The organism is Pseudomonas sp. Z003-0.4C(8344-21), assembly GCF_900104975.1.
In the GTDB taxonomy this organism is placed as follows: Bacteria; Pseudomonadota; Gammaproteobacteria; order Pseudomonadales; family Pseudomonadaceae; genus Aquipseudomonas; species Aquipseudomonas granadensis.
In genome coordinates this window covers 3,245,143-3,302,813 of record NZ_LT629756.1, presented here as the reverse complement: position 1 = coordinate 3,302,813, position 57,671 = coordinate 3,245,143, and the positions used below count along the sequence as shown (strand labels likewise).

Below are 57,671 nucleotides of genomic sequence, written 5' to 3'. Positions count from 1 at the left end.
GGGTGACCAGGGTGACGACTTTGTTGCTGCCGGAGAACTCCGGGTGCGCGGCGTACACCGGCTGGTCGAAGATCCCCAGTTTCACGCCTTTACCGGTGTAACCGGCGGCGTAGGCGTAGTCGGCACCGATCGCGCCCAGGCCCCAGTCGGCCTGGAATTCGCTACTGCGCCAGCTCGACGGATCGCCCGTGCGGCCGTTCTCCACGTAAGGCGCAGCGTGGGCGGTGCCGAGGGCGCAGAGCACCGCGAGCGTCAGGGTTTTCAGGGCAAAGCGGCCACCCGTTTGCGCGGGGGTATTGTTGTTGTTCATCCAGCGACCTTCCTTAGTGTTGTTGCGAAAAATCCGTTACGAATGGATCGTTCCCACGCTCCGCGTGGGAACGATCAACGCCTGTGGCGAGGCGTAGCGATTAGAACTGCCAGTTCAGGCTCAGGCCGACGCCGTGCAGTTTTTCGCGACTGGCCAGTTGTCCGTGGTAATCGAGGTTGACCCGCACGTCCTTGCTCAACGCCAGGCTGGCCTGCACGCCGACCAGCGCGGCGTCGCGTACCAGCGCTGAGCTTTCCACCGCGTACGGCGTGCTGCCGCTGGCAAAGCGCAGGTGTTGCTCGGAATCGATGTCGCTGAGGCTGTGCTGCCAGCCGAGGCTGCCGCTGACGTCCAGCGCTTGCCTGCTCGAGATATCGAAGGTCTTGCGCGCCCGCACACCGAGGGTGCTGAGCACTGCATCGCGCTGATCGCCGGAGCTTTTCAACGCTGCCGCATCGCCCTTCTCGGTGAAGCCGTCAGTGTCCAGATGCACGTACGTCAGATTGGCGAAAGGCTCCAGCGCCAGTGGTTGCAGGTCGACTCGATAAGCCGCCTCGCCGAATATTTGTGTGGTCGCCGCGTCGACCTTGGCTTTCTGCTTACCGCTGACTTCGCCGTAGTGCAGATCACGCTGCACATCGGCGCGATGCCAGCTGTAGGCCGCGCCACTGCTCAAGCGCCAGGCGCCGATTTCGTGCCCGGCGTAGGCACCGAGGTGATAGCTGTCGACCTTGGCCGACGAGTGCGTGCCCGACCCCATGCTCAGCGAACTGTCGCTGTAACCGGTGACCAGACCGATGCGAGTCTGCTCGTCCAGTGCGCCGTCGACACCGGCCAACAGTCCACCAATCGAGGTGTTGTAGCCGGCCGTGTCGTGGCTCGAATCGGTCGAGCCCCACGCGCCGAGGGCTTTGATCCAGCCGTTGCTTTGCCCGGCGCTGCTGTCGCGCAGGCGCTCGCCCACCGTGTCGCGAATCTGGCGGCTGTCATTGATCAGCATCGTGCCGAGCGCCGGGTAGATTTCGCCGCTCAACTGCTGGAACGCTTGTTGCGCAGTTGGCGCGTCTGGCGCACGCAGCAGGCTTTCAAACACCGCGTTGCCGGCACCCAGCCCTTCGACAGCCGCGGCCACCGAGCGTTGGTTCGGGGTCTGGCCGACGCTGGCAAACGCCGTCGCGTTGCGCTCGATGTTCAGTTGAATGCCATTGGCCGCGTAATCGAGGCTGCCGCCGATGAACAGGTAATTGGGCAGTACTGCGCCGAACTGGCCCTGAATGCCGCCGGCTGCTTGCAGAATATTGTACTGGCGGCCGAGCAGGCTTTGCGCTTGGGCAGTGCTGAGCAGCGTCGGGCTGTTTTCCAGTGAAAGGCTGACGGTGGCGCCACTGACAGTCGCGGTGCCGCCGGCGACGATGCGATCACTGCGGGTCGGCGACAGCTCCACGGCATAAGTCGAGCCTGCGCCCAGCGTCACATCACCGGCGACGTTCAAGGTGCCGATGGAGTTGCCCGGAGCGACTCGCCCGCCGTTCTTCACCGACAGCGCAGCGATGCGTCCGGAGCCGCCGAGGGTGCCGCTGTCGTTGACCGTGACCGCTGAAGTCAGCGAGCCATTGACCGTCAGCAGTCCGCCGTTGACCGTGGTCGCGCCGCGATAGGTGTTGTCGCCACTCAGGACCAAATGCCCGGCGCCGGATTTGCTCAGGCTGCCCTCGAATACGCGCCCCGCTGCTGCCGCATCGCGCGCCGTGCCGACCGCGTAATCGGTTTGATCCTGCTGACTGGCACCGACTGGAACGCCGTTCTGCCAGCCCTTGTCTTGCAGGGTCTGCTGCCAGGTGCTGTGTTCGGCGAGGTCTTCGCGCTGGCGCTGGAGCAGCGCCTTGTCGGAGATGTCATTGCTCCAGACATCGCGCTGCCCCGCGCCGAGGTTGGCGTCAAACGCGCCGAGCAACTGCCCCGGCCCGCGCATCGCCCGGTTCAGATTGGCCACCCCCCAACCGACCCGTCCGCTTGGCGCATCGGTGACCGAACCATCCAGTTGCGTCGCGGTGGTCAACAGCACTTGCAGCGCCTGCTGATTGTTCATGTACGGATAGCGTTCCATCACCAGCGCCAGCGCGGCAGTGGCGTGCGGCGCAGCCATCGAGGTGCCGGACTTGATTGCATAACCACCGCCAGAAATGGTGCTGTCGATCTTCGCGCCGGGGGTGGTGATGCACCAGTATTTGGCGATGCCGCACTGGTTGTACTTTTGCTGATTGCCTTGATCCAGCCCCGACACCGCCAGCCAGTGGCCTTCCAGATCCGGCTGAAAGTACGGCAACGCAGAGCGCACGCTGGCGTTCGGGTAGCCGCTGTTGCCGGCGCTGAACACGTTGATCACACCCCGGCGAGACACGTCCGCCGCCGCATCGAGCCAAGTGCCTTTGTTCCAGTGCTGGGCATAAGCGGCGTGCAGGTCCGCCAGCGTGCGATAGCTGACATCCGGCGGCTGGCTGCCCCAACTGTTGTTGATCGCGCGCACGCCGGCATCGGCCAACGCGTCATATACCGCTTTGAAATAGCGTGGGTCGGGGCTCGGGCCGAACAGGAAACTGTCGTTCTTGTTGGTGTTGCCGACGTAGATCTGCGCGTTGAACGCCACGCCGTGCATGCCGCTGCCATCACGCGCGGCGCCCATGGTGCCGATCACGTGGGTGCCGTGGGAATCGTTGTTGGGGTTGAGCGTGCCGTCGACGTTGAACGCTGAGCCGTCGAGGTAAGTGCCGCTGGCCAGCACCGGGTGGTAGCGGTCGCGGGTGAACTCGGGGTGGGCGGCATCGAAACCGGAATCGAGGGCGCCGATTTTCACGCCTTGACCGGTGATGCCCGCCGCGTAGGCGTACTCGGCTTGCAGGCGACTCAGGCCCCAATCGCGGACGAATTCGGCGCTGCGCCAACTGGCTGGATCGCCGGGCTTGCCGGCTTCAAGGTAGGCGGCGTGGGCCGCTGTTGTCGAGATTGCAAACAGCAGGGAGCCGACCGAAACCGGCTTGGTGCGTACGTCCATGTTCTGTTCTCGCTTTTATTGTTTTTGTGGCAGGCTTTTCTGCGGTGTTGCCTGCTTCCCCTCACCCCAGCCCTCTCCCCCAGGAGAGGGAGCCGATCTTCGTTGAGTTTCGAACCGAGTCCAACTCAGCTTCTTTAGTGAATTCACTATCGAACCGTCAGGTCGGCGGATTTCTCCAGCATCCCCCGATCAGTCCCCTCTCCCTCTGGGAGAGGGTTAGGGTGAGGGCTGCCCAGCGACCACAAAGGCCTCGTCCACCCGCGCCAGATCCTGCTCGTTCAAGGTCCCGGCGTAAAAATGCAATTTGGTCCAGGCCATCAAGTAGTCATAGCGCGCCTGCGCCAGATCGCGGCGAGTGGTGAACAGTTGTTGCTCGGCGTTCAATGCGTCGAGGTTGGTTCGTTCACCGCCGAGGATGCTTTGCTTGGTCGACACCACCAGTGCTTCGGCCGAACTCAGGGCTTTCTGATAGGCGCGCAATTTGCTCACCCCGGAAAGGCAAGCGCTGAACTGGCGGCGCAGTTCGATCAGCGTCTCGCGGGTCTTGCCGTCGAGTTCGTATTCGGCCTGCTCCATCGTGCGGCTGGCCTGGCGGGTCGAGGCGGATACGCCGCCGCCGGCATACAGCGGCACGCTGACTTCAAAACCAATGGTGTTGGTTTCGTAACGCTGGTTATAGGTGTTGCCGCTTTCCGATTCGTTCTGGCGCATCGAGGCGTAGGCGCTGACTTTCGGCAGGTGCCCGGCGCGGTTGCGCTCCACTTCGTAACGCGCGACTTCCACGGCCTGGCGTTGCGACGCGAGGTTGGGGTTGTTGCTCACCGCCAGTTCGTGCCAAGTGTCGTAGTTGGCAGGTTGTAGAGCGAAGGTCTGGAAGTTCTGGTTGAGCGGCGCCAGATCACCGATGTCCACCGCTGGCGTGCCGACCAGTGCGCCCAGCTCACGCAGCGCGGCGTCCTGCTCGTTGCGCGCCTCGATTTCCTCGGCCGTCGCCAATTCGTAGCGCGACTCGGCTTCGAGGATGTCGGTGCGAGTGCCCTCGCCCTGCTTGAACATGTGTTCGTTCTGCTGGAACTGCTGCTCGTAGGCCTTCTTCTTCGCCAGCGCGATGTCGATCTGGTCCTGGGCAAACAGCGCCTTGGTGTAGTTGTCGAGCACACGCACCAGCAATTCCTGGCTCTTGCCACGGAAGGCTTCGTCGGCAAACAACGACTGCGCTACGCCTTTGCGATAGGCCGCGTACGCCTCGTAGTCGAGCAGCGGTTGTTGCAGGGTCAATGCCGAGCCGTAACTGCTGTAGTTGCGCTCGTCGGTGTTATTGCGCGCGCGCTCATCCAGAGACGTGGCTTTCGAGGAGTTACGGCCCTTGTTGTAGGTGTAACCGATGCGCGGCAACAGTCCCGCGCGGCCGATGGCGCGGTTTTCCAGGCCGGCATCGCGTTCCTTGATCGCGCCGAGGAACACCGGGTCATTGCGCAACGCCTGTTCGTAGATCTCGAACGGCCCCATGGCCGCTACTGCCGATTGGCTCGCGAGCAATGTCAGCGCCGCCAGCATGGAAAACTTGGTCATACAGCCGAACATCCTTATTCCTCGGTCAACGCGGAACCGGCCCGATCGAGCAGCGGTTTGAACAGGTAATTGAGGAGTGAACGTTCACCGGTGCGCACGAACATTTCCGCCGGCATGCCGGGTTTGATCACCAGACCGTTGAGTTTTTCCATGGCCTGATCGCTGACGCTGCTGCGCAGCACGTAGTACGGCACGCCGGTTTTTTCGTCGACCATCTGGTCGGCGGAAATCAGGCTGACTTCGCCCGGTACGCGCGGGGTTTTGCTCTGATTGAACGCGGTAAACAGAATGTCCACCGGCAAATGCGTGCCGACCTTGTCGATCAGGCTGATCGGCAAGTGGCCTTCGACTTCCAGCGAGGTGCCCTGCGGCACGATCTCGAGCAAGGTTTCGCCCTGGCGCACCACTGCGCCTTCGGTGTGCACGCCGAGATTGACTGCGACGCCGTCGGCAGTGGCGACAATCTCGCTGTGTTGCAGGTCGAAACCAGCCGAGGTCAGTTGCTCCGACAGGGTCACGCTTTTCAGTTGCGCGTCGGCCAGTTGCGTGCGCACTTCCTTCTGATATTCCTCGCTGTGCTGTTGCAGCTTCAGGCGCGTTTCGAGGATGCCCTGCTCGACCCGGCCGCTCTCGCCAGTGTTCTCGGCCAGTTGCTGCTGCACTTGCGACAGTTGCCGCTGATATTCCATCAAGCGGTTGCGCGGGATGTAACCGTTGTCAGCCAGTGGCTGCAAGTTGCTCAATTGCTGTTGCAGCGAATCGGCCTGGGCGTTCAGGTCGGTGCGGGCGCGACGCATGCCAGCCAGCTGAGCGGTGGCGCCTTCGATGCTCGCACGCAGCCCGGCCTGCTCGCGGTAGAACGCCTCGCGGCGGCTGCTGAACAGTTGCCGCTGGCCTTCCAGCACCAGCGCCAGGCGCGGGTCCGGGTCGCTGCTCAGTTCTGCCGGAAAAGTCACTTGCTTGAGGTTGTCACGTTCGGCCTGCCAGCGTGCGAGGCTGGCCCAGGCCATGCGGTATTGCGCTTGCAGCGACTGCACGTCGGCGGCGACCTGGGTCTGGTCGAGACGGAACAGCGGCTGGCCTTGTTTCACGATTTCGCCTTCGCGCACCAGAATCCGGCTGACCACGCCGCTGCTCATCGACTGCACGGCTTTGCGTTTGCCCGAGACCACAACGGTGCCCTGCACCGGAATGCCTTGATCGAGCGGCGCCAGTGCGGCCCAGGTAAAGAAACTGCCGGCGCCGACAATCGCCAGAATCCAGCCCATGCGCGCGAAAAATTTCGCGTCACGCTCCGGGCGTTCGCTCAGGTAGGCATGTTCCATGTTCGCTTCGTTTTCAGTGTTCATGCTTGCGCTGCTCATACACCCGAATTCCTCGTCGAGGGCTGATACTGTCGGCTCATGCTGAGCCCGCCCGGTGCCTGCGCGGCTTTTTCGCGTTGTTGTTCAGGGTTGCCGGAGAGTGCCTTGAGCACCTCCTGGCTCGGGCCGAAGGCTTGCAGACGACCCTCGTTGAGCACCAGCAGTTTGTCGGCTTGCGCCAGCACCGACGAACGATGCGTCACCAGCACCACCGTGGTGCCCTGCGCCTTGAGCGCGGCAATCGCGCTGGCCAGCGCCGCTTCGCCGACGGTGTCGAGGTTGGAATTGGGTTCATCGAGCACCACCAGGGTCGGCGTGCCGTACATTGCACGGGCCAGGGCAACGCGCTGTTTCTGGCCGCCGGACAAGCCACTGCCGTCCTCGCCCAGTTGCGTGTCGTAGCCTTGCGGCAACCGCAGGATCATCTCGTGGACGCCGGCCTGCTGTGCGGCCGCCACCACTTGCTGCGGGTCGGCTTGGCTGAAACGCGCAATGTTCTCGGCGATGCTGCCGCTGAACAGTTCGATGTCCTGCGGCAGATAACCGATGTACGGGCCGAGTTGGTCGCGATTCCAGCGATGAATATCCGCGCCGTCCAGGCGCACGGTGCCGCCCAGCGTCGGCCAGACGCCGACCAGTACCCGCGCCAGGGTCGATTTACCCGAGCCGGAAGCGCCGAGCACACCGAGCACTTCGCCCGCGGCGAGATTGAAATTGACCATATGCAAGGTCGCGGCACGCTGCCCCGGCGGGCCGGCGCTGACCTGTTCGAAGGTGATCTGGCCTTTCGGCGCCGGCAATGCCATGGCGTCGTCACTGGGCGGGAACGCTTGCAGCAGCGCGTCGAGACGGCGGTACGCCAGCTTCGCCCCGCTCCACTGTTTCCACACCGCGATCAACTGGTCGATCGGGCTGAGCACGCGGCCCATCAGAATGGAACCTGCGATCATCATGCCGGCGGTCATGTCGCCCTTGATCACCAGCAATGCGCCGAGGCCCAGCACCAGTGATTGCAGGCACAGGCGCAAGGTTTTGCTCAGCGAACTGATCACCGCGCCGGTGTCACTGGCCTGATTCTGCAAACCGAGGAAGCGCGAGTGCACCTGGAACCAGCGCTTGCGCAGCGAACCGAGCATGCCCATCGCCTGAATGGTTTCGGCGTTATGCAAATGGCTGGTGGCCAACTGGCTGGACTTCTGCGAAAAACCAGCGGCTTCGCCCAGCGGCTTTTTGGTCATGTACTCGTTCAGGCATGCCAGCGCGATGAGCAACAGCGCGCCGGCCGTGGCGAGCACGCCGAGCCAGACGTTGAACAGGTAAATCACGAACAGATAGACCGGGAACCACGGCGCATCGAAAAACGCGAACAGCGCCGGGCCGGTGACGAATTGGCGAATATGGGTCAAGTCGCCCAGCGATTGCCCGGCATTGCCCTCGCCCTTGAACAGGTTGCGTTCGAACGCCGCTTGATACACCCGCAGGTTGAAACGGCGTTCCAGCTGACTGCCGATACGGATGACGATAAAGCTGCGCACCACTTCCAGCAGGCCGATAAAGGCAAAGAAACCCACCACCATCAGCGTCAGCATCGCCAGGGTCGTTTCGTTCTGCGACGACAGCACGCGGTCATAGACCTGCAGCATGTAGATGGAGGGCACCAGCATCAGCACATTAATCAGCGCCGTAAAGCAACCGACACTGATCAGAATGCTTTTATAGTCAGCCAAAGCCTTGAACAAGGGAGCGGTGGCTGGGGCCTTCGCCATCTTCATTGATTATTCCTGAAAACTATCTCTCGCCATTCATTGGCGAAATTCGAGTTGATAATCCGCCCACGGCGGAACTTGCCTTTTGCCTGACGCTTACACTTTCATAACAACTAGCGCCTTGAACTACGGTGCAGTTGCCAGTTGAAGGTGACTTATAACGCCGATGCAGCACTTTATATTCAAACTTCGTCTCAGACTTGATCGTTGCCGGTCAACGCGCTGTGCGCTCAAGGGTAATGATCAGGCCCGACTTCAAAGTACTCAGATAAAGCCCATCACGTTGTCGGCTGAAAAACTGGATTCTTGAGCCTTCGTTGCCCGTGATCGACAGGCCGTCAGGGTCGGCAAACCAGCCGATTGGCAGTTGTTCCAACCACGCGCCGAGACAGTCGGCGCCTTCACCCAACGTCTGATTCGCGCGCAATTCGACACCACAGGTGTTCGAAGGCTTGTCCTGTTGCTTTTGCGCCTGGCGATCATCGCTTGCCGCGGACAATGTCGCTTGCCAGTGCCCGGCAAATACCGCCGGATCTTCCAGTCTGAGGCTGCTTGCCATGCTCGTTTCTCCTGAAACCATGATGAACGCCGCCGTTAGCCACGCCCCTGCCTTGTAGGTAAAAGCTTTACCGATCATGGGAATAATCGCTCCGGGGTGTAGCCTTGCTTACCGTCCAGCACGATGCAAGCGGAGAAAGCGACGCATGACGCGCCGCTTTGTCCTTTTACATCACGCCACGATGTCGCTGGTGGCTGCCTGGCCAACGGTGCTGACGATGAAATCAGCCACGCCGTGCCCGGAGAAGTCCACCGACAACAGGCTGTTGCCACCCGACGAGGTCAGTACCGCATCGCCGGCCGCACCCGTGAAGGTGTTGACGAAGTGCAGGCCTGCGCCATTGGTGATGCCGGTCAGGTCGATCTTGTCCAGACCGCTGACGAAATCGAGGATCTGATCGATCGCCCCCGGCTTGGAATCGGAGCTGGCCGCAAACACAAACGTGTCCGAACCTGAACCGCCCCACAGCTTGTCCGCACCGCCCGCGCCGAAGAGGATGTCGTTACCGGCACCGCCCTTCAGCTCGTTGGCCACGCTGTTGCCGATCAACAGATCACTGCCGGCACCGCCAATGGCGTTTTCGATAATCGCACCTTTGGCAATCGACACGTTGCCGACCATGCCACCGACGTCGGAGAACGAGGCGTCATTGAGGTTGATTTTCTGGTTCTGGGTGAAACCGGAGAAATCCAGGGTGTCCCTGCCGCCCGCGTCCCAGACCGAGAACACCACTTTGTCGCTGGACGACGAAGCACTGAGGAAATCCCGCCCGGTGTTGGAGTTGAAACCGTAAGTGCTGTCACCGGTACGGGTGTTCATGTTGGCGCCGTAGAGCTTCTGGATGGCAGCGATATCGTCCATCAGCGGCCCGGAGGCATACGCTTCCACCCCGCCCTTGCTGAAGTTCTGGTTGGTGTTGCTTTCACTCCAGTAGCTCATGATGCTGTAACCGCGGGTGTCTTGCCCGTAGGTCGCATCGTTGTAGGTCGGGTTGCCATTGCCGGCATTGTAGTCACCGGGGTGTGCAAGACCGAGGGTATGACCGATCTCGTGGGTCAGGGTCTGACGGCCATAGTTGTTCAGGTCCGGGTTCTTGTTTTGCGTGTAACCGCTGTTGATCAAGTACCACGAAGTGCCGTCATAACCGGCACCGGTCCCCGGCAAATAGGCGAACGCCGCAGCGCCATCCTGACCACCGCTGTAATTGCCAAACGTCATGTGCCCGTCCCCGCCCGAGGCTTTCTCGGTGAAGGTAACGTTGGCGACATCGGCCCAGGACTGCATGGCCAGTTTGGCCTGAGCCTGCTGTTGCGCACTGAACTGGCTGAACCCGCTGATCCCGTGCTTGTTCATCGTGCTGAACGACGCCGAGGTCAGGAACGTATAGGTCAGCTCGATCTTGCCGCTCCCGTCCTTGTCCTGATAGGCAGCGCCATCGCGCAGCAACTGGGTCGCCGCCTGATCGACGGTGTACGAGGGTTTGCCATTGACCGTGAGATTACCGCCACGGTCATATTGATGGCTGAAGCTATTGATCTGGTTATAGGCCGAACTGGCAGCGGCCAGCGACTGCGGCGCCGCAGACAGCAACAAAGCCTGCTCGGCGGAATCAATAGCATTGGTTTTGACTTTCGACATAAACACACTTCCTTGTTAAGCAATGGAACAGTTTTTGTCCGATAGCGACGATCCCGGCGAGATCGTCCTATCACTCGCCCAATGAAGGCGTAAGAAACCTGACACAATTCGAAATGTTGCGTAAAGGATTTTTTTAGTTCGAAAAAGAGTGTTCCGGGTAAATGGCCGAAAACATGGCACAAGACGGTTGAAGATTGCTTGAAGTTGCGCAGGGAATGGGAAATTGTCTGACGATTTTCTATTTAAATATTAAATATCGGTAAGTTGTATTTTGTTAGGTGCGTCGCACTTTACTGGTGCGGCGATATTGGATTGATATCAGATGCTATATGGAGTGCATACTCTTCAAAGCGGCGTCACCCGCAAAAGCCCCTCACCCTAGCCCTCTCCCGGAGGGAGAGGGAACTGACCGGGGTGAATGTGAGATCTACGCCGACCTGGAATACCGAGTCGTACGCGATTTTCAAAGCCAAAGCAGATCGGCTCCCTCTCCAGGGGGAGAGGGCTGGGGTGAGGGGCAGCCACACCACAAATCCAAAGCCAAACGCCCCGCTTCTAACCACTCCTTACAATGAGCGCCAGCTCGAGTGCCCTTGATCTTGCCTAACCGGCCCCATCGGCAGGCTGAGTGGAGGGATCGATCAGGGCGTGGGAGCGCAGCGACCGTCTGGCGCAGCCAGACACAGCGGAAGGAGGTGCAGCGAAGCAAACCGTAGCCGCTGCGCCCGGATCGGTCCCGGAGCGAAGGGACCCGAGCCTGCGAGGGCCGAACGCAGGGGCCCAGCGTTTTGGTTACTTTTGGGCGTCTGCAAAAGTGACCCGCTGTAAGAGCGGAACCGCCAGCCGCAACACTCAAAGAAACGGATATACACCCAAAACCCCAGAAACCTGGTCGGCCCAGAGGCCGCCAAGTCCAAAGCCCCAAAAAAAGCTCAACTCCCCGTACGGATCTTGTTCCAAACCCGCGTCCGGATCCGATCGATATTCAACGGCATCGCCTCCAGCGCAAACAGCTTGCCCATCATCTCCGGACTCGGATAAACCTTCGTATCGTTCCTGATCGCCGGATCAATCAACCCATCCGCCTGCTCATTGCCATTGGCGTAATGCACATAATTACTGATCCCGGCCATCACCTCAGGCCGCAACAGATAGTTCATGAACGCATACCCGGCCTTTTCATCCGGCGCATCAGCCGGCATGGCCACCATGTCGAACCAGATCGCCGCGCCCTCCTTGGGAATCGCATAACCAATCTCGACGCCGTTCTTCGCCTCTTTCGCCCGGTTCTCCGCCTGCAAAATGTCCCCGGAAAACCCCACCGCCACGCAAATATCGCCATTGGCCAGATCACTGGTGTATTTCGACGAATGGAAATAGCTCACATACGGCCGCACTTTCATCAGCAGCGCTTCGGCTTTTTTATAGTCCTCGGGATTTTTGCTGTGGTGCGGCAGGCCCAGATAATTGAGCGCCGCCGGCAGCAATTCCGGACCGTTGTCGAGAATCGCCACCCCACACTTCTGCAGTTTCTCCATGTTCTCGGGCTTGAAAATCAGGTCCCAGGAATCCACCGGCGCGTTGTCGCCCAATACCGCTTTGACCTTGGCGATGTTGTAGCCAATACCCGTGCTGCCCCACAGATACGGAAAACCGTGCTCGTTGCCCGGGTCATTGGTCTGCAACGCCTTGAGCAGCACCGGATTGAGATTCTTCCAGTTCGGCAACTGGCTCTTGTCGAGTTTCTTCAGCGCCCCGCCCTGAATCTGGCGTGCCATGAAATGGTTGGACGGAAACACCACGTCGTAACCGGATTTACCGGTCATCAACTTGCCGTCGAGGGTTTCGTTGCTGTCGTAGACGTCGTACGTCACGCCGATGCCCGTGGCTTTTTCGAAATTTTTGGTGGTGTCCGGCGCGATGTAGTCGGACCAGTTGTAAACCTTGACCGTTTCCGCGGCCTGAGCAAGGGAAACGGCGAGCATCAGCGGTGCCAGAGCGAGGGTCTTGCGGATCATGGATCGATTCCTGTGTGGGTTGTCTTTCTTGTTGGCAGGCAATCAAAGGATCAAATAATCAGAAAATCAGCACGTAGCTCTTGCGCACGGTTTCCTGGATGTCCCAGATACCGAGCGTGTTGGCTGGCAACATCAGTGCGTCGCCACCTTGTATGTGCAGGGTTTCGCCACCGTCATCGGGGGTGAAGGTGCAACGTCCGGAAATGAAATGGCAGAACTCCTGCGCGGTGATCTGCCGGCGCCAGCGCCCGGGCGTGCATTCCCAGACCCCGGTTTCGACGCCATCGTCGCGCTCAACGCTGGTGGTCGAGGCGATCGCGACCGACTCGCCGATGGGCACGGCCACCGGGCTGGATTCGTCGAGTTGTAACGTGGCGGTATTCTTGAACTGGGTGATGCTCATGGGCTTACCTGTTTTTGGAAATGAACGACGCTTAATGCATGAAACCTTCCATGAAACCGGCGACCCGGCTGGCGAGTTTGCGTCGCCACGGTGCGGTCGCCGGATTCGCCAGGGTCTGGTCCTCGTGGACGAAGCTTTTGATGATCGCGTTGTAACCGAGCCAGCGGCACGGCTCCGGCTCCCACGCGCGCAAGGCGTGAATGCCGCCGTCCGCCAGCACCCAAGGCTGATGGACCAGCTCGCTGTCGCGTTCAAGAATCAGATCGGCCAGGGTGCGGCCGCCGAGGTTGCTGGCACCGACACCCTCCCCGCCATAACCGCCGGACAGCGCAATACCGTTGGCGCGGTCACAGAGCATGTGCGGCTTGAAATGTCGCGACATACCGAGATTGCCGCCCCAGGCGTGGGTGATCTGCACGTTTTTCAGCTGCGGGAACAACTCGCCGAACAGATAACGCCGCAGCTCGACTTCGTCACGGCTCAGATCAAAGTTGTGTCGCAGCTTGCCGGCGAACTGGTAGCCGCCGCGTGCGCCGAAGATCAAACGATTGTCGGCGCTGCGCTGGCCGTAAGTGACCTGGCGGCTGAATTCACTGAAGGCCTGCCCGCGATTGAGGCCGATTTCGTCCCAGGTTGCCTGCGACAGCGGCTCGGTGGCGACGATCAGGCTTTGCACCGGCAACTGATAGCGGCCCAGCGGTGGCAACGTTACCGAATAGCCCTCGACTGCCGGCACGATCCAGCGGCTGCGTACATTGGCCCTGGCCGTGCGCAAACGGCCGGACTGCCATTGCGTGACCGGGCTGTTTTCGTAGATCTTCACCCCCATATTCTGCACGGTACGCGCCAGCCCCCGCACCAGTTTCGCCGGGTGAATGGTCGCTACATGAGGCGCGTAAATGCCGCCGTATGGCTTGGCGATGCGGATCTGTTGCGCCAGTTGTTCCGGGCTGAGCCAGCGGTAATCGTCGTCGGTCAGGCCTTGGGCATGCAGTTTCGCCAGATAGTCGCACAGGTTCGCTTCCTGCTCCGGATAACGCGCCGCGCAGTAAAGCACCCCGCCCTTGCGATAATCACAGTCGATACTTTCCTGTTCGAGGACGACCTCTACCTCATCGGGAATGCTGTGCAGCAGATCGAATGACGCCCGGCGCTGCTGCGGCGACAATCCGGCGAGCAAGCGATCCTCGCCGAGCAAATTACCCATCAACCAGCCGCCATTGCGCCCGGACGCGCCGAAACCGGCGGTTTGCGCTTCGACAATCGCAATGTCGAGGCCCGGCGCGTGTTTTTTCAGGTAATAGGCCGTCCACAGCCCGGTGTAGCCGGCGCCGATAATCGCCACATCGACGTCCAGGTCCCGCTCAAGCTCAGGTCGCGCGGTCAGCGACTCGTCGAGCTGGTCCATCCACAAACTGATCGTGCGCCACGCCGGCATGCCAGACTCCGCCACTTGAAACCTTCGATGGCGTCGATCCTAGTGGCAGTCCTTAGCCAGTGTCTTGCGCGCGTGCCCGCAAAGAAATTTGTTTGACGTAGGCTTTGGGCGACTGGCCGGTGTGCTGGCGGAAACAGCTGTAAAACGCCGACAACGAATTGAAACCGGCGGCAAACGCCAGCTCATCGATGCGCAGCGGCGGCACCGCGCTGTCGAGCGAACGCAGCAAATGCTGCAGGCGCGCCTGATTGACATAGCGGTAGAAGCTTTGCCCGAGCACTTGATTCAGCAGGTAGGAAATCTGGTTGCGACTGTAGCCACACTCCTTCGCCACCCGCTGCAAATCGAGTTCAGGGTCGAGGTACGGCTGCTGCTTTTCGAAATACTGCTGCAGGTCTTCGGCCATAAAACTCAGCTGGCGCGGCGACAGTCCCAGGCGACTCTCTGCCGGGCGCTGGCTTGACGAGGCAGTGCCATCTGCTTGCGTACGCACCAGCGAGGCATATTCATTGACCCGCCAGATCAGCCCGTCCTTGACGGTGATCGCCTCGCTCGAGCGAAACGACACCAAGCCGTCGCCGCCGCGCAACGTCACTTCGTATTGGATGAACGCGGTGTTGCCATCGACGCGAATGCGGTCGCAATGCTCAAGCAGTTCGTCGGATTCTCGCGGCATGCTGACGCGCACGTATTCACGCAGCTCATCAAGGCCCAGCACGCGATTCTGAAAAAAATCGTTGTACTGGATGTCCGGGTGATACAGCGCCATGACGCTGTCCAGATCGCGATGTTTCCAGCTCAGGTGATAGCGCATGACCGTGCCAGCCGTGGCTTGGGTCTGTTCGGGGCCGTCATCATCGTCGTGCATGGAAGGCTCGAAAAAAAGAACCGAGCTTGCCCAACATTGGCATTGGCGGCAACGAAAAATCAGTGATGGCCATTTGGCAAGCTCTCGCCTCGACGTGATCCACATCAAAAAAATCGCTGCAATCGCCAAATGGACTGAAAATTCTCACGAGAATTTCACAACTGGATGCTACTTTTAATAACTGTCACCGGTTGAGCCAATGAAGGCTCTTCCCACCTAACATGAGCAAACGGAAGCGCTCGATGAAGAAGGCGGGCAACACATGAATAAAGGGTTTAGCAAAGTCACGTTCCCCAATGCATGCCAGCTGATGCGCTGGCATTTTCATCCCATGGGTTTCGAAGCAACGATGGACGCGCCAGGCAGCATGGTCGCCCGTCTGTTCGATCGCGCCAGTGGGGAAACCATGATTGCCATCGCCGGTATTCCCTGCGCGACGGTCATGAATGCGGCAGACGTGGAACGAATCATCGAGGCTGTGGAGGATGAGCTGGAAGCTTTCATTCCTCCAGAGTCTTTCAGGAGTTACGCCTAGCCTGTTGATCTACAAAGAAAAAAGCCCGCAGTGTGCGGGCTTTTTTGTGCTCAGGTGGTTTGTCTGACCTTGCGCTGATCAGCAAAGAACGGCTTGTTGCTGGCGACCCGATCGGACGCCCGTGGCATGTTCACCGCTTGCGCATCCTGCGGTTCAACGTACCAGTAGCAATGGCTGACCGCACGGGTGATGCCGACATAGGCCAGGCGCAGGATTTCGTCTTTCTGCGCATTGTCATATGGCTCGCTGTCGCCCGCTTTACCCAACCCGGCCATGCGGTAAACCTGATTCTTGTACGGCGAACTGGTCAGGTGCTGACAATCGCCGAGCAGGAACACCGCATCGGCTTGCAGGCCTTTGGCACTGTGATAGGTCAGCTGCTTCAGACGCCGAGCTTCGTACGGCAAGCTCGAATCTACATTAAGTACCGGTTGAATATGCTCAGCTATCAATGACTTATCGCTGCCTTTTCGATAAAGCATCAAGATTGAATGGCCCTGGCGATAGTGCTCGGACAGGCGCTCGGCCAGTGCCTGATCGTCGCGGTCGAGAACGTTGACCGCGTGCAACGGCTTGGGCGCACCGCTGGCCTTGGCCTTTTTGCCCGGGATGGCCGGCGCCGCGCGGACGATATGTTCGGCGGCGTCGATGATGTGCTGGTGGCTGCGGTAATTGTCGCTAAGCATCACACGCGTGGTGCTCGGCGACGGGAATTCCTTGTCGAACGCCATGAAGTAACTTGGCGAACTGCCGCGCCAGCCATAGATCGACTGCCAGTCATCGCCAACGCACAGCAATGACGAACGCTGCGCCCCGCGCCCGACGTGCATGGCCGGACCTCGGCTGCGGATTTCAGCGAGGCTTGCGCGGATCCAGGAAACGATCTGCGGCGAAACGTCCTGAAATTCGTCAATCATCAGGTGCGACAGCGGCCGGAGCAGCTCATCGCTTAGCAGCTTGAGGTTTTCCGGCGAATGCTCGCTGAACAAGGCGAACATCCGGTTATAGGTCATGACCGGTGGTTTCTGATCGAGCAGATGATCTTCGAAGGCGCGCCAGAACAGGCTCAGCGCCTCGAAGAAAAACCGGTCCGAATCGTCTTTGGCGAAACTCATGCGACCGACTGCGTCAGGCACATCCAGCCCCAGGTTCTCGATAAACCCAGCCGCGGCGACAAAACAATCGAGCAGCGGCGCCGAAGCCAGCTCGCCCTTGACCTTGTATTCGAAGCCCGGCCCGGCGCTGGCATCCCCGGCCAAGGTTGCCAGGATGCGCTTCGACGACTCGTAACTATCCAGCCAGATCAACGGCTTACGACAGAAAGCTTGAAAAAGGGTGCGTTTGACTGCCCATTCGGCACGCACGCTGAGCTTGGCGTTGGGCCGGGAAAGCTGAGGGTTTTCGCGATGATCGAAACCCAGCACTACCCAAGCATCCAGACTCGGGATGTAGCCATGACTATGGAATTTCGCACCATTGATCTCAAACGTCTGCCGATTCGGTTCGATGCCCTTGATCGGCCACGCACCGGCGCGAAACCACAGGTCCTCGATCACATCGCAGAGCTCTTCATCACGTCGGGCGGCCAGCTCCGTTACCGCTACACGCTTTTGTACGTCCGGGTGATCGCGCTCCAGCTCCTTCAACTGCAAACCGGCGCGGGACAACGGCTGAATCAACTGACGGAAACGCTCATCCTGGTTAAACAAGCGGTGATAGCAGGCGTTGAGCTGCTGGCGCTGCGCATCATTGATGCGCAGGTCAAACGGGTTGCTGTCGACCTCTTCGGCAGCGCCCTGCGCTCTGTCACTGAGGTTCTCGAAAGCCTGCAAACGCTCGAAACCGGGCAAGCTGCGCACCATCGGCAGAATGCGCGAATGAAAGGTGCGCACCAGTTCGCGAGCCTGGCGCAGGTTCACTGCCAAATCCCAGAGTGCGAACACTTCGATCAGTTTGTTGATGAAATCCTTGCGTGACTCGCGAGTGAAGGTCACCACAGTCATTGAATCCAGCTCGAAACCCAGATAGTGCTTGAGCAGCAGGATACGCAGCACCAGCGTGGTCGACTTACCCGCGCCGGCTCCGGCGACCACCGAGGTCGACGCCGTTTCGCTGAAGATCATCTTCCATTGCGCGGCGCTTGGCTGCGCGTGGGCAGGCAACAGGCGCGCGACATCGGCTTTCATGCGTTTTTTAAGTTCGGCGGTCAGCGGCAGTCGCCAATCGTCGAACAAATGATTGTCGACGCTGGGCGGGCGGTACTCGGTGTTGCGGCTGTCGCGTATCAGCAGCACCTGGCGGCCTTCCTCCAGCCCTTCGAGCTTGCCTTGTTTGAAGCCGTAATCGACACCAGCGGTGTGCCCGCTGCGAAAGCCATCCGCCTGCCCGTGCAACCAGGACGCACGGTGCTGCGCGCGCAAACGGGTCAGACCATGGCCGAAGAAACGTGCCGCCAGGCGTTTGAACCAGGGCATCTCGGCCAAAGGACGAAGTTCGGGAGGGAGATCGGGGGTGTGTTGCGCCACGAAGACGGCTCCAGTGTGAGGCTGAGGCGGCTATGGTGTCTGGATTCGCCGCGCGTTTCTAGCGAAATGCTTATGGGTCATCGGTTTAGGCGATGAAATGAAAGTCGGGTGAGATGCTTTCTTTTCCCCTTTCATCAACCTATTCGATAGTAATGCCGCATTTTTTACGCTTTTTATCGATAGTTAAGGGGTAGATGATCGCCGTCATAAACCACCGGTTTCGCCCTGTGACGAACCTTTTGCGGAGACGATCATGCTTGAACTCAGACCTTTCAATTCGCTGGGCGCAGCCAATCATGGCTGGCTCGACGCCCACCACCATTTCTCCTTTGCCGAGTATTACGACCCGCAACGCATGAGCTGGGGCAATCTGCGCGTCTGGAATGACGACGTGATCGCCGCCGGCAGCGGTTTTCCGCAGCATCCGCACCGCGACATGGAAATCATCACCTATGTACGTGAAGGTGCGATCACCCACCAGGACAACCTTGGCAACAAGGGCCGCACCGAGGCAGGTGACGTGCAAGTGATGAGCGCTGGCACTGGCATTGCGCACAGCGAATACAACCTGGAAGCTCAGGACACGCGGATTTTCCAGATCTGGATTCTGCCGACTGAAACCGGCGCGCCGCCGTCCTGGGGTGCCAAACCGTTTCCCAAAGGCCAGCGTGAAGGTTTTGTAACCTTGGCCAGCGGCAAGGACGGTGACGACCAGAGCCTGCGAATCCGCGCCGATGCGCGTTTGGTGGCGGCCAATCTCAAGGCTGGGGAAACTGCGGAATACCGTCTGGATGAAGGCCGCCGTGCGTATCTCGTTCCGGCCACTGGCGTGATTGAAGTCAATGGCTTGCGTGCACAAGCTCGAGACGGCGTTGCGGTGGCGCAGGAGCAAGTGCTGACCGTCACGGCGGTTGAAGACAGTGAAATTGTTCTGGTGGATCTGGCTTAAAGTTCTCGATCATCCAACGCCGCATTACCAGGTCGACAAATGCCTCAAGCCGCCCACATTCAGTCCCCTCTCCCTTTGGGAGAGGGTTAGGGTGAGGGAAAAAAGGGGCAACCATCACGGCTGCCCCTTTTTTTACACCTTGGTGAACATCAACGGCTGGAAATCGCCCCATCCACCAATGCCTGCGCTTCAACCACCAGTTGCTTGAGGTGGTCATCACCGATAAAGCTCTCGGCGTAAATCTTGTAGATGTCTTCAGTGCCCGACGGCCGCGCAGCGAACCAGCCGTTCTCGGTCATCACCTTCAGACCGCCGATCGCCTGATCGTTGCCCGGTGCATGGCTGAGAATGCTCTGGATTTTCTCGCCAGCCAGTTCGGTCGAGGTGACCTGCGCCGGCGACAGCTTGCTCAGCAGCGCTTTCTGCTCTGGATTGGCCTTGGCATCGACACGCACCGAGAACGGTTCACCCAGTTCATCGGTCAGCGCCTTGTACGCCTGGCTCGGATCGCGCCCGGTGCGTGCGGTCATTTCCGCAGCGAGCAATGCCGGAATCAGACCATCCTTGTCGGTACTCCAGACGCCACCGTCCTTGCGCAGGAACGACGCACCGGCACTTTCTTCGCCGCCGAAACCCAGCGAACCATCGAACAGGCCCTCCGCGAACCATTTGAAACCGACCGGCACTTCGTACAGCCGGCGGCCCAGACGCTTGGCGACACGGTCGATCAAGCCGCTGCTGACCACGGTTTTACCTACGGCAGCATCGGCGCGCCATTGCGGCCGGTTCTGGAACAGGTAATCGATGGAAACCGCCAGATAGTTGTTCGGCGCCAGCAGACCACCGGACGGCGTGACGATACCGTGGCGATCATGATCCGGGTCGCAGGCAAATGCCACGTCGAAACGTTCTTTCAGGCCAATCAGGCCTTGCATCGCGTGGCTTGACGACGGGTCCATGCGAATCTGGCCATCCCAGTCAACGGTCATAAAGCGGAACGTCGCATCGACTTCTTTATTGACCACTTGCAGATCCAGACGGTAATGCTCGGCGATCGCCGACCAGTAGCGCACCCCGGCTCCGCCCAGCGGATCAACGCCCAGACGCAGCTTGGCGTCACGAATGGCATCGAAGTCGATCACATTGATCAGGTCGGCAACGTAGGTATTGACGTAGTCATGGCGATGGGTGGTGCTGGCCTTGAGCGCCTGCTCGTAGCTGATGCGTTTCACGCCGGCGAGCTTGTTGGCCAACAGTTCATTGGCCTTGGCTTCGATCCACTTGGTGATATGGGTGTCGGCTGGTCCGCCATTGGTGGGGTTGTATTTGTAACCACCGCTTTGTGGCGGATTATGCGACGGCGTGATGACAATGCCGTCCGCCAGACCCGAGGTGCGGCCACGGTTGTAGCAAAGAATGGCGTGGGAAATGGCCGGTGTCGGGGTGTATTCGTCACCTTCGGCGATCATCAGCGTGACACCGTTGGCAGCCAGAACTTCCAGCGCGCTGGCCCCGGCCGGGGTCGACAGCGCATGTGTGTCGATGCCGACGAACAATGGCCCGGTAATGCCTTGCGCTTCGCGGTACAGGCAAATCGCCTGGCTGATTGCCAGAACGTGCCACTCGTTGAAACTCAAGTCGAACGAGCTGCCCCGGTGTCCGGAAGTACCGAACGCCACACGCTGAGTGGAAATCGACGCGTCGGGCTGTCCGGTGTAGTAAGCCGTTACCAGTCGCGGGATGTCGACCAACAGTTCTGCCGGTGCCGGTTTGCCCGCAAAAGGACTGAGTGTCATGCAAAACCTCTGAAATGGAGTGATTCAGGAATAGAGCGCAGTTTACTGGCAGTTTGACCGTAGTGCGACGGGATCTATCCGGGACTCTTCCGATGTTTTTTAACGTCAGTCAACGGGGGCCAGACGCAAGGCGTCACCGAGCAACCCGACCACACTGGCCAGATCACGCTCACCATGACCCAACGCGCTCAGACGCAGATTCTGCCCGTGCAGCCCCTGCAAGCTGAACAACTCGCCCGGCGCCACCACGATCTGCTGTCTGAGCAGGCGCTGGAAAACCTGAACCATATTGACCGGCCGCAACGACCGCACCCATACGGTTGCGCCGCCCTCGGGCTCGACGACATCCAGCGCGTCGCCCAGGCGATCGCGCAACAGCGCGATCAGCGGCGCGCGACGCTCCTTGAGCATTCTTCGCAAGACCGCCAGATGCTGGTCCAGTCGCCCGCCACCCAGCAGTCTGGCAATGGCTTTCTGGCGAATCGGTGACAAGCGGAACGCGCGCAACAAAAAGTGCCGCTGCAGCTCATGACGCCAATGTCGCGACAACAGAAAACCGAACGGTGCCTCGGCGCCGATGAATTTCTCGAATGTTGAAAACACCAGCAACCGTTCAGGATCCAGCCAGTCACGCAAGGGCTGTGGGCCCTCGCCGTCATGCAGTTCGCTGTAGCAGTCGTTTTCCAGCACCCAGGTGCCGTGCAATGCCAGTAAATGCGCAATCGCCTGCTGGTTACTCAACGGGCGCAGACTGCCGCGCGGCATGTTCAATGCAGACGACACCAGCATCAAGCGCACCGGTTCGTGCGTTAACAGCGACTCGAGCTGTTGCGGGTCCACCTGCCCTCCGCCCAGCAGCGGCAACTCGATGACGTGCACCTGGGCCGCCTGCAACAGACGCAGGATCACCCAGTCGCATGGAGACTCGACGACGACGGTGGCGCCGCGCAATTGCAGCACCGAAATCAGTATTTCCAGTACCCCACGCAAATCTGCACCGATATAGACGTCGTCCGCGCGCCAGTAATTGGCGGTCGAGGTGGTGTAGCGCGCGGCCAATACCGTACGCAGCTCCCGCTCGCCGCACGGTTGGATCAGCGAAGACGGCTGGCGTGGATACTGGCGCAACAATTCGCGCTCGAGCATCAACAACGGACTGTCCAGTGGCTGCAGTGAAGCCGGGTCGTCAGCGCTCAGCACGCACATGCCCGGACGTCTGGCGTTGACGTACACCGTTTCCAGCAAATCATGGCAGCTATCCGGCGAATCCATGTCGTGTAGCGCCTGGGCGTAATACCCGGACTTGGCGATCGAGTAGACCCGCCCTTCCTTTTCCAGCAGCGAATAGGCGTACTGCACCGTCGAGATCGATACGCTGAGCCGGTCTGCCAGTTGTCGCAGCGAGGGCAGACGCACTGCTGCGCCCTTCCCGGCTTCGTCTATCAACGATGTCAGATATCGATAAACCGCCTGATAAACGAAGTCATTATCCCTCGACGCTTTCACAATCCCGTATCCGTGGGCATCCATTCATCTCCTGGCAAACTGCTCATGGTCAGCCTTTTGCCGAGCGGTCTGCTGGTGGCTGTGCAGTGGCGCCATGGTCGTCCAGGCTCGGCGAGGCGGCCTGGTCTGGAGCGGATAGACGAAACGGCCCCATCGCATAGAGACGCACGATCAACCGCAGCGGCAGCCCGCTGACATCAGTCATCCACTTCACGACCTGTTCCGGGGCATGCAGCCCTTGCATTGCCCGGTGCAGATCCGGGATCGCCACCAGCATGCCGGGGTGACAATGGCGCAGGAACCGCTCAAGACCCGCGCCGCCATCGATGAACGGGGCAAACAGCAGGCATGTCAACTGGATCTGGTTCAAGTCGAAACTGGCCAGCAACGCACCTTCCGCCTGTACGCTCAGTTGATCGAGCTCCCGCAAATGGCCGAAACTGGCCAGCAGTTGCTCGCAAACCGATTCGGGTACCTGTTTCTGCCGCATCGTCAGCAAGCTGCTCGCCAGATAATCACTGACACCCTCGTCGTAGGTCCGACCTTCGATGAATTGCGCCTGCAAACCGCGCAGATGCGCAGCCACCACAGGCTCTACGTGTTCATCGTCGGGCTGATAGAGCGTCATGTCGTCCGCCTGGAAACCGAGGAAATCACTGAGCAATGGCCAGCGCTCCTCAAGCTTGCCGACAATCATGTCGTTGATATGAATGAAACTGGTGCGCCGACAGGCTTCAAACTCACCTTGCGGACGCCAGACCACCCGCTCCTCCTCTGGATAAAACTCACGGTAATAATCGCCACCCAGCGCATCGAGCAAAGGAAACAGTCTGTCGAAACCGACATTGCTCACCTGAGGCCCGGCGATGCCGGCCTTTTGCACCGCCCGGTCCAGCCCGTCCAGAAAATGCTGCTGACGGCGCGTTGATTCGCTGCCGACCATGGCATCAACGCCATGATTCCAGCGCGCGATCTGGCCGTAGAATTCGGCGCTGGCAAGATAGGCGTCGTCCCACAAATGCAGCGGTTCGTCCCAGTTACGGCGGTGCCCGAGCAACAGCAGATTAAGGCGATTGCCCTCGCGACCTGCATCGCTGATCGGCGTCTGATGATCAAATGGCACGACTTGCCGATGGTCCACCATCACCAGTTCGACCCGTGGATCGTCATACAGAAACAAGGCACTGTAGCTGCGATGCATGTTCTGGAGCGACGTCTGGCTGCTGCCGTTCCAGCGCAGATTGGCCACTCGCAGTTGAAACGTCGCCGGCGCACGACTCGCAATGCTCAACTGTGCAGCGCGCAGCAAGGCCAGGGTGTAACAGCTGTCGCGCGACCCGGACTGGTTCACCAGCACCCTGAATTGACCGATGTGCTCCATGCCGCCCGCGGCCACCGCCAGCCGTTGAATCAACAACTGCAGGGCCGTGCGTTCAGCACGGGAGAAAAAACTCAGCAAGCGTTGCAATACTTGCTGGTAGACATAGTTCATTGCTTGATCATGGATCGTGCTCATCGGTATTTACCCGGAATCGAAAGTTTCATGCCGCACTCACGGAGACACCCGTAGCGGACAATTCATCAATAAGTAATAGACGCTCAAATGCTAACACTTACAACTTTGAAGTTATTTGAAACACTTGAGCTGGCGAAACCCCCAAGGATTGCCTTTTTTGGTCTCAAAGCCCTGTATTTAAGGGGTTATCCTCGTTCACCGTTCGTCCTAGGAAATTTCCCACGGGGTCCGAAGGCAAGTGAGTACAAGAAAAAGAGAAGCGGTTTCCGAATCGTCTTACAGCATTTAAACAGAAGTTGCCGTTATCAACAGATTCAACAGTTAGATGTCGCGCAGGACAAATAGAATGCACAGCCATGGCTCATTCCTTGAGATGAAAGTAATCATTCAATTATCAGGGCTTATATGGCGATTAGAAGATACAGATCGAGAGCAAAAACCAGCTCAGTTGTTCAACAGGCACGCGGATGGCGCCTCAACAAGCGTGGGTTGTCGCAAAGGGAGAGTAAACGCAGAGGAGTCCGTGGGACCACGGACTCCGAAGGCAGGGCTTACGCCGGTTCGACTTGCAGGGCGACCCGTTCGCGGCACGGGCATTCGTCCATGTAGCGATGTGCTTCGACGAACTCGTTGAACGCGAATACACGGGTTTTCAGTGGCAGCAGTACGCGGTCAGCGGTCAACTGATTGATGTCACGCAACGCGCGTTGCAGGGCGACGCTATCCTGCGCGATACCCAGCTCGGGCTTGCCGGTGAAATTGCCGATGCAATGCACAAAGAACTGGATGTTCTTCTGAAACGCTGCGCAGGCCGGAAACGGCGTTTGATTGCCGCCCTGCAAGCCGTACAACACCAGACTGCCGCGCGGTGCCAGCACATCGCCGAGCAATGACATCTGCGGACCACCGAGGCCATCGAACACAACGTCGACACCGCGGTTGTCGGTGATCTTGTTGATTCGCATCAACAGATCTTCCTCTTCGGTCACGATCACCTTTTCTGCGCCCAGAGACAGCAGATACTCGCGCTCCTCGGCTTCCTTGGTCGCGGCAATCACCCGCACACCCAGCGCCTTGCCCAACTGGACAAACGACGGGCCGGCGCAATGGCTGGCGTCCGTGACCAGAGCGAACTGCCCCGGTTTGACCCGCGCCAGATCGGCGTAGGCAAAGTAGGCGATCAGCAGCGGCGTGTAATGAACGCTGGCTTCGATCGGGCTGAGGACATCCGGATAACGCGTCAGCGCGGTCCGCGGCAGCACGATCGACTCGCCGTAAACCGGATAGTCGTTGGGGCTTTCAGCAGGGAAACTGGCGACCTTGTCGCCCACGGACAGGTCCTCGACGTCGGCACCGACTGCGGTGACCACACCGGCCATTTCATGGCCAAGGCCCGAGGGCAGACGCGCCTGGGACGAAGCCAGGTTCTGACGCCAGAGGGTGTCATACCAGCTGATGCCGATGGCTTCGACACGCACCTGCACTTCGCCAGGACCTGGCTGAGCGGCCGCATGCTCTTCGCATTTGAGCACCTCGGCCGGACCAAACTTGTGAAAACGGATCGTGCGGGACATCGCAAACCTCGTCAAAGTAACCTCTAATGCCATGAACTCTATCTGGGCTTTCGACCCAAGACCATCAGTGGCTATTAATAGTCGACATGCCTGTCATTGATTCCGCAACAGGGGCGGCATTGGCATAAACCTGCAAAAAAGCGCTGCCGCCGTCTCGTAAAAGCTGAATTTCCGGTGCAGAGTACCAGCCTTTCCCCGTAAGATTCATGCCGGCCATTGTTCTCATATGGCCGCTCTCGTCAAGCTTGATGACTCTGCCAGGACTCCAGATGAATCGTAATGACCTGCGTCGTGTCGACCTGAACCTGTTGATCGTATTCGAAACATTGATGCACGAACGCAGTGTGACCCGGGCGGCAGAAAAGCTCTTTCTCGGACAACCGGCGATCAGTGCGGCGCTGTCGCGCCTGCGCAGCCTGTTCGACGACCCGCTGTTCGTACGCACCGGGCGCAGCATGGAACCCTCTGCCCGCGCGGTGGAAATCTTCGCCCTGCTCTCGCCGGCCCTCGATTCGATTTCGACCGCCGTCAGCCGCGCAGCCGATTTCGACCCCGCGACCAGCACGTCGGTATTTCGGATCGGTTTGTCCGACGACGTCGAATTCGCCCTGCTGCCGATGCTGCTCAAGCGTTTGCGCGCAGAAGCACCGGGCATCGTGCTAGTGGTGCGCCGGGTCAACTACATCCTGATGCCAGGCCTGCTCGCCTCTGGCGAAATCTCGATCGGCGTCAGCTACACCACCGACCTGCCCGCCAATGCCAAGCGCAAAGTCCTGCGCCGCAGCGCCCCCAAACTGCTGCGCGCCGACACCGTACCCGGCCCGCTGAGCCTCGACGATTACTGCGCCCGCCCGCATGCACTGGTGTCATTTGCCGGCGACCTCAGCGGCTTTGTCGACGAAGAACTGGGAACACTCGGGCGCAAGCGCCATGTGGTGCTCGCCGTGCCGCAATTCAATGGATTGGGAACGCTGCTGGCGGGCACGGACATCGTTGCGACCGTGCCGGATTACACCGCTGATGCGTTGACGGCCGCAGGCGGACTGCGCGCCGAAGACCCGCCGCTGCCGACGCGTACGTTTGAACTGCACATGGCCTGGCGCGGGTCGCAGGATAATGATCCGGGAGAGCGCTGGTTGAGGTCGCGGATTCAGATGTTTTTTGGGGATCCAGATAGCCTGTAGTTCCAGGTTTCACTTGGAGGCGAGGGCTTCTGACAAGCTAGCCCCCCTCCAAGTCCTGATGCTCAAAGCCCTGCTGATCCAGGCAGCTCCAGCCCAATGCCGTCCCCCCAAGCGTTGCCCATCAAAGCCTCACTCACCCTGCCCCACTTGCCAACCGTCCGGCACCACAGCAATCACGTCAATTTCCATCAGCCATTGCGGCTGCCCCAGCCCGGAAATCACCAGCCCGGTGGAAATCGGGAACACACCCTTGAGCCACTTGCCGACCTCCTGATAGACCGGCTCGCGATAGCGCGGGTCGATGATGTAGGTGGTGGTCTTGACGATGTGCGACAGCTCCGAGCCCGCCTCTTCCAGCAACTGTTTGACGTTTTTCATCGCCTGCTCGGCCTGGGCGCGTGGGTCTCCAAGGCCTACAAGATTGCCTTCGAAATCGGTGCCGATCTGGCCGCGTACGTAGATCGTGTTACCCGCCCGAACGGCCTGACACAGATCGTTATCCAGCGACTGGTTCGGGTAGGTTTCCTTGGTGTTGAACATGCGAATGCGGGTATGCGTAGGTTGTGCCATGTGGGGCTCCCTGGAAGCAGAAAGTTGCCCGCGCCGCCCGTCCGGGTTCGGCGCGGAACGCGGATTCAGGCCGTCACGACTGATGCCGGCGCCGTTGAAGCAGCGTGCTCGGCCTGACGCTCGGTGGCGTCCCGGTATTCAAGGTATTTGCGCTGGGTGGCAATGTGATCGGCGACGTATTTGGCGTCGTGCCATACCCCCCAGATGAACGACGAGCCGCGGCGCGACTGCCACGGCAGACCGAGGAAATAGATGCCGGACTCGGTCGACACGCCACGCTGATGCCGGGGTTTGCCTTTTTCATCGAAGGCATCAACGTTCATCCAGCTGTAGTCGGTGGCGAAACCGGTGGCCCAGATGATGGTGGTGATGCCAGCCTCGGCCAGGTCCAGTTCGAGAATCGGTTGGCTCACGCATTCCGGGTCGGGGAACACGCGACGGGCTTCAGGCTCCAGCGGCAGGTTCAGCCCGTTGCGTTCGATGTAGGCATCGGCGGCATCGAGCACGGCCAGATAGTTCTCGTCACCACGCGCCAGGTTTGCCGCCAGGTCCGGCTGGAAAGTCGCCACGCCGTCGCTGAAAGACCGGGTCACGCCGACCAGTGTCATGCCGCGCTGCGCCAGTTCGCGGAAGTCCACCGTGCGCCCGCCATGGGCGCCACTGACCGCGATGGTCACGTGCTCACGGCCAGGTTTCATCGCCGCCTGATCCCACTCGCCGAGCACGCCCAGCCACCAGCAGAAATCGCGATTGCGATACGCGCGCGGCGGCCGGTCATGCTGGCCGACCGACAAGTAAACCTGCTTGCCGGCGCGCAGCAGTTCATCGGCGATTTGTGTGCCGGACGATCCGGCGCCCACCACCAGCACCGCGCCTGCGGCCAGTTGCTGCGGGTTGCGGTACTGTGCGGAATGGATCTGCGTCAGCCGCTCATCTTGCGGTGCGATGGCTGGAATCACCGGTTTCTGAAAAGGACCGGTTGCCACCACCACGCGATTGGCCTGGATGACGCCTTGAGAGGTTTCAACGGTGAAACCGGGACGCCCGACGTTGCGCTCAACCTTGCGCACTTCAACGCCCGTGCGAATCGGCGCTTTGAATTTGCGGGCGTAGGCTTCGAAGTAATCGGCCACCTGCTCTTTGTGAGCAAAGCCGTCGGGGCTCAAACCGGCAAACTCAAGGCCCGGAAAACGGTCGTGCCAGGCCGGTCCGTTGGCGACCAGCGAATCCCAGCGTCCGCTGCGCCAGGCCTCAGCGATCCGGCTGCGCTCCAGGACCAGGTGAGGGATAACCAAATGGCTCAGGTGTTCGCTCATGGCCACGCCTGCCTGACCGGCACCGACCACGAGCGTATCGATTTCAATGTTTCCAGCTGTCATACCTGTGTCCTTCACGAAGGCGGGTGTGGACGCATTCTGTGCAGGATCAGGGGATAGCGAAATTATGATTTTTGTCGTCGCAGAGCAGGAAAAACCTAGGGCTATGCTTCGCCCGGGTCGCTCAACATCCCGTGGCACATCAACCCCAGCACGCTGCGCATATGCGCCGCATGAGCCTCGCGATCCGGCACGGCTTCAGTGGCCAGGCGGATGAACGCCAGGTTCGCGTACTGGTTGAACAAGGTCGCGGCGACCTCGATATCGACTGATGGGCGAACCTTGCCCCGGTCTTGAAAATGCTTGAGCAGAGCCTTGGCTTCCTCGACCACCGCCGCGTTCCACGGCTGAAAGGCGTGGGACAGGTCTCCCGTGAACAGGAATGGCGCCAGTTCGCGCCACAGCGACGCAGGCATCGCGCGCAGTTGATATCGGGTCATCAAGCCTTCGAGTTCGCACAGCGCGTCGAGCGGGTCCGAATTGTCGTCCAGATTCGCCCTCGCCTCGCGCATCGCCAGTTCGTCGGGGGCCTTGAGCAATGCGAGGAGAATGTCCTGCTTGCCCCCGAAATAATTCACCACGGTGGGCGCTGAAACGCCCGCCTCGTTGGCAATCTGTTCCAGCGTGGTCGCGCTGAATCCATTGGCTTTGAACAACCTCAGCGCCGCCTCGGCGATCACCTGTCGGCGCTGTTCTTTTTGCCGTTCTCTTAATCCGCTCATGGCGCCCTTGCACTCGCTTTGCGATGCCGCTCAGGGTACGGACTTGCGTTTTTCCCCACAAATATTTTCTTTACAAAAATATTTTCAAGTGCCAAAACTTATACCGCCACAAGCCCTCGGCAACCGCTTGCCCCTCGCCCTCACCCGCATCGGGCGCCCTCACCCGGAGACACGCAATGTCCAACGAACTCGATCCAACCCGCACCACACGTGACTATCAGGCGTCCGATGCCGCCCACCACATCCACGCGTTTGTCGATCAGAAAGCCCTCAACGAGGAAGGCCCGCGAGTGATGGTCAGGGGCGATCGGCTGACCTTGTGGGACAACGACGGCCAACGTTATCTGGACGGCATGTCAGGGCTGTGGTGCACCAACCTCGGCTACGGGCGCAAGGATCTTGCCGCTGCCGCCAGCGCTCAGCTGGAGCAGTTGCCCTACTACAACATGTTCTTTCATACGACCCATCCGGCGGTGATCGAGTTGTCGGAACTGCTGTTCAGCTTGCTGCCGGCGCACTACAGCCACGCGATCTACACCAACTCCGGTTCCGAGGCCAACGAGGTACTGATTCGCACGGTGCGCAAGTTCTGGCAGGTAATGGGCAAGCCCGAAAAAAAGGTCCTGATCGGCCGCTGGAACGGTTACCACGGCTCGACACTGGCGGCGACGGCGCTGGGTGGGATGAAATTCATGCACGAAATGGGCGGCACGATTCCGGATGTCGCGCACATCGACGAGCCCTACTGGTTCGCCCATGAAGGTGATTTGACCCCTGAAGAGTTCGGCCTGCGCGCAGCGCGTCAGCTGGAAGACAAGATCCTCGAACTGGGCGCCGACAAGGTGGCGGCGTTCGTTGCCGAGCCGTTCCAGGGGGCTGGCGGGATGATCATTCCACCGCAGACCTACTGGCCGGAAATCCAGCGCATCTGCCGTCAATACGACGTACTGCTGTGCGCCGATGAAGTGATCGGTGGCTTTGGTCGCACCGGCGAATGGTTTGCCCACGAGGCCTTGGGCTTCGAGCCCGACACGCTGTCCATCGCCAAGGGCCTGACCTCGGGTTATATCCCCATGGGCGGGCTGATTCTGTCGCGACGTATGGCCGAAGCGCTGGTGGAAAAAGGCGGCGTCTTTGCTCATGGCCTGACCTACTCGGGCCACCCTGTGGCGGCGGCGGTGGCGATTGCCAACCTCAAGGCGCTGCGCGATGAGGGCGTGGTCACTCAGGTGAAAAACGACACCGGGCCGTACCTGCAGAGCTGCCTGCGCGAGGTGTTCGGCAATCACCCCTTGGTGGGCGAAGTGCAAGGCATCGGACTGGTGGCGGCGTTGCAGTTCGCTGAAGACAAGGCCACGCGCAAACGCTTCGTCAACGAAAACGACATCGCCTGGCGCTGCCGCACCATCGGCTTCGAAGAAGGCATCATCATTCGCTCCACCCTGGGGCGCATGATCATGGCCCCGGCGTTGGTCGCCACCCGCGCGGAGCTGGACGAACTGGTGGACAAGACGCGCATCGCCGTGGACCGCACCGCCCGCGAGTACGGGCGCCTGTAACCGGGCACGTCGGACTGAGAAGTTTTTCCGTAACCCGGCTCCACAAAAAACCTCGTTTCGCCAATGCCTGCGCATCGACAGAATGCACTCATGTCCCATCCCCGACCGGGCCGCGTATCCCGCGCCCGGCCGGCGGATGGCAGGTCAGGACGGAACAGGACAAACACTTAATGACGTTTTCAATCGTCGGCCGTTGCGCCGAAACAGGACAACTGGGCATCGCCATCAGCTCTTCCAGCATCGCCGTGGGTGCACGCTGCCCGTGGCTGCGTCCGGGCGTTGGCGCGGTGGCCACGCAGAACATCACCCTCCCCGCCCTCGGCCCACACGTGCTCGACCAGATGGAAAACGGCCGCTCACCCGCCGAGGCGCTGGACAAAGCGCTGACGAGCAACGGCTACAGCCAGTTTCGCCAGCTGACCGCCATCGATCACTTGGGTCAGACCGCGCATTTCAGCGGCAGTGAAACCCTCGGTACGCACAACGCGCTGGCTGGCGAGCAGTGCGTCGGCGCGGGCAACATGCTCGCTGATCGCGCGGTTATCGAAGTGCTGGTGCAGACCTTTGAGAGCAGTGGCGGGCAACTGGCTGACCGTTTGATCGCCGCCATGCAGGCAGCCGTCGCGGCCGGCGGCGAAGCCGGCCCGGTGCACTCCGCGGCGCTGGTGGTGGTCGGCGAACTGACCTGGCCCATCGTCGACCTGCGCGTTGACTGGGCCGACCACGACCCTATCGGCAAACTCGCGCAACTGTGGAATGACTACCGCCCGCAGATGCAGGACTACATCACCCGCGCCCTCGATCCGACCAAGGCCCCGAGCTATGGCGTGCCCGGTGACGAATAAGACGCCCGTGAGCCAGGCAAGGATCGACACATGAGCAAAAGCCGGGAATTGTTGGCGGCATTGGTGGCCTTCGACACCACCAGTCGCGAGTCGAATCTGCAACTGATCGAATTCGTGCGCGACTATCTCGCGCAATTCGACGTGCCCTGCGAGCTGATCTTCAACGAGCAGCGCACCAAGGCGAACCTCTTTGCAACCCTCGGCCCGGCGGATCGTCCGGGCATCGTACTGTCCGGGCATACCGATGTGGTGCCGGTGGACGGACAACCGTGGACGGTCGCGCCGTTTTCACTCAGTGAACACAACGGCAAGTTGTTCGGGCGCGGTACCGCCGACATGAAAGGCTATATCGCTTGCGTGTTGGCAGCGGTCCCCGATCTGCTCGCGGCGCCCTTGAACATGCCAGTGCACATCGGGCTGTCCTATGATGAAGAAGTCGGTTGCCTGGGTGTGCGCGCATTGCTTGCCGAACTTGAGAAACGGCCGGTCAAGCCGCTGCTGTGCATCATCGGTGAACCCACCGAACTCAAGCCGGTGCTCGGGCACAAGGGCAAACTGGCGATGCGTTGCGAAGTGCATGGCGCGGCCTGCCATTCGGCCTATGCGCCTGAGGGCGTGAACGCCATCGAGTACGCGGCTGAACTGATCGGTGAACTGGGGCGCATCGGCACGGCACTGCGCGCGATGGATCTGCACGATCCGCGCTTTGATCCGCCGTTTACCACGGTGCAGACCGGGGTGATCAGCGGTGGCAAGGCGTTGAATATCGTCCCAGCTGACTGCTGCTTCGATTTCGAAGTCCGCGCGCTGCCTGCGCAGGATCCGCGCGCGGTAGCAGCGCAGCTTCAGCATTATGCCGAGGCCCATGTGCTGCCGAAAATGCGCACCGTCAATGCGGGTAGCGACGTGCGTTTCTCCGAGTTGTCCGCGTACCCCGGCCTGGTCACCGACGCGAAAAGCCAGGCGGCGCGGTTGATTGCACATTTCTGTGGTTCGGATGAGTTCACGACCGTGGCGTTCGGCACCGAAGGCGGATTGTTCGATGCTATCGGCATTCCCACCGTAGTGTGTGGGCCAGGGAGCATGGATCAGGGGCACAAGCCGGATGAGTTTGTCAGCGTTGCGCAACTGGATGGTTGTGATGCGATGTTGCGGCGGATAATCGACAAGCTCCAGTCAACACAAGCTCTGTAGCAGCCCGGCGTGCCGCTACAGAGGTGAAATGGATTTTTCCAAAAGCTACTTCGGCGCCAACTCTTGCCGACAATGATCCACGAACAACTGCGCCGGTTTGGTCAATTGCGAACGGCGCAGCCAGGCGGCTGACAATCCAGAACCGGTGACCTCTTCGGCCAGCGGCACGCACACCAGTTTCTGTCCGTCGTAAGTGAGGTTGGACTGCGGGCGGGTCACCAGAATCGAGAAACCGAACCCGCGCCCGACCATGCCCCGCACCATTTCTATCGACGGCGAGCTGAACTGGATGTGCGGCGTCAGCCCGCGTTCTTCGAAGATGCTCACGAAATAGGTGCGGCTCGGCTGTACGTCGAGCAACACCATCGGCTCCAGCACCAGATCGTTGAGCGAAACCTTGGCCTGATGGGCGAAGCGATGCCCCTCTGGCAATAACGCGTAGGGTTGCTGCGGGGCCATCAACGGCGCGGTGTCGATGGTGCTGTCCAGATCGTGTTCGTAGAGGATTGCAAGATCGATGCTACCGGAGGTGAGCGCCTGCACCAGCTCCTGTTGCTCACCATCGCGGATGCGGATTTCCACACCCGGCCAGCGATCACGGAACCCGGCAATCAAGCGTGGCAGGTACAGCGGCGCGACGGTTTCGAAGCAGCCGATATCGATCTGCCCAGCGACCACATCGTTGTCCGCCAAGGCGTTCTGCTCGAACTCGTGGGCCACCCGCAACAGCTCCTGAGCCTTGCGATAGAAGCGTGCGCCACTGGGCGTCAGCGACACGCCCTGAGCGTGGTGCCGAATGAACAGCTGCACGGCAAAGCTTTCTTCCAGGTGCTTGATCGCGGTGGAGACCGAAGGCTGCGCGATGTACAGCTTGCGCGACGCCTCGGCAACGCTGCCGCACTCCACCGTGGTGACGAAATACTTCAGTTGTCGCAGGTTGTAGGCTGCCATTGCTACCTCGAATTCGCTGAACCGTGACCGCAGATCTTGCGCGCTATTGTGCGACGTGCAAAGCCTTTGAGAAACAAGCAAATACCTGCCCATTGAAGCTAAAAAAACTGACCCCGAAACGGTGCGTAAACGCACCGCCAAGGTGCGTTATTGGCGAGTTTTTTTATCGACAGCGAACACATTTTTAATCATTTCCTGACCCCGTCACATCGCCCACTATCGGCACCACTGATCGCAAACATGGCCCGCCGAGGCCATTGAAGGAGTGTGTGCAGTGACGGATTTCAAAAGCTGGCAACGCCTTGCCGAACAGCAGCGTTTCATCGACGCCGCGTTGATCGCAGGGCACATGCATCAAGCGCAGAGCGGTGAAACGTTCGCCGTGATCAACCCCGCCACCAACGCCTTGCTGGCAAACGTCGCGGCTTGTTCGGATGCGGATGTCGACCTCGCCGTTCGCGTCGCGCGCAAAAGCTTCGAAAGCGGCCCATGGGCGCGCATGCAGCCCAGAGAGCGCAAGGCTATCCTGCTGCGCTTGTCTGAACTGATTCTGGCCAATCGCGAAGAACTGGCATTGCTGGACTCCCTCAGCATGGGCAAGCCGGTGATGGACGCCTACAGCATCGACGTGCCCGGCGCCGCGCATGTTTTCGCCTGGTACGCCGAAAGTCTCGACAAGCTTTACGATCAGGTCGCGCCCACTGGCCCCGGCTCACTGGCGACCATTACCCGCGTGCCGCTGGGCGTGATCGCTGCGGTGGTGCCGTGGAACTTCCCGCTGGACATGGCCGCCTGGAAGCTCGCTCCCGCACTGGCGGCGGGTAACAGCGTGATTCTCAAACCCGCCGAGCAATCGCCGTTTTCGGCACTGCGTCTGGCACAACTGGCACTCGAAGCCGGCGTGCCGGAAGGAGTGTTCAACGTGGTCACCGGGTTGGGCGAACACGCCGGACGCGCGCTGGGATTGCACCCGGACGTCGACGCGCTGGCGTTCACGGGCTCGACGCAGGTCGGCAAATACTTCATGCAATACGCCGCGCAATCAAACCTCAAGCAGGTCTGGCTGGAGTGCGGTGGCAAGAGCCCGAACCTGGTGTTTGCCGACTGTCAGGACCTGGATCTGGCCGCCGAAAAATCCGCTTTCGGGATTTTCTTCAATCAGGGCGAAGTGTGCTCGGCCAACTCGCGACTGTTGGTGCAACGTTCGATTCATGACGAGTTCGTCGAGCGCATGATTGAAAAGGCGCAGCACTGGCAGCCAGGCGACCCGCTGAATCCGGCGAGCAAAATGGGCGCCATCGTCGACGCCAGGCAAGCGTCACGGGTCATGGATTACATCGCCGGCGCCAGTGCCGGCGGCGCGCACCTGGTGGCGGGCGGCGACCGGGTGATGATCAACGGCTCGAACAATTTCATTCAGCCGACGCTCTTCACAGACGTCACGCCCAACATGCGTCTGTCCCGCGAAGAGGTGTTCGGCCCGGTGCTTGCAATCACTGCGTTCGATGACGAAGACCAGGCCGTGGCGATGGCCAACGATCACATTTACGGCCTCGCCGCATCGGTCTGGAGCGATGACCTCAACCGCGCTCATCGCGTGGCGGGACGATTGAATGCCGGAACCGTGTCGGTCAACACCGTGGATGCACTGGACGTGACCGTGCCCTTTGGGGGCGGCAAGCAATCTGGCTTCGGCCGCGACCTGTCGCTGCACTCCTTTGACAAATACACCCAACTGAAAACCACCTGGTTTCAGCTGCGCTGATTCGTCGCCCGGGAACAATTTGAGTGAATCCGTATGAAAACCGATTACGACTACATCATCGTCGGCGCCGGTTCGTCCGGTTGCGTACTGGCGAACCGTCTGAGCGCGGACCCTGCTGTCAGCGTCTGCCTGATCGAAGCGGGCAGCCACGACAACAACCTGCGCATCCAGACGCCCGCTGGAACCATCACCCTGTACAAGAGCAAAAAGTACAGCTGGAACTTCTTTTCCGCACCGCAGCAGCACCTCAACGGCCGCAGCCTGCACACCCCACGGGGCAAGGCGTTGGGCGGTTCGAGCTCGATGAACAGCATGATCTACATCCGCGGTCACGCCAGCGATTACGATCGCTGGGCCGAGGCTGGCTGCGCAGGTTGGGACTGGAACAGCGTGCTGCCGTTTTTCAAGAAATCCGAAAACAACCGCCTCGGTCAGGACACGCGTCTGCATGGCACTTCAGGCGAGCTGAACGTTGAAGCCGCACGCGACCCGAACCCGGTGTCGCAGCTGTTCGTCAACGCCGCACAAAAGATCGGCATCCGCCGCAACGACGATTTCAATGGCGAGCAGCTTGAGGGGTGTGGGATCTACAACCTGACCCAGAAAGACGCCAGGCGCCTGTCGAGCTATCGCGCCTTTGTGGCGCCGGTGCTCGAGCGGTCCAACCTCACGGTCATCACCGACTGCGCGATGCAATCGCTGATCCTCGAACAGCGCGTGGCCAAGGGCGTGCGCGTGGTTTCAGAGGGGCAGCAAACCCGACTGACTGCACGTCGCGAGGTGATTTTGTCGGCGGGTTCCCTGGCCAGCCCGAGCTTGCTGTTGGCCTCGGGAATCGGCCCGGCCAGCGAACTGAAAGACGCCGGGATCAAGGTCGAACATGACCTGCCGGGCGTTGGCAAGAACTTGCAGGATCATCTCGACGGCTTGATCACCGTGCGCTCGAAAAGTCCGCTGACGCTGGGGTTCTCCCTGGGTTCGCTGCCGAGCATTCTGCTGTCGCCGCTGCGCTATGTGCTCGGCAAGAAAGGCTGGCTGACCACCAACTACGTCGAGGCCGGTGGCTTCGCTCGCACGCCGCTGGCAGAAGCGCTGCCGGATGTGCAGTTTCACTTCGTGCCCGGTTATCGCAGCCATCGCGGGCGCCTGTTCGAATGGGGCCACGGGTACGCGGTACACACCTGCGTGCTGCGGCCGAAAAGCATTGGCCAGTTGCGCCTCGATCGAAACGGCAAAGCGGTCATTGACTTCAATTTTCTCTCCGACCCTGAAGACGCAAAGGTGCTGATCGAGGGGCTGAAGCTGGCGCGCAGAATTCTCGCCGATCAGCAGTTCGATGCCATTCGCGGCACAGAGATGCTCCCCGGCAAACACGTGCAGACCGACGAGCAATTGATGGCCTACGTGCGTGAGTACGCCGCGACGGTGTTCCATCCGGTGGGTACCTGCAAGATGGGGGTCGATCCGATGAGCGTGGTCGGGCCGGATCTGAAGGTGCACGGTATCGAAGGGCTGCGCGTGGTCGACGCCTCGATCATGCCGAGCCTGATCAGCGGCAACACCAATGCGCCGTGCATCATGATCGGGGAGAAAGCGGCGGACATGATTCTGCGGGGCGATCAATCCACCGTCGAAAGGCATGTCCGGGACCATGCCACAGCCGGTTGAAGCAGTTCGATCCGCTGGGTCTGGAGGGCGATAAAACCTCACGAAAACGCCGCGTCCGTGCACCGCGAAGCGGCGTTTTCATTCGCCCTGCCCCAGCATCGAACAGGTTTTTTTCACCCCAGTTTTTTCCTCATCAGGGACCACATATTTACTAATTTTCCTATCCCTCGACATCCGCCAACATCAACCCTGCCCCACAGCGGCAAAAGGTCCGTCAGAGGCCACAAGCGTTTCAAGTTTTTGGCGTCTAGCCCCACTGCCCCGAGACCTATTCAAACCAAAAAAACATCCGGGAGTGTTCAATGATCAAGTCTTTCGTATCGCGCTGCGTGCGTCCGCTGGCCCTGACTGCAATGGCTGCCGGCATCGCCAGCGGCGCCCAGGCCGGCACCCTGTCCATCGGACACACCACCTGGGTGGGTTACGGCACCCTGTACCTGGCCAGGGATCTGGGCTACTTCAAGGAAGGCGGCCTGACCGTCGAGCTGCCGACCATCGAAGAAGCCTCGATGTACATGGCGGCGCAGGCCTCGGGCAAGTTGTCCGGCTCGGCGTCTACCCTCGATGAAATCCTCAAGTACCGTCCGCAGTTCTGCTTCAAGGCCGTGGCCGCGCTGGACGACAGCCATGGCGGCGACGGCGTGCTGGTGGGCAAGGATGTCAACAGCCTGCAGGACCTCAAAGGCAAGGCCGTTGCCGTCAACGAAGGTTCGGTCTCGCAGTTCTGGCTTAACTACCTGCTGAAAAACGCCGGCATGAAGATGAGCGACCTGACCATCCAGAACATGACCGCCGACGACGCCGCCACCGCCTTCATCGCCGGCCGTGTACCGGCCGCCGTGACCTGGGAGCCGCACCTGAGCACCGTCCGCAGCAAACAGCAAGGCAAGGTTCTGGTGGACAGCAGCACTACGCCGGGGGTGATCGTCGATGTCGTCGCCCTGAGCTGCGATGTGATCGACAAGCAACAGGCGGACGTCAAGGCGCTGGTCGCAGGCCTGTACAAAGCCGTGCAGTACACCAAGGACCACCCGAAAGAGGCTTACGCAATCATGGCCAAGGGCGTGGGGGGCTACCTCGCCGACCCGGCTGAACTGGAAGCGGCGGCCAAGGGCGTGCGTTTCTACGATCAGGCCATGAGCGAAAAACTGCTGGGCAGCAACGGCAGCACCGGCGAGGCCGCCACGGTGATCAAACTGGCCAACGAAACCGCCAGCGAGCTGCAGGGCAAGCCGTACAACGTGAGCTACAGCGACCTGATCGACAACCGTTTCGTCAGCCCGAAATAACCGAGGAGCACCTCATGTCCAAGCGCAATTCGTGGCTGAACCGTTGCCTGACGCCCAAGACCAGCCTGCCGGTGCAGGTGATCTGGAGCGCCAGCGGTCTGGCCTGGGCTCTGCTGATCGGCCTCTGGGCCTGTCTTTCCTATGGCGGCGTGGTGCCGGCCATGTTCCTGCCGACACCGGGCGCGGTGTTCGATGCCGCGATGCGCCTGGCCCGTGATGGCACCCTCGGCCCGCACGTGTGGGCCAGTGTGGAAGTGGTGATGGTCGGCTTCATTATTTCTTCAGTAGTGGCTGTGCCCATCGGCCTGATGATGGGTAGCTTCCGGGTCGTGCAAGCGTTCCTCGAGCCGCTGGTCAACTTCATCCGCTACCTGCCGGTGACCTCGTTCGTGCCGCTGTTCATCCTCTGGATCGGCATCGGTCTGGAGCAACGCGTGTCGATCATCATCTTCGGCGTGTTTTTCCAGCAAGTGGTGATGATCGCTGACGTCTCCAAGGGGATTTCCAAGGACCTGATCAACGCGTCGTACACCCTGGGCTCGAGCCGCGCGGACGCGGTGCTGCACGTCATCGCCCCGGCCTCACTGCCCGGCGTGCTGGATACCCTGCGCGTGACGATGGGCTGGGCCTGGACGTATCTGGTGGTCGCCGAACTGGTCGCCGCCTCCAGCGGCCTGGGTTACCTGAGCCTCAAGGCCATGCGCGGGTTTCAGGTCGACGTGATTTTCCTGGCAATCGCGGTCATCGGCCTGTTGGGCCTGATCACCGATCAACTTTTCAGACTTCTTCGCTTGAAGGTGGCCGCATGGGCTCAGTAACTGCAACTTCGCCGATCCAGCTTCGCCCGACTCCCGTGGCAGCTTCGGCCACTCCACGCTTGCGGGTCGATAACGTCACCCTGCAATACCGGACGCCGTCAGGCAGCACCTTCACGGCGCTCGACTGCGTCTCGTTCGAGGTCCCCGATCAGCAGTTCGCCGTGTTGGTCGGCCCGTCCGGTTGCGGCAAGTCCAGCCTGCTGTATCTGACCGCCGGCCTGGCGGAACCGACCTCGGGCGATATCTACGTCGGTGGTCAGCAAGTCGACGGCCCCGGCGCCGATCGCGGCATGGTGTTCCAGGGCTACACGCTGTTTCCGTGGCTGACCGTGCGCAAAAACATCGAGTTCGGCCTCAAGCGCCGTGGAATGCCCGCCGCCGAGCGCAAGGAAATCGTTGAGTTCTACCTCAACGAAGTGGGCCTGCTGCGCTTCGCCGACAACTACTCCAAGCAGTTGTCCGGCGGGATGATGCAACGTGTGGCCATTGCCCGAGCGTTGGCGAACGACCCGCAAATCCTGCTGATGGACGAACCGTTCGGCGCGCTCGACAGCCAGACTCGCCTGCAGATGCAGCAACTGTTGCTCAAGGTCTGGGAAAACAGCAAGAAAACCGTGCTGTTCGTCACCCACGATATCGATGAGGCGATCCTGCTCGGCGATCGTATTTTCGTCATGGGCGCCCGTCCCGGGCGAATCAAGGAAGTGCTCGACGTGCCGATCGGCCGCCCGCGTAACCTGGACATGGTGATGGACCCGCAATTCATCCGCATGAAGCGCAACATCTTCCACCTGCTGCATGACGGCCCTGAAGACCACGACCACTGAACTCGCTTGAATCGCTAAAACCTTCGTACTACCGCCATGGATCGGCGGGTGGTGCGCTCAGGCGATCCGGCACTCGGCTTGGTATCTCCACGCCACGGACGGTCGAGTTGGTTTGAAAAGCCGGATCAAAGGTGCAACGCCGGTTTGGGCTGGTGAACGCCATGGGCAGAAGGGACGCGGACGCGCAGGGCAATCAGCAACGCGGCCAGCAGCATCAGCACGCCTGCCGCTACGAATACGCCTGCGCTGCCACCGAGGCTGAACATCGCCCCACCCGCGGCGGCGCCCGTGGCGATGGCTGACTGTACAGAGGCCACGACCATGCCTCCGGCGCTTTCCGCCTGATCCGGAACCGCGCTGGCGACCCAGTTCGACCACGCCACCGGCACACCACCAAACGCCATGCCCCAGACCGCCAGCAACACCGCCTGCCCCGGCACCGAAGCCGGCAACAGCACCAACGCCAGTGCTGCAACGCCGACCAGCGCGGGCATCAGCACCAGAGTGGCCAACGGGTAGCGCTCCAGCAGTCTGCCGGCCAACAACGTGCCGACGAAGTTCGCCACACCGAACCCCAGCAGCATCAGCGACAGCCCTTGCGCACCGATGCCGGTCGTCCCTTCAAGGAATGGCCGAACATAGGTAAACATCGCGAAGTGCCCGCTGTGCACCAGCACACAACCGAACATCCCCATGGCGATGCCGGGGCGCAGCAACACCTCGAAAACGGTGCGAAGCCTTGCTGGCCGCCGCGGCGCGAGTTTCGGCAGCGTGAACGACTGGAAAGCCAGGGTCACCATGCCTACCGCCGCCGCTGCAAAGAACGCGCTGCGCCAGCCATACAACCCGCCCAGATAGCTGCCCAGCGGCACTGCCACTACGGTGCCGATGGCGATGCCGCTGAAAATGATCGACAGCGCCCGTGGCAACAAGGCACTCGGCACCAAGCGCATCGCTACCGCCGCCGCCATGCTCCAGAACCCGCCAAGCGCAATGCCCAGCAAGATGCGCATCACTAACAGCACCGCGAAACTGGAGGAAACCGCGACCAATAGATTGGACGCGACCATCAGCACGGAAAAACCCAACAACACCCAACGTCGGTCGATGCCGCGGGTCAGTCCTGGTACCAACAAGCCAGCGAACAGCGCCACCACGGCTGTCACCGTTACTGCCTGCCCAGCCAGCGCTTCCGATACTCCCAACTCGGTAGCCATCAGCGTCAACAAGCTGGCCGGAAGGTACTCAGCGGTCAGTAAGCCGAACACTCCCATTGCCAGCGAGAAGACGGCCATCCACGCAGGTGCCGCAGGCTCTATGTCGGCGCTGACGCCGCAGTGGCGGTCGGACACGGTGTTACCTACACAGTCAGTCATTGCACGGATCTCCCGATTTTCATTTCGAGCCGCAGTCTAGGCGCCGAAAACCGGATGATCTATGATCCAAAGCCTCGACTTTTTGACTAAAACACCTGAACGATGCCTGCAGATCAGTTTGCCCTTTCCTCTGACCTCATCAACGAACTGTTGCGCGGCATGCGCCTGCGTGGCGTTGACTATCGGCGTATCCAGGCGGGCTCGACCTTCGGTTTGGGCTTTGCAGAAAAAACCGGGCACGCCTGGTTCCACTTCATGGCCGTCGGCAATGCGGTACTGCGAATGGACGACGGCAGCACCTATGCGCTGTCTGCCGGCAACGCGGTGTTCATCTCCCATGGCGTAGCCCATCAACTGTTTTCCCATCCGGATGCGCCTGTCCAGGACATCGATCGTCTGGACGGTGCGCCCTTGGGTGACGCCGTCAGCGCGGTGGATACCGGAACCGATGCCAGCCCTGCCCCGAGCACTATTTTGTTCAGTGCTTGTATGGAGTTTGAACTGGGCAGTATCCATGGGCTTGGCAGGCTGATGCCGGGTTTGATGCTGATTGACGCCGGCGGCCAGCGCTACCCCGGGCTGGTGCCGATCCTGACTACCATGGAACGCGAGGTCAGCGCCGCACGCGTTGGCTACGCCGGTATCCTCGCGCGCTTGGCCGACGTGGTAGCCGCCATGGTCGTGCGCGGCTGGGTGGAGTGCGCCTGCGGGAATGCTTCTGGCCTGGTCGCCGCCTTGCGCGACCCCCGCTTGGCCGGTGCACTGCTTGCGCTCCATCAACAACCGGGCCGGGACTGGACTGTTGCGCAGCTGGCAGAGCACTGCAATACCTCACGCTCGGTCTTCGCGGACCGCTTCCAGACGACCATTGGCATGGCCCCGCTGCGCTATGTCACCGAACTGCGAATGCGGCTCGCAAGCCAATGGCTGACCCTCGAAAGGCTACCGATTGAAGAGGTAGCGCAACGTTTGGGCTATACCTCCCAGGCTGCGTTCAGTCGTGCATTCAAACGCATTACAGGCAAGACGCCTGGATTGAGTCGCAAGGTCAGGCAAGCCGAACGCAGGTAGTCGATGGCAAGCGCGAACAGGCGCAGGTGCCCACTCAAGCCTTGGCAGGCGCCATGCCGGATTTGCGTGCTTCACGAAAGGCAAACATGAACACCAACACCACACCCAAGGAGAAGAACGCCGGAAACAACCAGATGCTCTGCCACTGATGCCCCTCAGGTGTGGCGTAGTAGTCAGAGACATGCCCCGCGACCCAGAAACCGATCAACATGCCCACGCCATAGGTCGCCAGGGTAATCAGGCCCTGAGCCGAGCTTCTGAAGCGCTCAGGGGTTTTGGCGTCGGTGTAGATCTGCCCGGACACGAAGAAAAAGTCGTAGCAGATCCCGTGCAGGGCGATGCCGGTGAACAGCATGAAGGCCAGGTCGGCGTTGTTGCCGTAGGCGAACAACACGTAGCGCAAGGCCCATGCCAGCATGCCCATCAATAAGGCGATCTTGATGCCGAAGCGGTGAATGAACAGCGGCAGCAGGAGCATGAACAGCACTTCGGATACCTGCCCGATGGCCATCTTCGCCGTAGGATTGGTCATGCCGATGTCCGCCAGAAACGGATTGGCATTCTGGTAATAGAACGCCAGCGGGATGCAGATCAGGATCGAGGCAATGAAAAACACCAGGTAGCTGCGGTCTTTCAACAGGCCCAAGGCGTCGAGGCCAAGGAGCTGTTTGACACCGGTGCGGGTGTTCTCGGTTTTCAGCGGTGCGGTACGCGGCAGCGTGAAGCTGTAGACGCCCAGCACCAGAGATGCCAGCGCCGCCATCAGGAAGGTGTTGCGCAGGCCGCCTGAGGCAATCGCGGCTTTCGAGTCCCAGGCGAACACAAAACTGATCACCACTCCGGCGACAATCCAGCCCACCGTGCCCCACACCCGAATGCGCGAAAACTCCAACGCCGGGTCGCGCATCTGCCGGAAGGCCACCGAGTTGACCAATGCCAGCGTCGGCATGTAGATCATCATGTAGGCGAGTACGTAGGGATAGAACGCGGCAAAATCTGGCGCCCGGTAAAGCTGATAAAGCAACACCGCCCCTACCAGATGCAACACCGCCAGAATGCGTTCGGCATTGAAGAAACGGTCGGCGATCAGCCCGATCACGAACGGGGCAATGATCGCGCCCCAGGATTGGGTCGAGAACGCCATGCCGATCTGACTGCCGCTGGCGCCCAGCTGGCTGGAAAGAAAAGTGCCCAGGGTGACGAACCAGCCACCCCAGATAAAGAACTGCAAAAACATCATGGCGCTCAGGCGCGCGGTCATCCAGGTCATCACAGTCACCGTCTTGTTTTTATTGGGAAAAGCGGATGAATCTCAGGCGTCGGGCAAGCCGAGCAAGCGCCTGTTGGAAGCCGCATCGCTGGCCACGCTGGCGAAATCGTCAAAGGCCTTTTCGCTTCGGGTGATCATGTGCTTGCGGATAAATGCAGCGCCCTCGGCAGCACCTTGCGCAGAATCTTTCAGGCAGCACTCCCACTCCAGCACGGCCCAGCCGCTGAATCCGTATTGAGTCAGCTTGCTGAAAATCGCCTTGAAGTCGATCTGCCCGTCCCCCAGCGAACGGAACCGTCCGGGACGCTCCACCCAGCCCTGATAACCGCCATAGACACCGGAGCGCGCATCCGGACGGAATTCCGCGTCCTTGACGTGGAACATGCGGATACGTGAGTGATAACGGTCGATAAAGCCCAGGTAGTCCATCTGTTGCAGCAACAAGTGGCTGGGGTCGTAGAGGATCGCGGCGCGAGGATGATGATCGACGGCTTCAAGGAAACGCTCGAAGGAGGCGCCGTCGTGCAGGTCTTCACCGGGGTGAATTTCGTAGCACAGGTCGACACCGGCCTCGTCAAAGCAGTCGAGGATCGGCAACCAGCGCTTGGCCAGTTCGGCAAACCCTTGCTCGACCAGCCCGCTGGGACGCTGCGGCCACGGGTACATGTAGGGCCAGAGCAGAGCCCCGGAAAACGTGGCGTGTGCGGTCAGGCCCAGACGCTGGCTGGCCCGCGCCGCCAGCTTCAATTGCTCGATCGCCCACTCGGTGCGCGCCTGAGGCTGCCCGCGCAAATGAGTCGGAGCGAAGTCATCGAACAACGCATCGAACGCCGGATGAACCGCCACCAATTGCCCTTGCAGGTGTGTCGACAGTTCACTGATTTCCACGCCGGCGCGTGCGCACACGGCTTTCAACTCATCGCAATAGCTCTGGCTTTCAGCCGCGCGTTCAAGATCGATAAAGCGTGTGCCCAGCGTCGGCAGTTGAATGGCGCTGTAGCCTTGGGACGCCGCCCATTGCGCGATATTGGCCAGGGTATCGAATGGCGCTTCATCACCGATGAACTGCGCCAGAAAGATCCCCGGCCCGCGCAGGCCTTGGGTAACCGGAGTCGTTGCGGTCACAGCGGACGCTTGCGGTTTCATACGTTGCACTCCAAAGGGGTCCACTTGGCATCGCTGCGGTGACTGGCAATGGCTGTTTCGATAAACGCCATGCCGCGCAGGCCGACTTCGATCCCCGGCACGCCAGGTGCAGCATGGTTTACCCCGCCTGCGCGGATGGCCGTGGCAAAGTCGCCGTACAGATTGGCCATCGCTTCCAGATAACCTTCGGGATGCCCGGCGGGCAGGCGCATGCGTTGGGTCGCGGCCTCGCACAACCACGGCTGCCCGGTGCCGGAACGCAGGATGCGCATCGGTTGGTCGAGTGAGCGATGAATCAGGCTGGCAGGCTGTTCCTGGCGCCATTCGAGGCCGCCCTTGTCACCGTAGACCCGAATGCTTAGCGGGTTTTCTTCGCCCGCGCAGACCTGGCTGGCGATCAGCACACCGCTGGCGCCCTGCGCCATCTTGAACAGCATGACGGCGTCGTCATCCAACTGACGACCCTCGACGTGCACACCGAGGTTGGCACACAAATGGGTGATGGCTTGATCAGCCACAAACTCCGCCAGGGAAAACGCGTGGGTGCCGATATCGGCGATGCAGCCGCCCGCACCGGACAACGCCGGCTGCCCGCGCCACTCGGCCTGCCTGTTGCCTTGCCCGGCCACATCCTGGCTGAGCCAGCCCTGAGGATATTCCACCAGAACCTTGCGCAGGTTTCCGATGACGCCGTTGCGCACCATGTGCCGTGCTTGCCAGACCATCGGATAGCCAAGGTAGGTATGTGCCAACCCGTAAAGCCCCCCGCTGTTGTTCAACCGGGTTTTGAGGTCCTGCAGTTCAGCGAGGCTCAATGCGGCGGGTTTCTCGCTGAACACATGAAAACCTGCGGCCAGTGCTTCGCTGGCGACCGGCGCGTGCAGATGATTGGGCGTCACGATTACCAGCAACTCCATGCGCTGCTCAGCCGGTAGCGCACGCTCGGCTTCCAGCATCAATTGCCATGTGCTGTAACAGCGCGACTGAGGCAGGCCCAAGCGGTTGCCGGTACGCAGGTTGTTCTGCGCGTCGCGACTGAACGCTCCGCAAACCAGTTCAAAGCGGCCATCGAGCCCTGCGGCCTGGTGGTGCGCTTGAGCGATAAAAGAGCCCTCTCCTCCACCGACAAAACCCATTCTTATTTTAGGTATCACTGTGTTCATCGCTGACCTTCTCTGTCCGGCGCGGCTGAAAGCTGTTTGCAGGCGAATGTAACCGGTTACATGTGAGCAGGAATTTAGGCGCTGGGGCGTGTGCTGTCAAACCGGTAATCCACGCTCGCAAGGATTCAAGCGCAGGCAGACCTGCTGTAAGCTCGTGCGACGTTCAGTTCAGACATGAGGTGGTTTTGTCCAATATCCGTGAAGTCGCCCGGCTCGCTGGCGTTTCGGTCGCCACCGTATCGCGCACCCTGAAATCGCCCGAGCGTGTGCGCCAGGCCACCCGAGACATCGTCAATGCAGCGGTCGAGCAAGCGGGTTATCGCCCCAACCTGATGGCCGTGCAATTTCGCTCGCGGCGCACCGGCAACCTGGTGATTCTGGTGCCGAAAATTGCCAATACGTTTTTCGCCCGAGTGATCAGCGGCGCGCAATCGGCTGCCCAGGCCGCCGGTTACCGACTGCTGTTGTGCGATACCCAGGGGCGCGAGGAGATCGAACGTGAATTTGCCGAGCTGGTCTACGCGCATCAGGCCGATGGCGTGATTCAGTTGCGCGCTTACGACCCCTTCCCGACCGGCAGCGCTGAGCCGCCGCCGATGGTCAACGCCTGTGAAGTGATCCAGGGCGGACGCCATCCCACCATCAGCCTCGACAACCACGCGGCTGCCAAGGCCATGACTGAACACTTGCTCGGTATGGGCCATCGGCGGATTGGCCTGATCAAAGGCCCTCAACACAGCCCCCTGACCCAGCAACGGGTCGCCGGTTATCAGGCGGCGCTGGCCAAGGCGGGCATCCCCAGCGACACGGCAATCATCTGCCATGGCGATTTCAGCCTGCGCGCCGGCTACGACGGCGCTGCCACGCTGCTGACGCTAAGCGATCGCCCGACTGCGCTGTTTTGTGAAAACGATGAGATGGCCATTGGCGCGCTCAAGCGCATCAAGGAAGCCGGCCTGCGGGTGCCCGGGGATATCTCCGTGGTGGGATTCGATGATATTCCGTTGGCGCACTACTGCGATCCGCCCCTGACCACCATTGCCCAACCCGCCGAAGGTTTTGGACGCACGGCCGTGGAGATGTTGATCAACCTGATCGAGAAAAAGATCAATCCCGAGCAGCATGTGATCCTGCCGTTTGAACTGACGATCCGTGAAAGTTCGGCTGCGCCTTCAGCACGATAAACACCTATCGAGGAAACCGCTCACACGCCTGCTTGCAATGCAAGGCTCAAGCGTCCGAGTCCTTGGAATGCAACATCTCGCCCTCGCTGCAACAGATCAGCGAGGCACGCTGCAAAATCAGACACCTGAAGAGAACCTGAATCTGTTCACTGCAATAGTGACGATTGCGGTTTTCCGCATGGCTCCATACGCCGGTGATGGTCCATTGAAATATGTTTGATTGTGAATACCTTAAGTCATAGTCAACGCATCCGGGCAGCAATGCGAGGCGCTCAAGTGCATCTTGTACTTCAACGCAAGTTTGGGATGGGCACACATGAAAATGCACTCTGATTTGATTGTAACTTTCACTCGTCTGCCGCTTCTCTGGTGAATCATTCATTTCAGCACCTCACTGGCTACCTACACACGTTCATTTACAGCGTGACTTGTAGAAAGTCCGCAAGTCATGCACGAGCCCTATGTAGCCGAAGCATATTTTTCGGCAGCCGAAAAGAGAACACGCGCGGGTATTCAGCACTTGCACAAATAAAGTGCGAATGCCGCCGAGGCCTTTGAAACGAAGCCCCTGAGTCATTTAAATCGCTGGGATGTAAGTCCTCATTCATTACTCAGCTGTATCTGAACGCTCGACTGGTTGATGCTTGTTACAGACCTATCAAGTTGCACGGCCAGGACACACCGATGAAAAGTTTAGCGATCATTATTCCGCCGAGGCGGATTGACGCGCCGATGCTCATGTCGTGCCTGGGTATATGGCGCAAAAAATACAACTTGAGAATTTTCTCCGTTGATGTGCGCAACACCGAAGAGATGCCAATTGGCAATCTCAAGACGCACGACCTGCAAGAACTGCATAGCGATTGCTTTGACGCTATCGCCGTGATGGGCGAGTCCGGAACCAAAGAGTATTTATGGAACAACACGGACATTATTTCCAGACTGCAAAAATTCGACAAAGCGCGAAAGTTGATTGCCGGAATTGGCCTTGGCTCGATAGTACTGGCCCAGGCCGGTGTTCTGCTTGGAAAAAAAGCGACCATCGATAACTCGGTCGAGTTAGTGATTCAGTTGAAAAGCTATGGCGCCATCTTCGTGCCCGAAGATGTAGTGATATTGAAATGGATCATCACCGGTAGCGGCAAGGATGTTGAAGCTTTTGCCAACGCCGTATCGATGTGGCTCCGAACGTCCCCGCAGCAAATCATTAAATAAAACCAATGGCCTCAGGAGGCAATATGAAACATCTCGTGAAAGCAGTGCCGGCGATGCTCGCTCTATCGGTCGGGTCGGCAATGGCTGCTACCGATCCGGTGCCGGAACATCAAACCCAAACCTTTCTCAACGCGCTTGCGGCGGGTGGTGGCAAGCCTCTGGAGCAACTGAGCCCTAAAGAAGCCCGCGCCGTGCTGACCGGCGCACAAAACTCGGTAAAGGTTGATTTATCGGGCGTGGAGGTCACTCACAGGACGATCACCTTCGAAGGTAAACCCCTCAAACTGACGGTGGTACGGCCGGAAAAAGTCAAAGGCGAGCTTCCCGCGTTCATGTTCTTTCATGGCGGCGGCTGGGTTCTCGGAGACTACCCGACACACGCGCGGCTGATTCGCGACCTGGTCGTTTCCTCCGGTGCGGTCGCGGTGTATGTCGATTACACGCCCTCCCCTGAAGCCCACTATCCCACCGCCATTAACCAGGCCTACGCGGCCACGCAATGGGTGGCCGAAAACGGTCAACAGATCAATGTCGATGGCAAGCGTCTGGCGGTGGCCGGTAACAGTGTCGGCGGCAACATGGCCGCCGTCGTGAGCCTGATGGCCAAAGAGAAAGCCACCCCGAAGATTCGATTCCAGCTGCTCCTCTGGCCGGTCACCGATTCCAGCTTCGAAACGGACAGCTACAAGCAATTCGCTGAAGGCCATTTCCTCACCAAAAACATGATGACCTGGTTCTGGGACAGCTACACAACCGACCTGAATGCACGGACGCAAATTCATGCATCGCCGCTTAAAGCCAGCATTGATCAGTTGAAAGACCTTCCACCTGCCCTCGTTCAAACCGCAGGGCTGGATGTGTTGCGCGATGAGGGCGAAGCCTACGCGCAGAAGCTGGACGCGGCCGGGGTCGATGTCACCGCGGTTCGCTACAACGGCATGATCCATGACTATGGCCTGCTCAACCCATTGAGCCAGGTACCGGAAGTCAAAGCGGCCATGAGACAGGCAGGCACAGAGCTCAAGGCTCACCTCAACTAAGCGAGCCTTGCGCATGCCGCATTCCCGGTTGGGTGCGGCATGCATCTGGTTAAACGTCCTTAGCGCTCAGCATTTGCGGACGATTCGACTATCACATCCCAAGGCGCCGGCACCGGGAAGACTTCCTGTAGAAAGTCTACGAATGCCTTCACGTTGGGATTACCTCTTCGGCTTTCGGGCCAGAGTGCGGTGATGACGAACCGGTCTACGGCGTGCTCGGGAAACACCGGAACCAACTCACCTCGCTGTACAAAAGGCGCGGCAACGTAGGTCGGAGAGATACCGATGCCGCCGCCTGCCGCGAGCGTCACTGCAACGGCGTCGCTCACATCAATAGTCATGGTGGCGTCGGGCGTGATCTCGACGACACGCTCCCCCACTTGAAATGGCCAGCGCAGCGCCTGCCCCGAACTCTGATAGCGAAAATTCACGCAATCATGGTTGACCAGGTCATCAATGTTGCGCGGTTTGCCTTTTCTGGCGAGATAACCGGGCGATGCAAACGTGCAGATTCGATGCGGGCCGAGTGGCTTGGATACCAGCCGCGAGTCAGCCAGATTGCCGACTCTGATGGCGACGTCGATGCCTTGTTCGATGATATCGGCGAACTGATCGCCGAGCCGCAGATCCACCACCAGTTTCGGATAGCGCTCACGGAACGCAGGGAGCGCCGGGGCAAGAATGTTGACCCCGATCGGCAGTGGCGCGGTCACCTTGAGCGTTCCTGACGGCTCGCCCCTCGATGCGACAGCGGCTTGTTCGATGTCCTCGACTTCGCGGATTACGCGCAATGCACGCTCGTACAACTCACGACCCTCGGGGGTCAGGGTCAATGAGCGAGTGGTCCGACTGAAAAGCCGCAGGCCGAAATGTTCTTCCAGTCGCTGAACACTTTTGCTGACTGCCGAAGGCGAGACAGAGAGATCGCGTGCAGCCGCTGTGTAACTACCCAGCGAGGCCGTGCGAGCGAAGGCGATGAGACCTGTCAGGCGGTCCAGACCAATTTGTGCTTTCATGGCACAAGAGTAACCACTTACAGCCCTATTATCAACGCTGAGCCAAGCGCATACGCTGTTTCCACAGCATCAATTCGATGCCCTTGAGGAGCAAACAGACATGCCTGAAGTACAGCCAAACCCGCTCAATAGTCGCACTGTCGTGATCGTCGGCGGCACATCCGGTATTGGACTTTCCGCAGCCATCCAGGCCAAAGCCGCTGGCGCCAAGGTCGTGGTCATCGGTTCGAACCCGGAACGCGCCCGGCAAGCCGCCGACACCCACGGGCTGGATGGCTGGCGTGCGGCGGATGTCACCCAGCCTGAGCAGATTCAAGCGGCTCTGGCAGACCTTCCGAAGGTCGATCACCTGGTGTTGCTGGCCGGCACTTTCGTCGCAGGCAAAGTGCTCGAAGCCGACGTTGCCTATCTGCACCGCGCGTTCGATGAGCGAATCTGGGCCTCTATCCATGCGCTGAGAGCACTCGGTGATCGTCTCTCGAAAGACGGCTCCGTCACCTTCATTTCCGGTTCACTGGCGGACCGCCCCAATGCCTACGGGACGGCGGTGCTCGCCGCTGCATCAGCGGCCATGGAAGCCTTTGCCCGTGGCCTCGCTCTCGAATTGGCGCCTGTGCGGGTCAACACCCTCTCTCCGGGACCTATCGACACGCCGATCCTCGCCAAAGCCATGGGCGATGCGCGTGACGGCTTCGTCGCGGCACTTGAACAAACCCTGCCGCTGCATCGCCTCGGTACCGCTGAAGAAGCCGGCGCGGCGGTGGTTTTCCTGATGAGCAATGGTTTCATGAACGGTGCGACGATCAATGTCGATGGCGGCGCACGCCTGGTTTGAAGCACTTTTGTCAGTTCTGTAGGAGGTATTTATGACCACACTGTTCGAGCCGCTTCAACTGGGCGCTATCACGTTACCTAACCGCATCATCATGGCCCCGATGACGCGGGCCAGGGGAACCCAGCATCACGTCCCTACCCCGATCATGGCCGACTACTACGCCCAGCGTGCGACAGCCGGCCTCATCATCAGCGAGGCGATCGGCATCAGCCAGCAAGGCCTGGGATGGGCTTACGCCACGGGTATATGGTCCGCTGAGCAGATTGCCGGATGGCGACTGATTACCGACGCGGTCCACGCTGCCGGCGGCCGGATAATCGCTCAACTCTGGCACATGGGCCGGGTGGTCCATCCGAGCTTTCTGGATGGCGCACAACCCATTGCCCCATCGGTAACGACAGCGCCTGGACTGGCCCATACCTACGCCGGAAAACAACCCTACTCTCAGGCCCGGGCGCTACCGCTTGAGGAGATACCCTCGCTGATTGCCGAGTTCGTCCAGGCAGGTCGCAATGCGTTGCTGGCGGGATTTGATGGCGTGCAGATCCACGCCGCCAATGGTTACCTGATCGATCAGTTCTTACGTGACAGCGGCAATTTCCGTACCGACGCCTATGGCGGCTCGGTCGAGAACCGGGTCAGGCTGCTCAGGGAAGTGACCCAAGCGGTGGCGCACGTTGTCGGGGCTGACCGGACCGGGGTTCGATTAACCCCCAGCAGCCATGATCAGGGTGTGAGGGACAGTGATCCTGTGCCTCTGTTTACCCGCGCCGCAGAAGTCTTGTCCGAAATCGGCATTGCTCATCTCGAGCTACGCGAGCCGCCGGCTGACGGCAGTTTCGGCGTGTCGGAGTATCCTCCAAGCGCCGCAATCATTCGTGAGGCCTTCAAAGGCACGCTGATTCTCAACTCCGATTACGATTCGGCGCGTGCCGAAGCCGCCCTGGCAACAGGCCTTGCCGATGCAGTCGCGTTTGGGCGGCCATTTATTGCCAATCCGCAGTTGCCAGAGGTGCTGCGCCGGGGCCTGCCACTGGCGCAGGAGGATCGTTCGACATGGTTCAGCCAGGGGATTGAAGGGTACACCGATTATCCCGGCCTTCCATCCGGCCAGGTTGCAACACAGTGATCGCTGACCTGCGCCTGGGCGTGCGTCAGCAGCAGCGCTTCGCACTTGTCTTTCAAGTACGCGTAAAGCAAACGAAGCGCTGGCGTAAACTGCTTGCGGTGCGGGCACACAAAGCTCAGAGGATAAAGCTCCCCGGGAATATCAGGCAGTAAGACCTCCAGGTGACCGGCACTTACATCCTCACAAACGTCCAACCATGATTTGTACAAAATCCCTTCGCCAGCGATGGCGCAGCGTCGAATGACGTCTGCGTCGTCACTCAGAACAGGGCCGTTTACGATGACCGAGTCATTCTCCGGCAAATTGGGAAATATCCACCGGTCGTAGAGCTTTCCATTCATGTGGAAGCGCAGGCAAGCGTGTTCCTTCAGGTCTCCCACCGATTCGGGCCGTCCGTGCAGCGCGATATAAGCCGGCGATGCCGCGATGACGCGGCGATTGCCTGGCACCAAGGGCAGCGAGATGAAGTCAGCGTTTTGCATCGTGCCATATCGGACGGCCACGTCTACGGGATCACGAAAGATGTCCGAGACGCTGTCGGACAACATGACGCGTAGCACCAGACCGGGGTTCTCGCGGCGAAAACTGATCAGCCAGGGAAGCAGCACGTTTCTGCCGAAATCCGAGGCACTGGCGATCTGCAAAACCCCATGGAGTTGCCGATCGTCCTGCTGCAACCCGGCTCGCCCCTCGCTCAGCGTATTGAGCACTTCCCGCGCATAAGGCAGATAGCGCTCGCCTTCTGCCGTGAGGCGCAGACTTCGTGTGGATCGCGCAAACAGGCGCGTATCGAGTTCACACTCCAAGCGCTTTATGGCGGCGCTGATCTGTGCCGGAAACAGATCCATTTCCCGGGCTACCGCGGAGAAACTGTCCACGGTTGCCACACGCACGAAAATCGCCAGGTCGTTAAATCTGATCATCATTGCCTTCTCTTGATATGAACCCACAGGCACTGAAAAGCCCATATGAGACGGCAGAGCAAAAAAGGTATTCCACATGAGGCATGATTTTTCGAGCGTTTCCCTGAATCAATTCATCCGCTTTAATTGCACGCCCAAGCGCTGTCCAGAACGCCGTTGATGGACAGGCAGGCGCAGCGTGCAAATTAGGGGTTTGCGGGAAACATGAATATGCAGGCGAATGGAAATTCAGACGTGCCAGGCTGGCACAAATGGAGTTGATCAGTGCCCCCACCCAAGCAGGGTGATGGCACGTCTAACAACGAGTCATTTACCTCCGGTCACATCCAGAAAGGTACCGGTAACAAACGATGCCTCCGCGCTCGCCAGCCAGAGAATGGCCCGCGCAACCTCCTCCGGCTGCCCGCCTCGACCCATGGGAATCGAGTCCTTGACGCGGTCGACCCGTCCCGGTTCGCCGCCACTGGCGTGCATGTCGGTGTAGATATGGCCGGGGCGGATGCAGTTGACGCGTATGCCTTCACGCGCGACTTCCTTGGCCAGGCCGACGGTGAAGGTTTCCAGTGCGCCTTTCGACGCGGCGTAGTCGACGTATTCATTGGGGCTGCCGAGACGCGCTGACGCGGACGACACGTTGATCACCACGCCGCCGGGGCCGTTATGCCGGTGCGACATGCGCTTGATCGCCTGCTGGGCGCACAGGATCGGCCCGATGGCGTTGACTGCAAAGATGCGTTGCATCCGCGCAAAGTCGAGGTCTTCAAGTCGCGATTGTCTGGCCAGCATCCCGGCATTGTTGACCAGCACGTCGATGCGTCCGAACGTGCGGTCGATGGCCGCAAACAACGCGGCGACCTGTTCGGGATCGGCACTGTCGGCGCGCACCGCCAACCCCCTGCGCCCCGCGGCTTGCACATCCGCAATCACCGCCCGCGCCGCGGATTCGTTGGCCACGTAGCTGATGGCGACGTCATAGCCTTGCGCGGCAGCGAGTCTGGCCGTGGCGGCGCCCACTCCGCGACTGCCACCGGTGATCAGAATCAACGGTGCCTGCGAGACTTCATTCATGAACCTGGCTCCTGACTGGTCGGCCGTATCAGCCGATGATGAAAATGCCGCTGACGATCACCACGCACGCCAATATCCGCCGGACGCTGAGTGCTTCGCCGAGAAACAGATAGCCGATCAACGCTGCGAACAGCACGCTGGTTTCGCGCAATGCCGATACCGCGCCCAGCGGCGCTTCGTTCATTGCGTAGATGACGATGGCGTAGGCCAGCAATGACACCAGCCCGCCGACCACCGCGGCCAATGTTCCCCGCCGAAGAGTGAACAGGCTGCGGGCGTCGCGCAGGCCGATGTACACCGCTGGCATCATCACGCCCCACAACGCACACATCCACACGGTGTAGGCCAGCGGCGCGCCGGACAGCCTGGCGCCGATACCGTCGACAACGCTGTAGGCGGCGATAAAACAACCGGTGCCCAATGCGTAAGGCAGGCTCGGCACCGACAGCCTGCGGCCGCTAAAGGCCAGCGAAATAATTCCGCCCGACACCAACGCAACGCCAAGCAGTTGGCCGGGCGCGATGCGTTCACCGGCGAAAACGGCAGCACCGAGGGTGATCAGCGCGGGCGACGATCCACGGGAAATCGGATAGACCTGCCCCAGTTCAGCGACTCGGTAACTGCGCACCAGAAACAGGTTGTAGCCGACGTGCAGCAGCGCCGAGAGCACCGCGTAACCCCAACTTGCCGCCGCGGGTATCGGCATGAACACTGCGGCGATGGCACAGGTGAAGGCGATGGCGATGCACATCACGGTCATCGACCACAACCGATCGGCACCGCCACGCAGCAGCGCGTTCCAGCTGGCATGCAGGAGTGCGGCAAAAAGAACCAGGATGACGATATGAGTAGGCATGGGCACCATATTAGGTAAGGCAATCAGCGGACTGAAGCGAAGTCTCCTCACTGTGTCATGAGCAATTCCTCATGAAGCCACTCAACGGACTTTCATCGCCTCGCTCATCAACCACTGGCGAAAGCTGACAATGTGCGGCTGCGCTTCGATGCCCTTGGGACAGACAAAGTAGTAGGCAAGCGGCGAGGCGAATGGCACATCGAAAAGGCGCACCAGTCGGCCATCGGCCATCTCGTTCTCGACGTGGCCGCTGCGTACCAACGCCACGCCCTGACCGAGCAAAGCAGCCTCTACGGTCATGTTGGTGTCGCCAAACCGGACGCTTTCGCGAACGGGCGAAAACCCCAACCCGATGGCTTCGAACCAGGCCTCCCATTTCGGCACCAACTCGGCGCCATCGCGGGTCAGCAGCGGAAAGTGCAGCAGTTCGGCCGGGCTGTGCGGCATGCCGATGCGTTGCAGCAATTCGGGACTGGCGACCGGGAATACCTGCTCGCCGAACAGAAATTCCGCATACAGCCCTGGGTAGTTGCCCTTGCCCAGCCGGATCGCCACGTCAGCCTGGCCCGCGGCGAAATGGATGATTTTGTCTGTGGTGTCCAGCGCCACCAACAGCTCGGGGTGCTGCCGTGACAGATTCGGCAAACGCGGCAACAGCCATTTCAGCGCAAAGGAATACGTCGTGCTGACGCTCAGCCGCACCCTGCCCTTTTGCTCGCGCAAATCAGCCAGTGTCGCCTCCAGACTGATGAAAAATTCCCGCACGATCGGCGCCAGCGTCGCTCCCGCTGCGGTGAGGCGCAACGCCTTGCCACGCTCGAACAACGGCAGCCCCCACAGCGCTTCGAGGTGTTTGAGCTGATGGCTGACCGCGCTCTGGGTCACGTGCAGTTCTTCTGCGGCAGCGGTGAAAGTCGGGTGCCGGGTGGCAACTTCAAAGGCACGCAAGGTCGCGGTCGGCGGGAGATCTTTCATGACTTGTTATCCGATGAATTGTCGGCAACGAGCTGAGCATGAATAACCGCTCATGATCAAGCCATGACACGTTTTTGCCTGTGCATACGTTTTCATTGATGCGTCGCTTTTGCTGTTGTGTGCGACACGTCCCGTTTCAGGGCTCCCGCATGCCTGCGCAGCGGTGGTAGTTTGTAAGTGCATGTGTCCTGAGATTCAGGCACGACTTATTCATCACTCTGCAAAGGAATGCCTTTCGCAATGAATGTCCCTTTCAAAAAACTCGCGGCGACCACGCTGATGCTGGCCGGCCTCGCTGTCTTCACCGCGCCTGCACAAGCCAACATCACCCCGCAGCAAAGCGCCGAGATACTGAAAACCTACAACGCCGCGTCGGTGACTGACTTCCACCAGTTCCTCAGCGAACTGGGCAAAAGCGATCTGGCGAAAAAAGCCGAGATCAGCCCGGCCATCGGTGCTTATCTGAATAAAAAGACCCTGACCGCTGAACAGCAGAACGAGATCTACCGCCTGCTCGGGCTGTACACGCGAGTCAAATACAGTGCCGCGGCCACCGAAACCCTACGTGAGCTGGTCGAGATCCCGACCTACCGCAAGGACGGCGTCGAGCAGCACGACAACCCGGAATTCATCAAGATCGCCGCGAAGATCAAGAGTCTCGCCGAATCGTTCGGTCTGAAATTCCGCAACATCGACAATCGCGTCTACGAAATATCCCTCGACGGCAGCGGTGAAGAAGTCGTGGGCATTCACGCGCATGCCGATGTGGTGCCGGTGACGCCGGAAAACTGGGTGCTCAAGGATGGCACCCGCCTCGACCCGTTCAAGATCACCCTGATCGGTGATCGCATGTACGGTCGCGGCACTGAAGATGACAAGAACGGCATCGTCGTCACCCTGTACGCGATGAAGGTCATCAAGGAAGAAAAGCTGCCGCTGGTGCGCAACTTCAAGCTGCTGGTCGACACCACCGAAGAAACCACAGGTGACGCGATCCCTTACTACTTCGAACGCAATCCGACACCCAACTACAACCTCGCGCTGGACGGCGGTTATCCGGTGGTGATTGCTGAAAAAGGTTACGGTACGGTCATGGCCAACTTCGCCAAACGTACAGGCGAAGGCAAAGGTGCTGAAATCGTTGCGTTGACCGGCGGCATGGCGACCAATCAGATTCCGTCAGCCTCGGTGGCCACCTTGCTCACCGACCAGCCTGCGGAACTGGCGGCCAGTCTGCAAAAGGCCGG

General features: G+C 60.2%; 48 protein-coding genes (2 of these 48 only partly in view). 19 read left to right on the top strand and 29 right to left on the bottom strand.

Going from position 1 to position 57,671, the window contains the following annotated elements; all coding sequences use genetic code 11:
- The 11 genes from BLU24_RS15070 to BLU24_RS15020 all read right to left on the bottom strand — a co-directional run.
- Positions 1-310, bottom strand: the 5' end (the start) of a protein-coding gene (locus tag BLU24_RS15070; protein WP_093101597.1) for an autotransporter serine protease. It extends 2,768 nt beyond the left edge of the window; 310 of the gene's 3,078 nt are visible here — the first part of the coding sequence; it begins with the start codon at positions 308-310; its stop codon lies beyond the left edge, outside the window.
- A 100-nt stretch (positions 311-410) separates the two neighbouring features.
- Positions 411-3,362 carry an autotransporter serine peptidase EprS gene (gene eprS, locus BLU24_RS15065; RefSeq protein WP_093101595.1) on the bottom strand — a complete coding sequence of 984 codons (2,952 nt, stop codon included), beginning with the start codon at positions 3,360-3,362 and terminating at the stop codon, positions 411-413.
- 216 nt (positions 3,363-3,578) lie between these two features.
- Positions 3,579-4,946 (bottom strand): TolC family outer membrane protein, encoded by a 1,368-nt coding sequence (locus BLU24_RS15060; RefSeq protein WP_093101592.1) that lies wholly within the window; start codon positions 4,944-4,946, stop codon positions 3,579-3,581.
- Positions 4,947-4,948: 2 nt separating this feature from the next.
- A complete protein-coding gene (locus tag BLU24_RS15055) occupies positions 4,949-6,298 on the bottom strand; it encodes an HlyD family type I secretion periplasmic adaptor subunit (RefSeq protein WP_093101589.1) in 1,350 nt (449 codons plus the stop codon).
- On the bottom strand, positions 6,295-8,070 hold the full coding sequence (locus tag BLU24_RS15050) for a type I secretion system permease/ATPase (RefSeq protein ID WP_093101586.1): 1,776 nt from the start codon (positions 8,068-8,070) through the stop codon (positions 6,295-6,297). Before BLU24_RS15050 ends, BLU24_RS15055 begins: the two co-directional genes overlap by 4 nt.
- Positions 8,071-8,278: 208 nt before the next feature.
- Complete coding sequence (locus BLU24_RS15045) at positions 8,279-8,701, bottom strand: AprI/Inh family metalloprotease inhibitor (protein ID WP_157720853.1); 423 nt, start codon at positions 8,699-8,701, stop codon at positions 8,279-8,281.
- Between the two features lie 93 nt (positions 8,702-8,794).
- Entirely contained in the window at positions 8,795-10,261 is a 1,467-nt protein-coding gene (locus BLU24_RS15040) for a serralysin family metalloprotease (RefSeq protein WP_093101581.1), read from the bottom strand.
- Positions 10,262-11,193: 932 nt separating this feature from the next.
- Positions 11,194-12,279, bottom strand: a complete 1,086-nt coding sequence (locus tag BLU24_RS15035; RefSeq protein WP_093101578.1) for a polyamine ABC transporter substrate-binding protein — start codon at positions 12,277-12,279, stop codon at positions 11,194-11,196.
- 58 nt (positions 12,280-12,337) lie between these two features.
- A complete protein-coding gene (locus BLU24_RS15030; protein ID WP_093101575.1) occupies positions 12,338-12,682 on the bottom strand; it encodes a cupin domain-containing protein in 345 nt (114 codons plus the stop codon).
- A 31-nt stretch (positions 12,683-12,713) separates the two neighbouring features.
- On the bottom strand, positions 12,714-14,120 hold the full coding sequence (locus BLU24_RS15025) for an NAD(P)/FAD-dependent oxidoreductase (protein WP_093101572.1): 1,407 nt from the start codon (positions 14,118-14,120) through the stop codon (positions 12,714-12,716).
- A 52-nt stretch (positions 14,121-14,172) separates the two neighbouring features.
- Complete coding sequence (locus BLU24_RS15020) at positions 14,173-14,988, bottom strand: helix-turn-helix domain-containing protein (RefSeq protein ID WP_093101569.1); 816 nt, start codon at positions 14,986-14,988, stop codon at positions 14,173-14,175.
- A gap of 262 nt (positions 14,989-15,250) precedes the next feature.
- Here BLU24_RS15020 and BLU24_RS15015 point away from each other — a divergent pair, with 262 nt between their 5' ends.
- Positions 15,251-15,523 (top strand): DUF1652 domain-containing protein, encoded by a 273-nt coding sequence (locus tag BLU24_RS15015; protein ID WP_093101566.1) that lies wholly within the window; start codon positions 15,251-15,253, stop codon positions 15,521-15,523.
- Positions 15,524-15,573: 50 nt separating this feature from the next.
- Here the strand turns inward: BLU24_RS15015 and BLU24_RS15010 are convergent, their stop codons facing one another.
- The gene (locus BLU24_RS15010; protein ID WP_093101562.1) at positions 15,574-18,048 is read right to left on the bottom strand and encodes a UvrD-helicase domain-containing protein; all 2,475 of its coding nucleotides are present in this window, start codon (positions 18,046-18,048) and stop codon (positions 15,574-15,576) included.
- 253 nt (positions 18,049-18,301) lie between these two features.
- Here BLU24_RS15010 and BLU24_RS15005 point away from each other — a divergent pair, with 253 nt between their 5' ends.
- A complete protein-coding gene (locus BLU24_RS15005; protein ID WP_093101556.1) occupies positions 18,302-18,997 on the top strand; it encodes a pirin family protein in 696 nt (231 codons plus the stop codon).
- 149 nt (positions 18,998-19,146) lie between these two features.
- On the opposite strand, the gene pgm is transcribed toward BLU24_RS15005, so the two are convergent.
- The 4 genes from pgm to BLU24_RS14985 all read right to left on the bottom strand — a co-directional run bounded on the left by pgm (position 19,147) and on the right by BLU24_RS14985 (position 25,389).
- Complete coding sequence (gene pgm, locus BLU24_RS15000) at positions 19,147-20,793, bottom strand: phosphoglucomutase (alpha-D-glucose-1,6-bisphosphate-dependent) (protein WP_093101553.1); 1,647 nt, start codon at positions 20,791-20,793, stop codon at positions 19,147-19,149.
- Between the two features lie 105 nt (positions 20,794-20,898).
- A complete protein-coding gene (locus tag BLU24_RS14995; RefSeq protein WP_090288528.1) occupies positions 20,899-22,299 on the bottom strand; it encodes an aminotransferase-like domain-containing protein in 1,401 nt (466 codons plus the stop codon).
- 49 nt (positions 22,300-22,348) lie between these two features.
- The gene (locus tag BLU24_RS14990) at positions 22,349-23,815 is read right to left on the bottom strand and encodes a hypothetical protein (RefSeq protein WP_093101550.1); all 1,467 of its coding nucleotides are present in this window, start codon (positions 23,813-23,815) and stop codon (positions 22,349-22,351) included.
- 551 nt (positions 23,816-24,366) lie between these two features.
- Positions 24,367-25,389: a zinc-dependent alcohol dehydrogenase family protein gene (locus BLU24_RS14985; protein ID WP_093101547.1), complete on the bottom strand. Its 1,023-nt coding sequence runs from the start codon at positions 25,387-25,389 to the stop codon at positions 24,367-24,369.
- A 269-nt stretch (positions 25,390-25,658) separates the two neighbouring features.
- On the opposite strand from BLU24_RS14985, the gene BLU24_RS14980 reads away from it, so the two are divergent.
- Positions 25,659-26,573 (top strand): LysR family transcriptional regulator, encoded by a 915-nt coding sequence (locus tag BLU24_RS14980; RefSeq protein WP_093101544.1) that lies wholly within the window; start codon positions 25,659-25,661, stop codon positions 26,571-26,573.
- Positions 26,574-26,702: 129 nt separating this feature from the next.
- On the opposite strand, the gene BLU24_RS14975 is transcribed toward BLU24_RS14980, so the two are convergent.
- The 3 genes from BLU24_RS14975 to BLU24_RS14965 form a co-directional block, all read right to left on the bottom strand.
- Positions 26,703-27,143: a RidA family protein gene (locus tag BLU24_RS14975; protein ID WP_093101541.1), complete on the bottom strand. Its 441-nt coding sequence runs from the start codon at positions 27,141-27,143 to the stop codon at positions 26,703-26,705.
- Positions 27,144-27,208: 65 nt separating this feature from the next.
- Positions 27,209-28,522 carry a flavin-containing monooxygenase gene (locus BLU24_RS14970; RefSeq protein ID WP_093101538.1) on the bottom strand — a complete coding sequence of 438 codons (1,314 nt, stop codon included), beginning with the start codon at positions 28,520-28,522 and terminating at the stop codon, positions 27,209-27,211.
- A 101-nt stretch (positions 28,523-28,623) separates the two neighbouring features.
- On the bottom strand, positions 28,624-29,241 hold the full coding sequence (locus BLU24_RS14965) for a TetR/AcrR family transcriptional regulator (protein ID WP_090283496.1): 618 nt from the start codon (positions 29,239-29,241) through the stop codon (positions 28,624-28,626).
- A 176-nt stretch (positions 29,242-29,417) separates the two neighbouring features.
- Between BLU24_RS14965 and BLU24_RS14960 the strand changes: the two genes are divergently transcribed.
- From BLU24_RS14960 to argE, 3 genes are all read left to right on the top strand, one after another.
- A complete protein-coding gene (locus BLU24_RS14960; RefSeq protein ID WP_093101535.1) occupies positions 29,418-30,800 on the top strand; it encodes an aspartate aminotransferase family protein in 1,383 nt (460 codons plus the stop codon).
- Between the two features lie 170 nt (positions 30,801-30,970).
- Positions 30,971-31,645 (top strand): DUF1028 domain-containing protein, encoded by a 675-nt coding sequence (locus BLU24_RS14955; RefSeq protein WP_093101532.1) that lies wholly within the window; start codon positions 30,971-30,973, stop codon positions 31,643-31,645.
- A gap of 30 nt (positions 31,646-31,675) precedes the next feature.
- Positions 31,676-32,839, top strand: coding sequence for an acetylornithine deacetylase (gene argE / locus BLU24_RS14950; RefSeq protein ID WP_093101529.1), 1,164 nt, complete (start codon positions 31,676-31,678; stop codon positions 32,837-32,839).
- Positions 32,840-32,884: 45 nt separating this feature from the next.
- Here the strand turns inward: argE and BLU24_RS14945 are convergent, their stop codons facing one another.
- Entirely contained in the window at positions 32,885-33,790 is a 906-nt protein-coding gene (locus BLU24_RS14945) for a LysR family transcriptional regulator (protein WP_093101526.1), read from the bottom strand.
- A 274-nt stretch (positions 33,791-34,064) separates the two neighbouring features.
- Between BLU24_RS14945 and BLU24_RS14940 the strand changes: the two genes are divergently transcribed.
- The 5 genes from BLU24_RS14940 (at position 34,065) to BLU24_RS14920 (ending at position 40,157) form a co-directional block, all read left to right on the top strand.
- On the top strand, positions 34,065-35,555 hold the full coding sequence (locus tag BLU24_RS14940) for an aldehyde dehydrogenase (protein ID WP_231990157.1): 1,491 nt from the start codon (positions 34,065-34,067) through the stop codon (positions 35,553-35,555).
- A 33-nt stretch (positions 35,556-35,588) separates the two neighbouring features.
- A complete protein-coding gene (locus tag BLU24_RS14935) occupies positions 35,589-37,223 on the top strand; it encodes a GMC family oxidoreductase (RefSeq protein WP_093101523.1) in 1,635 nt (544 codons plus the stop codon).
- A gap of 302 nt (positions 37,224-37,525) precedes the next feature.
- Complete coding sequence (locus BLU24_RS14930; protein WP_093101520.1) at positions 37,526-38,512, top strand: ABC transporter substrate-binding protein; 987 nt, start codon at positions 37,526-37,528, stop codon at positions 38,510-38,512.
- 14 nt (positions 38,513-38,526) lie between these two features.
- Positions 38,527-39,330 carry an ABC transporter permease gene (locus tag BLU24_RS14925; protein WP_093101517.1) on the top strand — a complete coding sequence of 268 codons (804 nt, stop codon included), beginning with the start codon at positions 38,527-38,529 and terminating at the stop codon, positions 39,328-39,330.
- Positions 39,318-40,157, top strand: a complete 840-nt coding sequence (locus BLU24_RS14920) for an ABC transporter ATP-binding protein (protein ID WP_093101514.1) — start codon at positions 39,318-39,320, stop codon at positions 40,155-40,157. The genes BLU24_RS14925 and BLU24_RS14920 overlap by 13 nt, the downstream gene beginning before the upstream one ends.
- Positions 40,158-40,282: 125 nt before the next feature.
- Here the strand turns inward: BLU24_RS14920 and BLU24_RS14915 are convergent, their stop codons facing one another.
- On the bottom strand, positions 40,283-41,533 hold the full coding sequence (locus tag BLU24_RS14915) for an MFS transporter (protein WP_093101511.1): 1,251 nt from the start codon (positions 41,531-41,533) through the stop codon (positions 40,283-40,285).
- Between the two features lie 102 nt (positions 41,534-41,635).
- On the opposite strand from BLU24_RS14915, the gene BLU24_RS14910 reads away from it, so the two are divergent.
- A complete protein-coding gene (locus BLU24_RS14910; protein ID WP_093101508.1) occupies positions 41,636-42,604 on the top strand; it encodes an AraC family transcriptional regulator in 969 nt (322 codons plus the stop codon).
- Positions 42,605-42,638: 34 nt separating this feature from the next.
- Here BLU24_RS14910 and BLU24_RS14905 read toward each other — a convergent pair whose 3' ends face one another.
- The 3 genes from BLU24_RS14905 to BLU24_RS14895 are packed head-to-tail and all read right to left on the bottom strand — an operon-like array spanning position 42,639 to position 46,183.
- Entirely contained in the window at positions 42,639-43,874 is a 1,236-nt protein-coding gene (locus tag BLU24_RS14905; protein WP_093101505.1) for a nucleoside permease, read from the bottom strand.
- Positions 43,875-43,916: 42 nt separating this feature from the next.
- A complete protein-coding gene (locus BLU24_RS14900) occupies positions 43,917-45,020 on the bottom strand; it encodes a sugar phosphate isomerase/epimerase family protein (protein WP_093101502.1) in 1,104 nt (367 codons plus the stop codon).
- A complete protein-coding gene (locus tag BLU24_RS14895) occupies positions 45,017-46,183 on the bottom strand; it encodes a Gfo/Idh/MocA family protein (RefSeq protein WP_093101499.1) in 1,167 nt (388 codons plus the stop codon). The genes BLU24_RS14900 and BLU24_RS14895 overlap by 4 nt, the downstream gene beginning before the upstream one ends.
- Positions 46,184-46,368: 185 nt before the next feature.
- Here BLU24_RS14895 and BLU24_RS14890 point away from each other — a divergent pair, with 185 nt between their 5' ends.
- The 4 genes from BLU24_RS14890 to BLU24_RS14880 all read left to right on the top strand — a co-directional run bounded on the left by BLU24_RS14890 (position 46,369) and on the right by BLU24_RS14880 (position 49,622).
- Positions 46,369-47,367, top strand: coding sequence for a LacI family DNA-binding transcriptional regulator (locus BLU24_RS14890; protein ID WP_093101496.1), 999 nt, complete (start codon positions 46,369-46,371; stop codon positions 47,365-47,367).
- Positions 47,368-47,434: 67 nt separating this feature from the next.
- Entirely contained in the window at positions 47,435-47,587 is a 153-nt protein-coding gene (locus BLU24_RS27645) for a hypothetical protein (protein ID WP_157720852.1), read from the top strand.
- A 464-nt stretch (positions 47,588-48,051) separates the two neighbouring features.
- Complete coding sequence (locus BLU24_RS14885; protein WP_093101493.1) at positions 48,052-48,582, top strand: DJ-1/PfpI family protein; 531 nt, start codon at positions 48,052-48,054, stop codon at positions 48,580-48,582.
- A gap of 23 nt (positions 48,583-48,605) precedes the next feature.
- A complete protein-coding gene (locus tag BLU24_RS14880; protein WP_093101490.1) occupies positions 48,606-49,622 on the top strand; it encodes an alpha/beta hydrolase in 1,017 nt (338 codons plus the stop codon).
- A gap of 59 nt (positions 49,623-49,681) precedes the next feature.
- Here the strand turns inward: BLU24_RS14880 and BLU24_RS14875 are convergent, their stop codons facing one another.
- Positions 49,682-50,638, bottom strand: a complete 957-nt coding sequence (locus tag BLU24_RS14875; protein ID WP_093101487.1) for a LysR family transcriptional regulator — start codon at positions 50,636-50,638, stop codon at positions 49,682-49,684.
- Positions 50,639-50,738: 100 nt separating this feature from the next.
- Between BLU24_RS14875 and BLU24_RS14870 the strand changes: the two genes are divergently transcribed.
- Both BLU24_RS14870 and BLU24_RS14865 read left to right on the top strand, forming a co-directional pair.
- Positions 50,739-51,473, top strand: a complete 735-nt coding sequence (locus tag BLU24_RS14870; RefSeq protein WP_093101484.1) for an SDR family oxidoreductase — start codon at positions 50,739-50,741, stop codon at positions 51,471-51,473.
- Between the two features lie 31 nt (positions 51,474-51,504).
- Entirely contained in the window at positions 51,505-52,602 is a 1,098-nt protein-coding gene (locus tag BLU24_RS14865) for an alkene reductase (RefSeq protein WP_093101482.1), read from the top strand.
- Here BLU24_RS14865 and BLU24_RS14860 read toward each other — a convergent pair.
- The 4 genes from BLU24_RS14860 to gcvA all read right to left on the bottom strand — a co-directional run bounded on the left by BLU24_RS14860 (position 52,563) and on the right by gcvA (position 56,424).
- Positions 52,563-53,525 (bottom strand): LysR family transcriptional regulator, encoded by a 963-nt coding sequence (locus BLU24_RS14860; RefSeq protein ID WP_093106708.1) that lies wholly within the window; start codon positions 53,523-53,525, stop codon positions 52,563-52,565. The genes BLU24_RS14865 and BLU24_RS14860 overlap by 40 nt on opposite strands.
- A 306-nt stretch (positions 53,526-53,831) precedes the next feature.
- Positions 53,832-54,593: a glucose 1-dehydrogenase gene (locus BLU24_RS14855; RefSeq protein ID WP_093101480.1), complete on the bottom strand. Its 762-nt coding sequence runs from the start codon at positions 54,591-54,593 to the stop codon at positions 53,832-53,834.
- Between the two features lie 28 nt (positions 54,594-54,621).
- Entirely contained in the window at positions 54,622-55,449 is an 828-nt protein-coding gene (locus tag BLU24_RS14850) for a DMT family transporter (RefSeq protein WP_093106705.1), read from the bottom strand.
- A gap of 81 nt (positions 55,450-55,530) precedes the next feature.
- Positions 55,531-56,424, bottom strand: coding sequence for a transcriptional regulator GcvA (gcvA, locus tag BLU24_RS14845; RefSeq protein WP_093101478.1), 894 nt, complete (start codon positions 56,422-56,424; stop codon positions 55,531-55,533).
- A 240-nt stretch (positions 56,425-56,664) separates the two neighbouring features.
- Here gcvA and BLU24_RS14840 point away from each other — a divergent pair, with 240 nt between their 5' ends.
- Positions 56,665-57,671: the 5' portion of a dipeptidase gene (locus tag BLU24_RS14840; protein WP_093101476.1), read on the top strand. Its footprint extends 733 nt past the window's final position; only the first 1,007 of its 1,740 coding nucleotides appear in the window; it begins with the start codon at positions 56,665-56,667; the stop codon falls past the right edge of the window.

Excerpts from the sequence above, each read along its gene's own strand:
- eprS (WP_093101595.1), bottom strand. The coding sequence starts at position 3,362 with ATGGACGTACGCACCAAGCCGGTTTCGGTCGGCTCCCTGCTGTTTGCA.
- BLU24_RS15060 (WP_093101592.1), bottom strand. The coding sequence starts at position 4,946 with ATGTTCGGCTGTATGACCAAGTTTTCCATGCTGGCGGCGCTGACATTG.
- BLU24_RS15055 (WP_093101589.1), bottom strand. The coding sequence starts at position 6,298 with ATGAGCAGCGCAAGCATGAACACTGAAAACGAAGCGAACATGGAACAT.
- BLU24_RS15050 (WP_093101586.1), bottom strand. The coding sequence starts at position 8,070 with ATGAAGATGGCGAAGGCCCCAGCCACCGCTCCCTTGTTCAAGGCTTTG.
- BLU24_RS15045 (WP_157720853.1), bottom strand. The coding sequence starts at position 8,701 with ATGATCGGTAAAGCTTTTACCTACAAGGCAGGGGCGTGGCTAACGGCG.
- BLU24_RS15040 (WP_093101581.1), bottom strand. The coding sequence starts at position 10,261 with ATGTCGAAAGTCAAAACCAATGCTATTGATTCCGCCGAGCAGGCTTTG.
- BLU24_RS15035 (WP_093101578.1), bottom strand. The coding sequence starts at position 12,279 with ATGATCCGCAAGACCCTCGCTCTGGCACCGCTGATGCTCGCCGTTTCC.
- BLU24_RS15030 (WP_093101575.1), bottom strand. The coding sequence starts at position 12,682 with ATGAGCATCACCCAGTTCAAGAATACCGCCACGTTACAACTCGACGAA.
- BLU24_RS15025 (WP_093101572.1), bottom strand. The coding sequence starts at position 14,120 with ATGCCGGCGTGGCGCACGATCAGTTTGTGGATGGACCAGCTCGACGAG.
- BLU24_RS15020 (WP_093101569.1), bottom strand. The coding sequence starts at position 14,988 with ATGCACGACGATGATGACGGCCCCGAACAGACCCAAGCCACGGCTGGC.
- BLU24_RS15015 (WP_093101566.1), top strand. The coding sequence starts at position 15,251 with ATGAATAAAGGGTTTAGCAAAGTCACGTTCCCCAATGCATGCCAGCTG.
- BLU24_RS15005 (WP_093101556.1), top strand. The coding sequence starts at position 18,302 with ATGCTTGAACTCAGACCTTTCAATTCGCTGGGCGCAGCCAATCATGGC.
- pgm (WP_093101553.1), bottom strand. The coding sequence starts at position 20,793 with ATGACACTCAGTCCTTTTGCGGGCAAACCGGCACCGGCAGAACTGTTG.
- BLU24_RS14990 (WP_093101550.1), bottom strand. The coding sequence starts at position 23,815 with ATGAGCACGATCCATGATCAAGCAATGAACTATGTCTACCAGCAAGTA.
- BLU24_RS14985 (WP_093101547.1), bottom strand. The coding sequence starts at position 25,389 with ATGTCCCGCACGATCCGTTTTCACAAGTTTGGTCCGGCCGAGGTGCTC.
- BLU24_RS14980 (WP_093101544.1), top strand. The coding sequence starts at position 25,659 with ATGAATCGTAATGACCTGCGTCGTGTCGACCTGAACCTGTTGATCGTA.
- BLU24_RS14975 (WP_093101541.1), bottom strand. The coding sequence starts at position 27,143 with ATGGCACAACCTACGCATACCCGCATTCGCATGTTCAACACCAAGGAA.
- BLU24_RS14970 (WP_093101538.1), bottom strand. The coding sequence starts at position 28,522 with ATGACAGCTGGAAACATTGAAATCGATACGCTCGTGGTCGGTGCCGGT.
- BLU24_RS14965 (WP_090283496.1), bottom strand. The coding sequence starts at position 29,241 with ATGAGCGGATTAAGAGAACGGCAAAAAGAACAGCGCCGACAGGTGATC.
- BLU24_RS14960 (WP_093101535.1), top strand. The coding sequence starts at position 29,418 with ATGTCCAACGAACTCGATCCAACCCGCACCACACGTGACTATCAGGCG.
- BLU24_RS14955 (WP_093101532.1), top strand. The coding sequence starts at position 30,971 with ATGACGTTTTCAATCGTCGGCCGTTGCGCCGAAACAGGACAACTGGGC.
- argE (WP_093101529.1), top strand. The coding sequence starts at position 31,676 with ATGAGCAAAAGCCGGGAATTGTTGGCGGCATTGGTGGCCTTCGACACC.
- BLU24_RS14945 (WP_093101526.1), bottom strand. The coding sequence starts at position 33,790 with ATGGCAGCCTACAACCTGCGACAACTGAAGTATTTCGTCACCACGGTG.
- BLU24_RS14935 (WP_093101523.1), top strand. The coding sequence starts at position 35,589 with ATGAAAACCGATTACGACTACATCATCGTCGGCGCCGGTTCGTCCGGT.
- BLU24_RS14930 (WP_093101520.1), top strand. The coding sequence starts at position 37,526 with ATGATCAAGTCTTTCGTATCGCGCTGCGTGCGTCCGCTGGCCCTGACT.
- BLU24_RS14925 (WP_093101517.1), top strand. The coding sequence starts at position 38,527 with ATGTCCAAGCGCAATTCGTGGCTGAACCGTTGCCTGACGCCCAAGACC.
- BLU24_RS14920 (WP_093101514.1), top strand. The coding sequence starts at position 39,318 with ATGGGCTCAGTAACTGCAACTTCGCCGATCCAGCTTCGCCCGACTCCC.
- BLU24_RS14915 (WP_093101511.1), bottom strand. The coding sequence starts at position 41,533 with ATGACTGACTGTGTAGGTAACACCGTGTCCGACCGCCACTGCGGCGTC.
- BLU24_RS14910 (WP_093101508.1), top strand. The coding sequence starts at position 41,636 with ATGCCTGCAGATCAGTTTGCCCTTTCCTCTGACCTCATCAACGAACTG.
- BLU24_RS14905 (WP_093101505.1), bottom strand. The coding sequence starts at position 43,874 with ATGACCTGGATGACCGCGCGCCTGAGCGCCATGATGTTTTTGCAGTTC.
- BLU24_RS14900 (WP_093101502.1), bottom strand. The coding sequence starts at position 45,020 with ATGAAACCGCAAGCGTCCGCTGTGACCGCAACGACTCCGGTTACCCAA.
- BLU24_RS14895 (WP_093101499.1), bottom strand. The coding sequence starts at position 46,183 with ATGAACACAGTGATACCTAAAATAAGAATGGGTTTTGTCGGTGGAGGA.
- BLU24_RS27645 (WP_157720852.1), top strand. The coding sequence starts at position 47,435 with ATGCAACATCTCGCCCTCGCTGCAACAGATCAGCGAGGCACGCTGCAA.
- BLU24_RS14885 (WP_093101493.1), top strand. The coding sequence starts at position 48,052 with ATGAAAAGTTTAGCGATCATTATTCCGCCGAGGCGGATTGACGCGCCG.
- BLU24_RS14880 (WP_093101490.1), top strand. The coding sequence starts at position 48,606 with ATGAAACATCTCGTGAAAGCAGTGCCGGCGATGCTCGCTCTATCGGTC.
- BLU24_RS14875 (WP_093101487.1), bottom strand. The coding sequence starts at position 50,638 with ATGAAAGCACAAATTGGTCTGGACCGCCTGACAGGTCTCATCGCCTTC.
- BLU24_RS14870 (WP_093101484.1), top strand. The coding sequence starts at position 50,739 with ATGCCTGAAGTACAGCCAAACCCGCTCAATAGTCGCACTGTCGTGATC.
- BLU24_RS14865 (WP_093101482.1), top strand. The coding sequence starts at position 51,505 with ATGACCACACTGTTCGAGCCGCTTCAACTGGGCGCTATCACGTTACCT.
- BLU24_RS14860 (WP_093106708.1), bottom strand. The coding sequence starts at position 53,525 with ATGATCAGATTTAACGACCTGGCGATTTTCGTGCGTGTGGCAACCGTG.
- BLU24_RS14855 (WP_093101480.1), bottom strand. The coding sequence starts at position 54,593 with ATGAATGAAGTCTCGCAGGCACCGTTGATTCTGATCACCGGTGGCAGT.
- BLU24_RS14850 (WP_093106705.1), bottom strand. The coding sequence starts at position 55,449 with ATGCCTACTCATATCGTCATCCTGGTTCTTTTTGCCGCACTCCTGCAT.
- gcvA (WP_093101478.1), bottom strand. The coding sequence starts at position 56,424 with ATGAAAGATCTCCCGCCGACCGCGACCTTGCGTGCCTTTGAAGTTGCC.